We start from the raw sequence: 56833 nt of genomic DNA on the forward strand, positions 1-56833 counted from the left end.
ATGGCGGTATGAAATTCGAGGTCGGCCTGGCTCCAGGCCTCATTGTCGCGGGCGTTGGCCGCCACCATGTCCTCGAAGGCTGCGGCGATCTGGGCGAGCTGCTTGGCTGTGGCGTTCGCAGCCGCCTGTGCGGCAGCCGCGGGCTCCAGCAACTGGCGAGCGTCGAGCAGGGAATCGTAGAAACCGCGGTCATCGCTGAATTCGAGCGTTGCATCGAGGACCAGCGGATCGAGATAGTTCCAGTTCTCGCGCGGCAGCACGCTGGTGCCGGCACGGGTGCGCGAGCGCACCATGCCGAGCGCCGAGAGATATTGCATGGCCTCGCGCAGGCTGGTGCGGCTGACACCATAGACCTCGGAGAGCTCGGCTTCATTCGGCAACAACGATCCTTCGGCAATATCGCCCGACACGATCTGGCCGATGAGCTTCTTCAAAAGCTCTTCCCGCACCGTGCGGCGTCCCTGTTCGGGTTTGGCCACCGCACTTCCCGTTCGCAGAAGTCCCGATCGCGTGCTCATAACGTCCCCCATACCGCTGGTCTTGTTGTCACCATGAGCAGCGTCATGCTTTCTCATCAATGGACAACCTCAGGCTCAGCAGGCTTCTCCCAAGAAATCCGATCATCACGCACGGCTGCCGCGCCCGGCAGCCGACGAGCGCATATTGTCGAGCAGGACGGCGATCAGCAAAATAAGACCGCGCACCACATATTGATAGAAGGCCTGAATGTTGAGCAGGTTCATGACGTTTTCGGCAATGCCCATGATCAGCACGCCGACGATCACGCCAGTCATCGCCGCCCGTCCGCCGGCAAGCGACACGCCGCCGAGCACGCAGGCCGAGATGACGGAAAGCTCAAGCCCGGTGGCCGCATTCGGCTGGCCGGAGGTGATGCGCGATGCGAGCAGGATGCCGGCGATGGCGCAGACGAGACCCTGCAGCGCGAAGATCCAGATACGCATGTTGACGACATTGACGCCGGCAAGGCGCGAAGCTTCCGGATTGCCGCCAATCGCCAGCGTGTTCTTGCCGAAGACGGTGCGGTTCAGCACGAAGCCGAAGACGATGAAGAGCAGGATCATGATCCAGATGGGCGTCGGCACCGTCAGGAAACGCGACAGCGCCAGCTGGTAGAAGGCCGGATCGTTGATGCCGACGGCGCGCCCATCGGACGCGATCAACGCGAGACCGCGGACGATCTGCATGGTGGCGAGCGTGGTGATCAGCGCGTTGATGCGGAAGCGGGCAATGACCACGCCATTGACGACGCCGACGATGCTGCCGCAGATCAGAGCTGCCAGCAGGCCAAGCGGAATGGAGCCGGTCGAGTTCGACACCATCACGGCGATCATGCCGGAAAAGGCGACAGTGGAGCCGACCGAGAGGTCGAAGTCGCGCGAGGCAAGGCAGAACATCATGGTGCAGGCAACGATCCCGATCGTCACCACGGACTGAAGGAGGCCCAGCATATTGCGTTCGGTCAGGAAGCTCGGCACGGTCAGCGAGACGATCACGAAGGCGATCGCGAAGATCACCACCAGACCCTGTTCGCCGAGAAGGATTTTTTTCAACGCGTTCATGACTGCTCTTCCTGAAATTAGATTGTGCCGGCGGCATTCTTGTCGGGCAGCGCCGCGGTCAGAATGCTGCGTTCGTCGAAATCGGCGCGCGCCACACTGGCGGCGACGCGGCCCTGGCACATGACCATGATGCGATCGGAAATGCCCATGACCTCGGGCAACTCGCTGGAGATGACGACGATCGCCATGCCGCCGGCGGCGAGTTCGTAGAGGATTTCATAGATTTCCGACTTGGCGCCGACATCGATGCCGCGCGTCGGCTCGTCGACAACAAGTACCTTGACGCCCTGTTCGGAGAGCCAGCGGCCGAGGATGACCTTCTGCTGGTTACCGCCGGAGAGATTGATGATGTCCTGCTTGCGCGAGGGTGTGCGCACCCGAAGCTTGGCAATGAACTGCTCGGCGACCGAGGCTTCCTTCTTCGGGTTCAGGACACCGAAGGGCGAGAAGTGGCGACGCGAGGAGATGGCGATATTTTCCTCGATCGACCGGCCCTGAATGATGCCGTCGAATTTGCGATCCTCCGGGCAGAGCACCATGCCGGCGCTGATCGCCGCCTTCGGGTTGTTGGGGGAAACAGCCACGCCGTCGATTGTGACGCTGCCTTGATGGCGATGGTCGGCACCATAGAGCAGCCGCGCCATCTCGCTTCGACCCGCACCGATCAGGCCGAAGAAACCAAGAATTTCGCCCTTGCGGACGGAGAAGCCGATGGGTGTGCGAAGCTTGGAGCCCGAGAGGGCCTTGACCTCGAGGCGCACCTCGCCAAGCGGCCGCTCGCGCCAACCCCAGATGTTGCTGATCTCGCGCCCGACCATTTCGGCAATGATCTGCTCGCGCGTCGTCTCGGCGACTTTGGGATGATGGGCGGCGAGCTTGCCGTCGCGCAACACCGTCAGGCTGTCGCAGAGACGGAAGATCTCGTCGAGGCGATGGGAGACGTAAAGGATGACCGTGCCCTTGGCCTTGAGCTTGCCGATCAAGGTGAAGAGAATTTCGCTTTCGCGCGAGGAGAGCGACGAGGTCGGCTCGTCGAGCGCGATCACCCGCGCATCGAGCATCACGGCCTTGGCAATCTCGACCATCTGGCGGGCGCCGATAGAAAGAGAAGACACTTTTGCGGAAGGGTCGACATCGATGCCGATCTCGTCGAGCCTGGCGCGCACCGTCTCGATCAGCGTCTTGCCGTTGATGACACCAGCCTTGCCGGGAAAACGGCCGAGCCAGAGGTTTTCGGCAACCGTCAGTTCCGGAACGAGCTGCAGCTCCTGATGGATGACGATGACGCCGGCATGGAAGGCATCGCGGACGGAGCTGTATTTCTGCTCGACGCCATCGATGAGAATGCTGCCTTCATCAGCCGATTGGTCGCCGGAGAGCACGCGGATCAGAGTGGATTTTCCGGCACCGTTTTCGCCCATCAGCCCGTGCACGGCGCCCTTTTCGACACCGAAGGAGACGTTGGACAGAGCCTGGACGCCCGGATAGCCCTTGGAAATGGAATTGAATTCGAGGAAGGCCATCATCGCTCCGTCGAGAATAGGCCCGGCGGCGGATAGCGCCGCCGGGATGAAATCATCATCGGAGGATGACTATTCGATGCCGAGGTCCTTGCGAACCTTTTCGTAGTCGCCACGAAGAGCGAGGGAACCCGAGGTCAGGGTGACCTTTTCCGGCTCCTTGCCGTTGGCGATCCAGTCATACATGTTGAGTGCGGTTTCATAGCCGTGACGCTTCGGCGAGATGATGACCGTGCCGAAGAAGCCGGTTGCGGACGGCTTCTTGAACTCGTTGATCGCCGATTCCGCACCGCCGATGCCGACGCCGATCATGTTGTCCGCGGGAATGCCGACCGATTCCGATGCGCGCACGGCGCCGAGAACGGCTTCGTCATTGAGACCGAAGGCGATCCAGTACTTCACGTCGGCATGCTTGTTGAGAACGGTGGTCGCGGCATTGAGCGCTGCTTCCGTATCCGTCTTGGCCTGCGGCGCGTCGTAGATGTTTTCGGCCGGGAAGCCGGCAGCCTTCAGAACCGAGATCGCGCCTTCGACGCGGTCGACGGCGGTCGGCAGCTGATCGTAGGAAACGCGGATCGCGCCGACATTCTTCATGTCCCAGCCGCGCTTCTTCATTTCATCGACGATTGCCTGGCCCACGCCTTCGCCGATCTTGGTGGCGGAAATGCCCATATGCGGCACGTCTTCCAGCGCCTTGCCATCGGCGCCGACCAGACGGTCGTCGACGGTCATCAGCTTGAGCTGGTTGGCGGCAGCCTTGGCAACGATGCCGGGGCCGAGCTTGACGTCAGGCGTGCAGATAATGAAGCCCTGGGCGCCCTGCGCACCGAGGTTGTCGATCGCCGACTGGACCTTCTCGCCATCTTCGGCGCCGATCTTGACGACGGTGAAACCCTTTTCCTTGGCGGCCTGGTCAGCGAACTTCCATTCGTCCTGGAACCAGGGCTCTTCCGGCTGCTTCACGATGAACCCGATCTTGACATCCTCCGCCAATACGGAGCCGGCGGCCAGAACGGCAAAGGCGCCAGCGAGGACGGCTGCTTTGAAGAAGCGCATAATCTCTCTCCCTAAATCTTGATCTGCCGCTCACTCGGCAGCGACTACTGAATATGAACAAACATCATACCAGTCAATATTTGTGTATGATTATTTCTGCGATTTCGCGGGTGAAAAGGCAGTTGAAGTCTCCGACGCGGCGCAGTTGATCGACAAATTGGTACGAAACAGGCTCTTGACCGTCTCTGAGCCGGAAAATAAATCCTATATATATTGACATTCGAGTGACCGATAATAGGGTGCCGCCACAGTCCGGATCAGCCTCGATCTCGCGGAGAAGACGTCGCTTCATGGCCATCATCGATTTGCAGGGCGGTGCGCTTTCGGCCCGCATTTCTACGACAGGCGGCCTGCTCCTTCATTATTCCTGGCTGCGGGACGGCCTGACAATCCCGCTTCTGCGGCCGGCGGCCGATAGTGCCGATGCACTTTCCTCTGCCTGCTATCCGCTCGTGCCCTTTGGCAATCGCGTCAGAGGCAACCGCTTCACCTTCAAGGGGCACGACTACAGCCTGCGGCCGAACAGGGACTGGGATCCGCATTACCTGCATGGCGATGGCTGGCTGGCGGAATGGGACCTTCTTTCCAGGGATAGCAGCAACGCGCGGATTGCTTTTCGTCATCGAGCCGACGGCACGCCCTATAGCTACCAGGCAGAGCAGAGCTTCGCACTGACACCAGACGGGCTGGAACTCTGCATGCGGGTGGAAAATACCGGTGACGAAGCCTTGCCTTTCGGGCTTGGCTGGCATCCCTTCTTTCCGCTGAGCGAGCGCACGACGCTTCTGGCAAAGGCCGATCGCTTCTGGACCGAAGCGGAGGGCTGGCTGCCGGGCGAGCCCGCCGAAATCCCCGCGGATCTCGATTTCTCGCGGGCAGCCGTACTGCCGCAGCGCTGGATCAACAATGGATTCGAGGGCTGGAACGGTACGGCACGCATCACCTGGCCCGAGACGAGCACAGTGCTCGACCTGACGGCCGACCCGATCTTCCGCCACGCCGTCCTCTTCCTGTCGGACGAGCGTTTCGACCCGGGATTTCGCAGGGACTATTTCTGCTTCGAGCCGATGTCGCATCTCGCCAACGGGCACAATCTTCCTGGTCTCGGCGACCTCACCGTCCTGCGGCCAGGCGAAAGCCTCGCGGGCTCGATCCGTCTGCAGCCACAGGAAATCGGCTGATTATCACGCGCACAAGGAGGAAACAGACGATGCCAAACCGCCTTTCCGGAAAACGGGTCTTCATCACGGGTGCCGCCCAGGGGATCGGACAGGCGATCGCCGAGGCATTCGCAGCAGAGGATGCCCGCCTCTTCCTCGTCGACCGCGATGAAAAGCTGCTCGAGGAAACCGCTGCCGCCCTTGCTGCAAAGGGGGCCGTGCTCGGTTACCAGGCAGCCGACATCACTGATGGCGATGCGATCAAGGCGGCCGTTGTAAAAGCGGCAAGCGAGATCGGCAGCATCAATGCCCTCGTCAACAATGCCGGCGTCAATGTCTTTGCCGAACCATTGCAGACGACAGACGAAGAGTGGCAGCGATGCTTCGACATCAATCTCAAGGGTGCCTGGCACTGCTGCCGCTCAGTGCTGCCGCAGATGATCGCAGAAGGTGGTGGCGTGATCCTCAATATCGCCTCGACCCACGCCTTCACCATCATTCCCCACACCTTCCCCTACCCTCTCGCCAAACATGCGCTTCTCGGCATGACCAAGTCCCTCGGCATCGAATATGCGTCTCAAAACGTGCGTGTGAACGCGATCGCGCCCGGCTACGTCTCGACCCAGAAGGTCATCGATTACTGGAACGGCTTTGCCGATCCCGAAAAGGCAAAGGCTGAGACCATGAAACTGCATCCGGGCGGTCGCATCGCCACGCCGAAGGAAATCGCCATGGCGGCGGTTTTCATGATCTCGGATGAGTGCACCTTCATGAACGCCACCTGCCTGACGATCGATGGCGGTTTGAGCGTCATGCAGCACCAATAGGAGCGGCCCCTCTCCGTGGCCTCAGAGTGCAGCCGCTCACATCTATTGTCTAGTTTTTGCGCAGCAGCATTACTTGACACAATTTTGGGCGATCCATAGAGTTTTATCCATCTGGTAAAAAAGAGGGGAACTCATGAAAAATCAGATCATTATGTCTCGCCGCACGGTGCTTGCCTCTGGCATGGCACTCGGTGCAACCGCCTTTGCACCCAAGCTCTGGGCGCAGGAAAAACTGAAGGTTGCAGGCATTCACGCCTCGCCTGTAGAAAATGCCTGGAACTCCTGTCTGCACAAGGCCCTTCAGGACGCCGCTTCGGAAGGCGTGATCGAATACGTCTTCTCCGAAGGCGTTTCGGGCACCGACTATCCGCGTGCCATGCGCGAATATGCCGAGCAGGGCAACGCCCTCATCGTCGGCGAGGCCTATGCCGTCGAGCGCGAAGCCCGCCAGGTTGCCGCCGACTATCCGAAGACCGCTTTCATGCTGGGCTCCAGCGGCGAGCCGTCGGGCGACAATTTCGGCGTCTTCGGCACCTGGAACCATGACGGCGCCTATCTTGCCGGCATGCTCGCGGGCAAGATGACGAAGTCGGGCATTGTCGGCTCGGTCGGCGCGCTGCCGATCCCGGAAGTCAACATGCTGATGAATGCCTTTGCTGCCGGCGTGAAGGAAGTCCGCCCGGATGCCAAGCACCTCGTCGCCTTCATCGGCACCTTCTTCGATCCGCCGAAGGCGCGTGAGGCCGGCCTTGCCCAGATCGATGCCGGTGCCGACATCCTGTTCGGCGAGCGCATCGGCACGGCAGACGCTGCCAAGGAGCGCGGCATCAAGTCGGTCGGTTCGCTGATCGACTATACGCCGCGTTATCCCGACACCGTCTTTGCCAATGCCATCTGGGGTTTCCGGCCGATCCTCAATGCCGCGATCGCCGATGTGAAGGCTGGCAAGCCGACCGGCAACAACTACACCCGCTTTGGCCTGATGAAGGAAGGCGGCAGCGATATCGTCTACGTCAAGGGTGTCGCACCGGCCGAAGCCGAAGCGGCGATGGAGGCCAAGCGCGCTGCCATCAAGTCCGGCGCCTTTGAGGTTCCGATCATGCCCGAGGAGCCGAAGTAAGCCGGCATCTGCATGAACGGGATTGAGAAAAGCAAGGGCTCTATACCGGGCGGCGACGCGATTGCGCTCGCCGCCCGGATCGGGACCGGTGCATTTGATTGCACCGAAGCGATGAAAGCTGCGATTTCCGCCGCCAGGGCGAAGGATGCGCTGGGCGCGATCTGTCATCTCGATGAAGATCTGGGTCTCGCGAATGCCGCCGCGCTTGATCGCGAATATCGGGACAATCCCGCCATATTCTCCGTCCGGCCGTTTGCCGGCGTGCCAACGCTTGCCAAGGATCTCGGCGGCCCGTTCAAGGGTCTTCCGGTTCGTGCCGGCTCGCATCTCTTCGACGGTATGCTCGATCCGTCTGCCGATTCCGATCTGGCAGATCGTTTTCGTCAGGCCGGTTTCAGCCTCTTCGGTCTCACCACCAGCCCGGAAGTCGGCCTCTCCCTCGCAAGCGAACCCATGTGCGGACCCGTCTGTCGCAATCCGCTCGATCCGTCCCGTACGGCGGGCGGCTCCTCCGGTGGCGCTGCCGCTGCGGTTGCTGCCGGGATCGTGGCGATTGCCCACGCAACGGATGCCGGCGGTTCCATACGCGTGCCCGCCGCCTGTTGCGGTCTAATCGGCCTGAAGCCCAGCCGCGGCGCCATTCCGGGCGGCCCGGGCTTCGGCAATCATCTTAGCGGCATCGCCAGTGAGCTGGCAGTCTGCCGCTCGGTCCGCGATGCCGGTGCTATCTTCGACGCGCTTCATGGAAAACCCGCTGGCCCTTACGCGGAGCCGGCGCTCGACAGGAACGAAAGACCCTGCCCGCGCATCGGCCTGCTAACGGATACCGGCAGCGACTTTCCGACCGAGGCTGCACGGCAGCAAGCCGTAGGGGCTGCGGCCCGCAGCCTCGAGGGGGACGGACATGAGATCGTCATCGTGGACTGGCAGCGGCTTGAAGCAGGTGTCATCGCGAGTGCCGCCATTTTCGCCGATATCATTGCAATCAATCTGGCATGGCTCGTTGATAGCTTCCATCTTGACCTCTCCAAGGCCGAATCTCTGACGGCAGCCTTTGCGGTGCGCGGGGCCAGACTTGCGCCGACTGCGCTCTGGCAGAGCCTCAGCACCATGCCGCATGTCAGCCATGACCTCTGGCACCTGTTCGACGATATCGATTGCCTGCTGACGCCGATGCTTGCGACAGCCCCTCTGCCGATCGGCTCCTTCCCGACTGACCATCAGGATACCGACCTGCATCTGAACCGCATGGCGCGCTTTGCGCCACTTGCCTGTCTTGCCAATATTTCCGGCTTTCCGGCGCTGACACTGCCTTTTGGAAGCGATGCGGACGGAATGCCGCTGCCTGTGCAATTGCTGGCACCGATGGGCCGCGAACCACTGCTGCTTGCCCTTGCCTCGCGGCTGGAAGCAGAGCAACGTTGGATCCACCCCCATGCCATTGCGGGACTTGCCTCATGACATCAGCTCCCGTGCTCCAGCTCGACAATATCAGCAAGCGTTTCGGCGCAATCCAGGCCAATGACGATATTTCGCTGAGCCTCGCCAAGGGCGAAGTGCTGGCCCTGCTCGGCGAAAACGGCGCCGGCAAGACGACGCTGATGAGCATCCTCTTCGGCCATTATGTGCCGGATGCCGGAACGATCCATATCGAAGGCAGCGAATTGCCGGCCGGCCGGCCGCGCGCGGCGATCCGCGCCGGCATCGGCATGGTGCACCAGCATTTCTCCCTGGCGCCCAACCTGACCGTTCTCGAAAACGTCATGACGGGGACGGAAAAGCTCTGGTCCTTCAAATCGGAGAGAACGGCCGGCCGCGCCAGACTTCTCTCCATCGCATCCCGCTTCGGCCTCGGCGTCAACCCCGATGCCCGGCTCGGCGACCTCTCGGTCGGCGAGCAGCAGCGCGTCGAAATCCTCAAGGCGCTCTATAACGATGCCCGAATTCTCATCCTCGACGAGCCGACGGCGGTGCTGACCAATATCGAGGCGGAGCGCCTTTTCCAGACGCTTCGGGAAATGGCCCGGCAGGGCCTGTCGCTGATCTTCATTTCACACAAGCTTGACGAGGTGATCAGTGCAGCCGACCGCGTCGTCGTGCTGCGCGGCGGAAAGGTCGTCGCCGAGCGGCGGACCGGCGAGACCAGCAAGGCGGAACTCGCCGAACTCATGGTTGGCCGCCGGGTGACGCGCCCGGTGCGCGAAGCGTCTACGCCCGGCGCGGTCGTTTTCGAGGCTGTCGGTGTCACCGTCACTGACGGCGGCCAGGAGCGGCTGAGAGATATCAGCTTTCAGCTCCATGCCGGCGAGACACTCGGCATTATCGGCGTCTCCGGGAATGGCCAGGCGACACTCAGCCATCTCGTCAATGGACTGGTGGGCTGGAGCCGCGGCGATATCATGCTCTTCGGGCAGCCGGTCACCGACGTCAGTGTCGAAAGTCTCATCGATGCCGGCATCGGCCGCATTCCGGAGGACCGCAATAAGGAAGGGGCGATCGGCGAACTCGCGGTCTGGGAAAATGCCGTGCTGGAGCGCATCGCCTCGCCGCGCTTCTCTCGCCATGGGCTGGTCGACCGCAAGGCCGGCATGGCCTTTGCCCAGGAGATCATCGCGGAGTTCGATATTCGCGGCGGCGGCCCGTCGACGCGCACGCGGCTTCTGTCTGGCGGCAACATGCAGAAGCTGATCCTTGGACGCAACCTGCATGACAGGCCGAAGATCCTGATTGCGGCGCAGCCGACACGTGGGCTCGACGAGGGCGCGGTCGCCGCCGTCCATGCCCGGATATTGCAGGCACGCAAGGAGGGCACGGCCGTGCTTCTGATATCGGAGGATCTGGACGAGGTGATCGGCCTTGCCGATCGCATCCAGGCGATCGTCAAGGGGCGTCTGTCGCCCCCCATCGATGCACAAAGTGCCGATCCCCGAAAACTCGGCCTGATGATGTCAGGTGAATGGATGTCCGAGGCCCGGCATGCGTCTTGAACGTCGCGATCACCGTCCGCTCTACCTGGTCGTGGCAGCGCCTGTCGGTGCCGTCATCGCCGCACTCGCCATTGCCGGGATTCTGATTGCGCTCGCAGGCGCCCCTGTCTTCGAAGCCTATTGGCGCATTCTGACCGGCGCCTTCGGCACGCGGCTTTCGGCGACCGAGACGCTGACGCGAGCGACGCCGTTGATGCTGACCGGCCTTGCCGCAGCTGTCGCCTTCCGCGCCCGGCTCTGGAATATCGGCGCCGAAGGCCAGTTCTATCTTGGCGCCATCACGGTTGCGGCACTCGGCTCCAAGCTCCTGGCAGGCCTGCCGGCGGCACTTCTCATCCCTGCTTTGCTGGTCGCTGGCGCCGTTGCCGGCATGGTGCTGATCCTCGTACCGCTCTGGCTGCGGCTACGCTTTTCGGTCGATGAAGTGGTCACCAGCCTGCTGTTGAATTTTGTCGCCCTGCTCTTCGTCTCCATGCTGATCGATGGCGTCCTGAAGGATCCGCTCGCCTTCGGCTGGCCGCAATCCATGCCGGTCAGCGATCATGCGCTGCTGCCGAAGCTGGTGGCGCGTTCGCGGCTGCATGTCGGCTTCATCATCGCCATCGTCATCGCATTTGCCGTATATTTTCTCCAGTCGCGCACTGTCTTCGGTCTGCGTTCGCGCGCCGCCGGTCTCAATCCTGCCGGCGCCGTCTTTGCCGGCGTCCCGCTTGGCATGACGCTGGTGAAAGTCGCATGCCTTTCCGGCGGTCTGGCGGGTCTCGCCGGTGCGATCGAGGTGATGGGCGTCAAGGGTTATGTAACGACCGATCTCTCGCCCGGCTTCGGTTATTCCGGCATCATCGTCGCCATGCTTGCCAACCTGCACCCGATCGGCGTGATTGCCGCGGCCCTCTTCACCGCCACGGTGTTCGTCGGCGCCGACGGCATGAGCCGGGCGCTCGGCATACCGACCTATATTGCCGACGTGACCGTCGCCGTCTCTCTGCTCACCATGCTGATCGCCCTGTTCTTCACCCAATACAGGATCCGCAGATGATGGCTCTGATCGACATTGTCTCCTCTGCAGGCCTCTGGGCCGCCGTGCTGCGCATCGCGACACCGCTGATCTTCGGCACGCTCGGCGCGCTGCTCTGCGAAAGGGCGGGCGTGCTCAATCTCGGCATCGAAGGCATCATGACCTTCGGGGCGATGATCGGCTGGCTCGCGGTCTTTCATGGCGCCGATCTCTGGACCGGCCTTCTGGTCGCAGCCTTTGCCGGCGCGATCTTCGGTCTGCTGCATGCGCTGCTGACCGTCACGCTTGGCCTGTCGCAGCACGTCACGGGCCTCGGCATCACGCTCTTTGCCTCCAGCCTCAGTTATTTCATTTTCCGCCTGGTCGTGCCGCTTGCCGGCACACCGCCGACGATCGTGCCCTTCCAGCCGATCGATATTCCCGTCCTCTCCGGTCTGCCCTTCCTCGGCCCTGCGCTCTTTGCACAGACGGCGCCGACCTATCTGGCGATCTTCCTGGCACTCGCGATGGGCTATCTGATCTTCCGAACGCCACTCGGCCTGACGATCCGCATGACCGGCGAAAACCCGCATGCCGCCGAGGCGCAGGGCATAGACCCGATCCGGATCCGTTATGGTGCAATCATTGCCGGAAGCGCCTTGATGGCGGTCGGCGGCGCCTTTCTGACGCTCTCTGCCTTCAACAGCTTCTTCCCGACCATGGTCCAGGGGCGCGGCTGGATTTCCATTGCGCTCGTCGTCTTCGCCTCGTGGCGGCCCGGCCGGGCCCTGCTCGGCGCGCTGCTCTTTGCCTTCTTCGATGCCTTCCAGCTGCGGCTGCAGACGGTGTTCGGCGGGGTCGTGCCCTATCAGCTTTTCCTGATGACGCCCTATCTCCTGTCGATCGCAGCTCTTGCCGTGATGGCGCGACGCGCCCGCGTGCCGCAGGCGCTGATGCAGCCCTATCGCCGCGGCGAGCGGTGATCCCATCCTTTAGAACCACAACAGACCGGTGCCGCCATGTTTGACCTGATCATCAGAAACGCAAATCTTCCCGATGGCCGCAACGGCATCGACATCGCCATAGAGAAGGGGAAAATCGTCGAGGTTGCGGCGAGGATCGAGGCCAGTGCCGGCGAGGAAATCGATGCGACGGACCGGCTCGTCAGCCCACCCTTCGTCGATCCGCATTTCCACATGGACGCGACGCTCTCGCTCGGCCTGCCGCGCATGAACCGCTCCGGCACGCTTCTCGAAGGCATCGCGCTCTGGGGGGAACTGCGGCCGATCCTCACCCGCGAAGCCCTGGTGGAGCGGGCGCTTCGCTATTGCGATCTTGCTGTCTCGCAGGGGCTTCTCGCCATCCGCAGCCATGTCGATACCAGCGATCCCAGGCTGGTGACCGCCGAGGCGCTGATTGAAGTGCGCGAGAAGGTCGCTCCGTATCTCGACCTGCAGCTCGTCGCCTTCCCGCAGGATGGCTACTATCGCTCGCCCGGCGGCGTCGACGCCCTGAACCGCGCGCTCGACATGGGTCTCGATATCGTTGGAGGCATTCCGCATTTCGAGCGCACCATGGCCGATGGTGCAGCCTCGGTCGCAGCACTCTGCCGCATCGCCGCCGATCGTGGCCTGCCCGTCGACATGCATTGCGACGAGACCGACGATCCGATGTCGCGTCATATCGAGACGCTTGCCGCCGAGACGGTGCGCTTCGGCCTGCAGGGCCGGGTCGCCGGCTCGCACCTGACCTCCATGCATTCGATGGACAATTATTACGTCTCCAAGCTCATTCCGCTGATGGCGGAGGCACAGATCAACGTCATCCCCAATCCGCTGATCAACATCATGCTGCAGGGACGCCACGACACATACCCGAGGCGGCGCGGCATGACACGGGTGCGCGAACTGATGGAAGCCGGTCTCAATGTCTCCTTCGGCCATGACTGTGTGATGGACCCCTGGTATTCCATGGGCTCCGGCGACATGCTGGAGGTCGGCCATATGGCGATCCATGTGGCACAAATGGCCGGCATCGAGGACAAGAAGAAGATCTTCGATGCGTTGACCGTCAATTCGGCAAAAACCATGGGCCTCGAAGGCTACGGCCTGGAAAAGGGTGGGAATGCCGACCTCGTCATCCTGCAGGCGCGCGATCCGGTGGAAGCGCTCAGGCTGAAGGCGAACCGGCTGACCGTCATTCGCCGCGGCAAGATCATTGCCCGCTCGGCGCCGCGTATTGCCGAATTGAGCCTTGCCGGGCGCCCGGCAATGGTCGATGGCGCAGCTTACGCGCCGATCACCCCGAGCCCATGATGGCGCAAGCGGTCAGCGCTCTCCCTTGACCTGGATCAGGTAGGGCGGCGTCAGGCCGGAAGGCATGATGGGCAGGTGCTGGAGGATCTTCAGGTTGGGATCGAGCGCCCGGCGAAGGTGATCGGAAAGTGCTGAACAGGCCTTCTCGATATCGTTGGCGAGCAACGCATCATAGACACGTGTATGCTCCGAAATCATCATCGAAATCTCTTCCTTGGTGCGGAGCTTGGCGAAGGTCGAGTGGGTGGCGATCAGAACACGCTGGCTTCGGCGCACGGCGGAAAGAAGTACCGTGTTGGGGCAAGGCGCAAGCGAGTCCAGATGCAGATCTGCTTCCGCCTGCTCCAGCTTTTCCGGCGCCTGCGGGTAGGGACCAAGGGTAACAAGCCTTTGCCTACGTTCCTTCAGATCCTTACTCACGAGCAAGGGATAGGCCTGGCGCAGAGCTTCCGGCTCCAGCAGACGGCGCATGTCGTAATGGTGGCGGAAAACCTTGGCGCTGAGCGGTCCGGCGTACCACCGGTTATTGCTGTCCTGCTCGATGACGCCGCTGCGCTCAAGCTGTGTCAGCACCTCATGGGCGATGGTGCGGCTGACGTCATAGTGCTGGGCAAGTGCGGTCTCGTTCAACAGGAAGCGGCCATAGGCAAGACAGACGGCGACGGCATGCTCGACTTCCGGGTAGATCTGTTCCCGGCGATTGACCACCGGCACCGTGAGTGAACGAGGCAGGTCGAGGCCCGCAGCAAAAAGGTCGCCGCGCTGCGGCTCGCCGCCCGGTACGATGTAGCCGCGCCCTTCGAAGGTGTGGATAAGGCCGTCCCCCAGGAGTCGCCCCAGTGCAATACCGGCCGGAATACGACTGACATTGAAGGCGCGCGCGACATTCGCCTGGCCGAGAACGAGGCCCGGCGTCAGAACGCGCCGTTCCAGATGGTCTCGAAGAACCTGATAGATCGTCAGGTAGATGGGCTCCGACCGAACCGCAGCGGCGGCTTCAGTCTCCACCTCGCTCGGCATCGTCATGTCTCTTCCAGAGGCTCTCTGCCCATTCCCCGATGTGCCCGATCAGTTTGCGGGCGGTCTTGCCTGCGCGATCCATGATGAAGAAACCGTGGATGGTCCCCTGCCACTCCTCGTAACAGACGTCATTTCCGGCGGCAATCAAACGCTGTGCATAAGCACGACCTTCGTCCCGTAGCGGATCATGGTCGGCGGTAATCAGCAGGGTCGGCGCCAGGTTCGAGAGGTCGGCGGTAAGCAGCGGCGAAACACGCGGATCGGAAGGCGGCGTGCCGCCAGAGAGATAGTTTTCCGCAAACCAGATCATCGTCGACTGCTGCAGCGAAAAACCGTTCGAAAATTCAGCCCGGCTCGCCGTCGTGCCTGCGAGGTCGGTCGCCGGATAGACCAGAACCTGGCCGGCAAGCGGGATTTCGAGATCCCGCGCCCGGATTGCCAGGGATGCACAGATGCTGGCGCCGGCGCTGTCGCCTGCAAGGATCAGGCTCTCTGCATCAAGCCCGAGTGCCTCCCCCTTTGCTCGAAGCCACAGGAGTGCCACTTCGGCATCCTCCAATGCCGCCGGAAACGGCGCCTCCGGCGCCTTGCGATATTCGATCGAAAGCACGTTGGCCCGCGTCGCATTGCACAGCGTTCGCACCGGCCCGTCATGGGTTTCGATACTGCCGACCATCCAGCCGCCGCCATGGAAGAAGAGGATGGTCCGCCTGGCGTCAGACCTGCGGTAGAGCCTTGCCTTCAGCTTCATTTCATCGTTTGGGATTTCGAGGTTCTCGATACCCGCAACCTCGTCCTTTGCCCCCCAAAGAAGCGCCAGCCGAACCTCGGAATCGGCACGCGCTTCCTGGGGCGAAAGCGTTTCCAGAGCCGGCCCGCCCAATGCGTCGATCTCCTCCAGCAGGGTTCGATATTCCGGCAGAAGCCTCGATCGATCGACCGGGGCCTGGTTTTCTTGCGGCTTCATCAACTCCTCCCGCCGATTGCCTGCCGAGATGGAACCGGAAGATGACAAAAAAGTCAATAATCGAATATTGCATGCGATATTCGATCGTGTTAGCGATTGGGTATGGCAATGCTGGAAGAGGACTGGCTTGCCCAAACGGGAGGATGTCATGACAATTCGCAGTTTCATTGCTGCAGGCCTTGCATGCTCTGTGGCACTTGCGCCGCTCGGCGCTTTCGCCTCGGACAACAAGATCGCCCTGGTTCCCGGCGGTCCGCACCCTTATTTTGCGCCCTGGGAACAGGCCGCCGCCGATGCCGCCAAGGATTTCGGCATTGCCGCGGTCGAATACAAAGTGCCGAGCGAATGGAAGCTGGAGGCCCAGACCGAGCTTCTGGAGAGCCTCGCGGCGCAAGGCACAAACGGCTTCGGCGTGTTTCCGGGTGACGCGGTCGGCGTCAACGCCATATTGTCGGAAATGAAGAGCAACAGCATTCCCTCGGTCGCGCTCGGCGGCTGCGCGCAGGATCCAACCGATGTCGGCCTTTGCCTGGCAACCGACGTTTCGCAATCGGCCTACCTTGGGACCAAGGCACTGATCGAGGCGATGGGCGGCAAGGGCACGATCGTCCATCTTGCTGGCCTGCTCGTCGATCCGAACACGACGCTGCGTGTCAAGGCGGTCGAAAAGGCCGTCGGCGAAACGAATGGCGCCGTGACCCTGCTGCAGACCGTCGGCGATACCGACAGCCAGGAACAGGGCGACCAGAAGATCAATGCCCTGCTTGCCGCGCAGAAAGACAAGATCAACGGCCTGATCGCCACAGGCTACATTTCCTCGGTCGTGGCTGCGACCGCGCTCAAGAACCTCGGGGACAAGAAGATCAAACTCGTCGGCATCGATGACGACAAGATCATCCTCGATGGAATCCGCGATGGCTTCGTCGCCGGCACCATGGCGCAGAACCCCTATGGTCAGGCCTATATCGGCGCCTATGCGCTGGACCAGATGGCCGGCGGCTGCAGCGTCAAGGCCGATGCCCCGTGGATCGCCACGCCGCAGACAGCGCATTTCGTCGATTCCGGGACGCTGCTGATCTCTGCCAAGAACGTCGACAGCTACAAGGACGATCTGAAGGCGCTGACGAAGAAGCTGCAGGCAAGCTTCAAGGACACTTACCTTTCCTGCAAGTAACAGGAGCGGCGCGGGGTTCAATCCACCCCGCGCCTGACCATTCCTATTCCACGAGACCGGTCGACCGAGCGCATGGCACCCATCGACAATGATAGTCCCGTCCCCGATGCAGGCAGACACAGCCTGCTGGGACTGCTGACCAGAGGACCCGCGCAGCTGGGCCTGCTGATCATCCTTCTGATCCTGTGGTTCGTTTTCACCAGCCTGGCGCCTGGCTTCCTGTCGCGTTTCAACCTGAATTCCATGGGCCGCTCGGTCGCGATCGACGTCGTCGTCGGTTTCGCCCAGATGGTGGTGCTGGCGACCGGCGGCATGAACCTTTCCGTCGGTGCGATCGGCGTCTGCTGCGTCATGATTGCCGGCTATCTCATGCAGGCGGCCGGCCTGCCTATTCCTGTCGCGATCTTGCTCACGCTCGCCTTTGGCGGTTTGCTCGGCGCGTTGAATGGGTTGGCGATCGTCAAGACCGGCGTCAACAGCTTCATCGTGACGCTTGCGAGCGCCAGCCTGTTTTCCGGCGGCATGCTGATCTTCACCAAGGGCGTGCCACTAAACGGCCTGCCGGCAACCTTCGGCGCCTTCGGGCGCAGCGGCGTCGGCCCAGTTCCGTCGCTCGCAATCGTTGCCCTCCTGATCGGTGCCCTGCTCTACATTCTCTTCAAACATACGGTTCTCGGCCGGCAGATCCTCGCCGTCGGCGCCAATGCGCGCGCGGCGGAAATGTCCGGTATTCCGGTCGGGCGGATCGCGATCTTCGTGCATGTCCTCTCGGGCGTGCTTGCCGGTGCCGCCGCATTGATGCTGACATCAAGGCTTTCGGCCGCCATGCCCGCCGTTGCCGGTGACGACTGGCTGCTGCCCTCCTTCCTCGCTCCCGTCATCGGCGGCACCGCACTTGCCGGCGGCATGGTATCAGTGATCGGCACGATCCTCGGAGCACTGCTGGTTGCCACCATCCGCAGCGGCCTGCTTGTGCTGCAGGTCGGGAATTTCTGGCTGCAGCTCTTCCTTGGCGTCTTCCTGCTCTCGGCCATCCTCTTCGAGCGCTACCGCGCCAAACTCGCCATCCGCGAACAGACGAGGCGCGCATGAAAACGTTGCTTTCCTTCGCAGCGCGCACGCAATGGTCCGGCATCCTTGTCGGCGTCATTGCCGGCGGTATTGCACTTTCCTTCGCCTCGCCTGCCTTCATGACCGAATTCAACTGGTTCGTCATGCTGCGCAGCATCTGCGTTTCGCTGCTCGTCGCCTTCAGCCAGATGGTCATGCTGGGCGTCGGCCAGATGAACCTTTCGGTCGGCGCGCTCGGCGGGCTCGTCGCGGTCGTTACCGGCGGGCTGATGGATGTCTGGGGCCTGCCGGCGATCGTCGCCATCGGCATCGGCATCGTCTTCGGCGGCCTTGCCGGCTTTATCAATGGCTGGCTGACGGTGAGGACCGGCATTAACGGCTTCATCGTGACACTTGCGACTGGATCGGCCTTTGCCGGCATCAATCTCGGGATCACCAAGGCCATCCCCTTCTACAATCTGTCGCCTGCCTTCGTCGCCTTCGGCAACGGCCGTTTCGGACCCTTTCCGCTCCTGCTCATCGTGCCGCTGCTGGTGACCGTGCTGCTCGTCATCTTCTTTGCCCGCACGGTCGAGGGCCGCTACATGCTGGCGGTCGGCGGCAATGCCCATGCGGCGGAACTTTCGGGCATTTCGGTCGCCCGCGCCACCATCATGGCCCATGTCGTGTCAGGCCTGCTGGCCGCGACCGCCGGTGTGCTGGCCGTCGCCCAGCTCGGCTCTGCCCAGCCGACGATCGGCGCGGACTGGGTGGTCATTTCCTTTGCGGCACCGATCATCGGCGGTGCCAGCCTTGCCGGCGGCTCCATCTCCATTCTCGGCACCCTCATCGCCGTGTTGCTGGTCGGGCTGATCCAGAATGCCATGGTGCTGCTGGCGGTCGATCCCTACTGGGTCACCTTCCTGCTCGGTGCGCTGATCCTTGCCGCCGTCTGGATCAATCGCTACCGGGCGATCCGGGTCGGGGAGGATTGAGATGGCACTCATTCTGGACCGGATCGGCAAATCGTTCCCCGGCGTGCGGGCGCTCAACAATGCATCGCTGACCCTCAACGGCGGCGAGATACACGCGCTGATGGGCGAAAACGGCGCCGGCAAATCGACGCTGATCAAGATCATCACCGGCGTCCACCGGCCAGACAGCGGGACAGTCACTTTCGATGGTACGCCGCTGTCGCTTGCCTCGCCGCGCGACGCGATCGCGCTCGGCATTTCCGCGGTGCACCAGGAACGCAACCTCATTCCGCGCTTCTCGGTGGCGGAAAACATTCTTCTGGAGAGCTTGCCGGTTCGCAACGGCCTCGTCGATTTCCGCCGAGCCAATGAAGAGGCACGCATGCATCTGCGCAAGGTCGGCCTCGACGTCGATCCGGCAACGGAGGTGCGACGCCTCAGCGTCGCCCAGATGCAGATGGTGGAGATCGCCAAGGCGCTCAGCCATCAGGCCAAGGTACTTCTGCTCGACGAGCCGACCGCATCGATTACCGATGCCGAGACTGAAATCCTCTTTCGCCTCGTGCGACAGCTGCGCGATCAGGGAACGGCGATCCTCTTCGTCAGCCACAAGCTGGAGGAAGTCTTGAGCCTTTGCGATCGGGTCACGGTCCTGCGCGACGGCGAAACCACGCTGCGCGGTGCGCCGATGACCGGCATGACCCGGCAGACGCTGATCGAGGCGATGATCGGCCGCGCTGAGCGCCCGGTCATCGCGCGCTCACGCAAGCCGCAGGACGGGGTGGCGAAACTCGAGCTGCGTGATGTCGCCACCGCCGTCGGCCATGACAATGTCAATTTCTCGGTTCATCGCGGCGAAATCCTCGGCCTCTACGGCCTTGTCGGCGCCGGCCGGACCGAGCTTGTCCGTGCCGTCATCGGCAAGGACAAGCTGACATCGGGAACGGTGGTGATCGATGGCAAACCCGTCCGCATCCGCTCGGTTGAGGAGGCGATCAAGCGCTTCCGCATGGGCTATGTCAGCGAGGACAGGAAGCATGAGGGCGTCATTCTCGCCCATCCGATCCGCTCGAATATCGCCATGACCGTCTGGGGCAGGATTGCCTCGACCTTTGGGCTGATCGGCGCGGGCAAGGAGCGCAAGACTGCCGCGCCGCTCGCCCGGCAGCTGGAAATCCGAACACCCAGCCTGGAACAGCTCGTCGGCAACCTCTCGGGCGGTAACCAGCAGAAGGTCTCGCTCGCCAAATGGCTCGCCGCCGATGTCGATATCCTCTTCATCGACGAGCCGACCGTCGGCATCGACATCAAGGCCAAGGCCTATATTCATGAGCTGATCAATGGCCTTGCCGACAAGGGCATGGCGATCCTGCTGATCTCCAGCGATATGCCGGAAATGGTGGCGCTCGCCGACCGCATTCTCGTCATGCACGATTTCAGGATCGTCCACGAACATGAAAACGACCACAAGTATGAAACGGCCAGCCGCGCCATCATGTCGGCGATCCACGCTGCCGAACCCGCTCAGGCCCGTACGGCAAGCTAGGAGGAACCATGGCCCGCATTGAAAAGATCGAACTGCTCATGGTGGACCTGCCGCCGAAGGTGAAGCGCACCGATGCGATCCAGAGCTTCGTCAGCCAGGAAACACCAATCGTCACCATCACCGATTCCGACGGGGCTTCCGGCACCGGTTATTCCTATACGATCGGGACAGGCGGTTCCTCCGTCATGCGGCTTCTGTCGGACCATCTGGCCCGGCTCCTGATCGGCGAGGATGCCGATTGCATCGAGGCGATCTGGCACAGGCTGGAATTTGCCACACATGCCACGACGATCGGTGCGATAACAGCGCTGGCACTCGCCGCCGTCGATACCGCGCTCTGGGATCTCAGGGCAAAAAAGCAGGGTCTGCCGCTCTGGAAACTGGCCGGCGGCGCCAAGGAAAGCTGCCCGCTCTATACGACCGAAGGCGGCTGGCTGCATATCGAGAAGGAAGCGCTTGTCGAAGACGCCCTGCAGGCGAAGGCCAAGGGCTTTTCCGGTTCGAAGGTGAAGATCGGCAAGCCGCACGGCGCCGAGGACTACGACCGGCTGTCTGCGATGCGTGCGGCGTGCGGTGACGGTTTCGAGATCATGACCGACTGCAATCAGGGCTTTACCGTCGATGAAGTGATTCGCCGCGCGGCGCGGCTGAGAGAGCTCGATCTCGCCTGGATCGAAGAGCCGCTGCCGGCCGACGATCTCGACGGCCATATCCGGCTGTCACGCTTGACCCCGACGCCGATCGCCGTCGGTGAATCACTCTATTCGATCCGGCATTTCCGCGAATATATGCAGAAGGGCGCCTGCTCGATCGTGCAGGTCGACGTCGCCCGCATCGGCGGTATCACGCCCTGGCTGAAAGTGGCGCACGCGGCCGAAGCCTTCGATATCCCCGTCTGCCCGCATTTCCTGATGGAGCTGCATGTCAGCCTGGTCTGCGCCATCCAGAACGGCAAATATGTCGAATACATTCCGCAGCTGGACGACCTGACGGCCAAGGGCATGGAGATCCGAAACGGTCGCGCCGTCGCCCCTTCCGAACCCGGCATCGGCATCGAATGGGATTGGGATGCAGTGAAGGCCCGCAGCGTCGCCGGGTTCACCACGGAAATCACGCAAGGGCGGTAGAACATGCAGCGCATGGGCATGGTGATCGGCCTGGAGCCCGACAAGGTCGCAGACTACAAGACACTGCATGCCGCCGTCTGGCCGGAGGTCCTGGCGCTGCTCTCGGCGTGCAACATCACCAACTATTCAATCTACCTCAAGGAGCCGGAAAACCTGCTTTTCGGCTACTGGGAATATGTCGGCGACGATTTCGATGCCGACATGGCAAAGATGGCCGCCGACCCGAAAAACCAGGAATGGTGGGCGGCCTGCATGCCCTGCCAGAAGCCGCTTGCTACGCGCAAGGAAGGCGAATGGTGGGCAATGATGCCGGAGGTGTTTCACCTGGATTGAAGTCCAGACTTGCGCATGCGTTGAAGCTCCGACGCCGCTCAATAGGATCTGTCAAAGCCGAGCTCGAACCAGTCAAGCGCATCATCCGACAAGAGTTCCTTCTTCGCCAGGCCATCCAGTATCCATTTGCCGTAGGTATCGCCCTTCGGGAGTGGCCCAATCTTCAGGCGCTCTGCGATCTGCAGGGTGATGGCGGTCTGATCCCTTGCTTTCAAGAGCAGGGCCAGCCGACCCGCAAGGTTTGGGCCGCCCTTCCTCCTCCTATCCAGCGTTCCAGCCACACAGCCTGTGAAATAGCCGGCTCTCTTGGCCCTCGGAAACCAGGCGCTGCCGTCGTCAAAGGTCGGGGCGCCAAGCCTCTCCTGGATGGATTTATCCCGTTTGCCCCAATGGAGCACAGCATCAAGCTGATCAACCACCTCGGCGGCCCTATCGCTCGCGAACATCAGACGCACATATTGGCAAAGAGCCGGCGCGCCGCTGCTCCTCTCGATCTCATCACTCACGCCGGCGGGATCGGCGATAATCGCCGCGCCGAGTTCACTAAGAATTTTCTTCCGCTTCTGCTCATTGAGGGCGGTCAGATCGTGCCTGCCCCTGATGAAATCGCTCCAGGTGGCGACGGCCTGGTTGTGCCCCATCGCGGAAATCGCGGATAACATCAGCACAACCGCGACAAGCGCATGCCTGAAAGCGGATTTTACCATTCTGACGGAACTCCGTGGTGTCATTTCGATCTGATGCAGCCTCGACTATTGTCCAGATTCGAAGGCTAGGCGAGAGCGTGGCGGCTTACGATCAGCTCTTATCCACCTCGACAGTCGCCGTCAGGCCGGCAATCAGCCTGACATCGTCAGGAACGTTGTCGATGCTGATGCGCACCGGCACGCGCTGGGCAAGACGCACCCAGCTGAAGGTCGGGTTGATATTGGCAAGCAGACCGGTGCCGGAAGTGCGTTCGCGATCCTCGATGCCGGTCGCAATACTTTCGACATGGCCGTCAAGGCTCTGCGAATGCCCCATCAGGTGGATGGAAACCTTATCGCCGGGGTGGATGCGCGGCAGCTTGGTTTCCTCGAAATAGCCTTCGACGCGCAGCGAATCCGTATCGATCAGCGCGATCTTGGCACTGCCGGCGCTGACGTAGTCGCCCGGTCGAAGGCTGAGATTGGAAACCGTGCCGTTGACCGTCGCCTTGATCTCGGAACGGTCGAGATTGAGCGCAGCGAGATCACGGTTGGCTTTCGCCTGGCGGAAGGCGGCTTCTGCCTGTTCTTCGGCCGTCTGCGCCTGTTCCTTCTGCTGCAGAGAGGCGGCGTCGCCGAGGCGGCCCTGGCGCTCGCGCTCGCGATGCGCCTGGTCGAGGGCTGCCTTGCTGCTTTCAAGCGCTGCCTCAGACTGGGTAAGAGCGATCGCGAACCGTTCGCGATCAATGCGGAAAAGGACATCGCCTTTCCTGACCATCTGGTTGTCGGTAACGAGCACGTCGCTGACAAGGCCGGAAACATCAGGCGCGATCCCGACGACATCGGCGCGCAGGCGCGCGTCGCGCGTCCAGGGTTCGTCCATGTAGTGGCCCCAGAGACCGCGGCCAACGAAGACGGCGGCGATGACAACGGCAAGGGTGACGATAAGGCGGCCAGTGAATTTCAGGGCGTTCATGCAAAGTACCAGCGTGTGATGGAGGAGACGGCTCCGAGGACGAGCACGTAAAGGGCAAGGTCGAAGAGACCGCGATGCCAGACGAGGGAATAGGCACCGAGCCAGGCAAGCATCCGTCTGACGACGATGATCAAGAGAAGGCTTAGCACCATGAGAACAAGGAGGCGTGGCACATAAACGCCGTAAACATCAAATTCTGCGGGCATGACAATTACTCAGCGGCAAGCGGTAGAAGTTGCGGCGCAGCCTCGGCCGCCTGCCAGCTTGCTGGCGGAGCTGCGTCAGGGAAAAGTGCGCGCCTGACACCGACAAGCGCGTCGATACTCTCGGCGCCGCGCATGTCGTCTTCGAGCGCGATGATCTTCAGGCTGTCGTCGATCGACTGGCGCAGGCCATCCTGCGGATCGACCGCTCGGCCGGCCTCGATACGGCCGTGGTAGAAATCGGCAATGCCGGAGAGAACAGCGCCGAGCGAAGCCGCACTGGCGCCACGCAGTTTCTTGCGCTCGTTCTGCAGCACTAGCACGTTGAAACCGATGCGCACTTCGGCAAAGCCATCCACTTTCCTGAGCTCGCGATCCTCGACGACGGCAAGGCGCGGAACGAGCTGGCCGAGGCGATCGAGAATGCGGCCGGAGAGTTTCTCGTGATCGGCGCGGCGCTCGCCGGCAGCCGTCTCGGCAAGATCGCTCCAGCCCGCCCGCACCAGGCGCCAGGCCGCAAGCTCTGCTCCGAAGGGGCGGGCAATCAGAGTCCAGATCAGGGCAAAGCCGATGCCGGCGAGGGCCGCGATGGCCTCATTGGTGAAGGTGGTGAAATCCGAGGCATAGCGATCCTGCAGCGCAATGAAGGAGGCGCTGTTCACGGTGAGCAGCATGGCGAGCATATTGAACTGCGGCTTCGGGATCATCAGGCCGAGCAGCAGGAAGGGCGGAGCGAAGACCAGAACAAGCAGCTCGTAGCTGTTGACCATCGGCAGGATGCCGAAAATGTAGACGAAGGAGATGACGAGGCTGACGCCGCACCAGATGAACATCGAGGTGATGAAGGGGGCCGGCCGATCGAGCGAGGCGAAGAAAGAGCAGGCAACGGCCGCCATGGTGACGAAACCGGCCCCGTTCTGCCAGCCGCTATAGATCCAGAACATGCAGGCGACGAGAATGCCGGCAACAACGGCGCCTGCCTGGAAGGCAAGCAGCGCATAATCGAAATGCCTGATACGGCCGACGATCTGGCGATGGCGAAAGGCTGGCCGCCAGGGACCGGAATGTGTGCCGCTGACGATTTCGTCGCGCAGCGTCAGGCAATCCTGCCAGAGATCGACGATCTCCTTCAGACGCGCCAGCGCGCTCGACAAAAGCAGGTCGCTCCAGCGGCGGTCCGGATCGATCTCGCGCAGGCTTTCGATCTGCCGCACCAGTTTTTCGGCCGTATCGTCAGCCTGCGATTTCGCGCCGCGGCCGAGCCAGTCGGCAACCTCGTTCAAGAGGCAGATCAGGTCTTTTGGGAGCGTCTCGCCTTCGGCCCGCAGGGCATGTAGCCGGTCGGCAAGCGAGGAGAAGAGCGGCAGAAGCATCAGGAGACGACCACGCAATTCGCGCGAATGGCGTACGATATCGCGGCTGCCGGCATCATAGCCGAGCTGGCTGATGATGAGATCGAGGCCGGTGACGTCAGCCGCCAGTTTCTGCCGCTTCAGGGGTGTAGCCGGTGTGGCGCCCTCACCGCGCAGAATATCGTTCGCCCAGCTTCCGGCATCGTCGAGCCAGGTGGCGATGCGCTGGCCGAGCACGCTGCGCACGCTGGTCGGGAAGACGACGGCGCTGACGAGGCTCGCGCAGACGATGCCGATGATGATCTCTTCCGAGCGGGCGAGCGCCGTATCGAAGATGGTGTCGGGCGAACCGACCGACGGCAGGGCGATCAGCGGCAGGGAATAGCCTGCCAGCATGAAGACATAGCTGCGCGAGGATCGGTCCAGCATCGAAATGAAGAGCAGCGTGCCGGTCCAGAGCGCGATAACAATGCTCAAGAGCTCCGGCGCGTTGACGAAGAGCGGCACGAAGAAGACCGCTGCGCTGGCACCAAGCAGGGTGCCGAGCGCGCGATAAAGGCCCTTGGAGCTGGTCGCACCTGCAAGCGGATTGGCAACGACATAGACGGCCGCCATCGCCCAGTAAGGCCGTGGCAGATCGAGGGACAGGGCGACAAAAAGGGCAAGCATGGAAGCGAGAAAGGCCTTGGCCGAGAAGAGCCAGTCCCGCCAGGAGGGAAGGGTCACGGCGTCTCCTCGAACTTCTGGGTTACGGCCGCAACCTGCGACGGGCTGATCTCTTCGAAGGCAGCGAGGACGCGCACCGCCGCTTCGAGATCGGCTTCACTGACATTTGCGAGGATCCTGCCGCGCAGGTCGTCGAGAATGGCTTCCATGCGGGTTGCGAGGCTCTGGCCCTCCTCCGTCAGCCAGAGACCTTTTGCCCGCCTGTCGATCGGGTCGTCCTTGCGCACCACGAGCTCGAGCGCCTCCAGCTGGTCGAGCAGCCTCACCAGCGACGGCCCTTCGATACCGACATGATTGGCCAGCACGATCTGACGCACGCCGCCGCCGAGACGTCCGATCCACAACAGCGGCGCCGCGCAGGCTTCCGAAATGCCGTGGGAAGTCAGCGCAAGATCCACCGCCCGGCGCCAGTTGCGGCCGGTCGACAAGAGGTTCGCGGTGAAAACGCGCTGCAGGGAGGTGAGCGATTGCATGGGCTCTTTAATAGCATCAAAATAGTTAGGATTCAAACGATATTCTGACGAATGCAAATTTCATCGGTATGGAGCGTCCATAATGCGACGTCACGAAGAATGTGATGCGGCGTTTCGCTGCTGCGACGAGGATTGAAGGGCCGCGATGCTCACCCGCAGCCGAGGTGCGGCGAAATCAAGGAAATGACGCATCTTCAGCGGCATCTGCCCACGCGCAAGATGAATGAGGTGGATGGGCGCCGGTTCGGGTTCGAAATCCTCGAGCACCAGCCTCAGTGTGCCTGCGGAAACGTCTTGTGCCACCTGATAATAGAGCAGCCGGGTGACGCCGGCACCGCGGATCGCCGCCTCCGCAGCTGCTTCCGTCGTGGTGACGGAAAGCCGCGGCGTGACCGCCACCTCGATCGGTTTGCCGATGCCGGACTTCCGAAACTGCCAGCCTGCAAACGGGGTCAGCACTTCAACGCCAATGCAGGGCAGATCCAGGAGATCGGCCGGCTCCTTCGGCACGCCACGACTGGCAAAGAGACCAGGACTGCCGCAAACCACCCGGCGAACCGAGCCGACGCGTGTTGCGACCATGGCGCTATCGCGCAGATTGCCGATCCGTACTGCCATGTCGACATGCTCTTCGACGAGATCGATATTCCGGTCGGCCAGCATCAGACGCACGTTGATCGCAGGAAAGGCGGCCAGAAAATCGGTCACGACAGGCAGGACGTGAAGGCGGCCGAACTGCACCGGCGCCGTGATCACCAACTCACCCTTCGGCATCGCAAACTCTCCCGATGCCTGGCGTTCGGCTTCCTCGACCTGTTCAAGAATGCGTTTTGCGGCTTCCAGATAGGTAGCCCCTGCATCTGTGAGGGCGATCTTGCGAGTAGTTCGGGTGAGCAGTTTCGTTGAAAGCAGAGCCTCGAGCTCGGTAATCTTGCGGCTCAGCGTCGGCAGCGGAATCTTCAGCGAACGGCTGGCCGCCGACAGGCTCCCCTTGTCCACCACCTCCAGCAGGATCGACATGGCTTCGAACCGGTCCAAAACATTCTTCCAATTTCTGGTAAAATCACTTTCATTTAAAGCATATTCTCTTTGTGAGTGGAAATCGACACATTCGTATCAACAAGCCAATCACGGTTTGCCCCGTTCCGAAGGAGATCTTTCATGTCCCGCATTTCCATTCCCGCGAAAGACGAAGCCCCTGATGCGGCGAGGCCGATACTTGACGGCATCCAGAAGGCACTCGGTTTCGTTCCGAACATTTTTCGCCTGGTTGCCAACAGCCCGGCAGCGCTGACGGCTTTCACCGGCTTTCAGGGGGCGTTGTCGAAGACGCTCGACGTCAAGACCCGTGAACGCATTGCGCTCGCCGTCGCACAAGTGAACGGCTGCGACTATTGCCTTTCCGCCCATACCTATCTCGGCCTTAATCTTGCAAAAATCAGCCCGGAAGAAATCGCGCTGAACCGCAAAGGTGCGTCCGCCGATGCCAAGGCGAGTGCTGCCGTCAGCTTTGCGGCCAAGATCGCCGAGGCTCGCGGCCATGTCGCCGACACCGACATTGCCGCCGTGCGCGCTGCCGGCTTTTCAGATGCGCAGATCGTCGAAATCGTCGCTCTGGTCGCGGAGAACACCTTCACCAATTATCTGAACGAAGTTGCAAAGACCGATATCGACTTCCCGGCTGTGCCGGCCGCCGATGCGGCCTGACGGATGAGGAGCGGGGTGAGGCTCCGCTCCGTCCAACCTTGAGGAGATGGATCATGTCCTACGGATTTCTCGACATAGCCTCGACACCCAGTGTGCGCGCCGCCCAGGCAGAAATGGGTCTCCAGGACTTCTGGACCAATCTGCCGACGGACCGGAGCTTCGACCGCTTCACGGAAAACGAAAGAGCCTTTATCGCCTCTCGCGACAGCTTCTACATGGCCACCGTTTCCGAAACGGACTGGCCCTATGTGCAGCATCGGGGCGGTCCGCAGGGTTTTCTGAAAGTGGTCGATGACTGCACGCTTGGCTTTGCGGATTATCGCGGTAATCGCCAATACATCAGCACCGGCAATATTGCTGCCAATGACAAGGTCTGCCTGTTTCTGATGGACTATGCCCGTCGCGCAAGGCTGAAGATTTATGCGCATGCCGAAAAGCTCTCGCTCGACGCCGATCCCAAACTGACGGACCTGCTGGCCACGCCTGGCTATCGGGCAAAGCCGGAACGCCTCTTCCGCCTGCGCCTCGAGGCTTTCGACTGGAACTGCCCGCAGCATATAACGCCGCGTTATACCGAGGCGGAAATTGCTGTCGCCGTCGAGCCGCTCCGCCAGCGCCTCGCAGAACTGGAAGCCGAGAATGCCGCCTTGCGGGCTAAGGCCGGCTAACGACGAAACAAGGCGCTGATCAATGCGCCTCGTAGTGATCGCCGCCCGTGCCTTCTCGCCTGTGTCGGCTGGCCGGGTGGACCGTCAGTCGGAAACCGTCACATCGATCCAGCGTCCGGTCCCCTGGCTGCCATAGATATCGACGTCAATCCAGACATTGCCTTGAACGATCATTGCGGCAGCTTCCCTGGTCATGGTCCCGTTGCGGAGCATGACTTCAAGGGATTGACGATTGGCGGGATCGGCAAAGAAGGAGTCCGACTGGTCATCATTGTCGCGGATACCGTATTGATGGAAATTCGCTCGATCCTGGCGGATGATCTGCCAAGGTCGCGTGAGCCGCGTTCCTTTCGAATTGAAGAGATCAGCCTCGCCGATATAGGCGCGGTAGTGCTCAATGGGGCGGTTCGTATGCGTGCCGGTCACGCTCGACTGCGCAAGCACGGGCGCGCCGACAAAAAGCATGCTGACCGCGATCGAAATAAGTTTCTTCATGGTGATCCCCTCCGGGCATGAATATTGCGAGTTGACGATCTTTGCCAGGGGCAAGGCCGTGGATGGTTAACGCCGCGATCGGGCCTTCTCGCCGCGATCGACATGCACCCATGGCAAGTTCCTGGGGCACGGCGGCCATTATTTCTCCCTTTTCATTGCAATGGTAAGGTGGATCGCGCCAGCGCGAAACATCCCGGGAGGCATTGGGCTGACATATGGCAAGCAAGCGCAGGATAACAGACTGCCTTTCGACGGCGATCCTTCTCACCGGCCTTGCCGGCGTTGCGGCGGCCGACCAGCCGGATCCGTATGGTCAATTCAGCGAACGTTGCCTCGGGCGGGGGCCGGATTTCCAGCGCACCGTCGCCGCTGCGAAGGGCCGGGACTGGCCAGCTCTCGCAACGGACATGACCACCAGCCTCACGCCGGTGGAAAATCCCATCGCGCTGGAAGGCTGGAATCTGACCACGGAAGGAGATGGATCATTCGAGGCCCTCGTCGTCGCACGGGCGTCTGTAGGCGACAGCAAGGTGGAAAGCTGCACCATGGCTTATGCGGAAGTCGACGCTGCGGCATTTGAACGTCGCCTGGTCGATGAGACGCGCGCCAAGGCGTCCGGCACGAAGAATGGTCAGGGGCGCATCAGGAAATTCTTCGAGGCCTCGTCTTCCGAGCGCAAGCAAGCGATCACGCTCGACCTGCCCCTGTATCCGAATGGGCACGACGAAGTCATCGTCAGCGTCGTCTCGGAGCAGCAGATCGAAAACTGATCGACTGCTTTGGTTCGCTCTCCTGCCGCCCGTGCGACCGTCGCTTGCGCGGCGGTCCGGCGATCCGCTTAGGTGCTGAAATCCCGCCAGACTTGTTACTCCCGCGTGTCCATACCTGGGCCTAGGCTCCACGATGACCATCCGGAAACCCCTCCTGATGGCACGACCATTTACAGGAGCAAGCCTTGAACATCGAAAACAAAACGGTCCTGATATCAGGCGCCAATCGCGGCATCGGCCGGGCTCTCATGGACGAAGCGCTGCGGCGCGGCGCAAAACGCATCTATGCGGGATCGCGCGGCGAGCAGCACCATGAGGATGATCGCGTGGTCTTCGTGAACCTCGATATTACCGACGAGTGGGACGTCCAGAAAGCGGCCGCCGCTGTCGAGAACCTCGATATCCTCATCAACAATGCCGGCATCTTCATGCCCGACGATCTCGGCGATACGGACATCATCAATCGCCATCTGGCAGTCAATTTCTTCGGGCCGCTAAGGGTGACCCAGGCCTTTCTCCCGGCACTGGTGCGATCGAAAGGCGCCATCATCAACAACCTCTCTTTGTCGGCGCTCGTGCCGGTCGCGTCCACACCGGCCTATTCGATTTCAAAGGCGGCCGCCCATAACCTGATGCAGGCCTTCCGAGCGCTCCTGTCGGCGCGTGGCGTGGCGGTGCACAGCTGCTTCACCGGGCCTGTTGATACCGACATGACGCGCGGCTTCGAGGTGCCGAAGTCGCCGCCCGGCCTGGTGGCGTCAGGAATATTCGACGGCTTCGAAAGAGGCGAGGAGGATATCTTTCCCGATCCCTATTCCGAACGCTTTGCCGATCGCTGGCGCACCGGCGTCATCAAGGTTCTCGAGCAGGAATTTGCCGCCTACGTTCCGCCGTCAGCTGAAACGGCTCAGGACTGCTGCCACCACTGACATTCTGTTTGCGCGCGAACGGCATTGGCGCGCCGTTCGCCGCAAGCGACTGTCTACTTCATGTAAAGCGAGCGAGAGCGCTCCAGATGCTTGAGCACCGCGGCTTCGGCGCCGTCGGCATCGTTGGCGGCAAGCTGCTCCAGGATCTCTTCATGTTCGGCGAGCGTATATTTTTCCTTGCCGGTCCAGATCAGCATTTCCGTGTGATATTCCTTCAGCCATGCCAGCATGGCTTCGCTGACGGCCACATAGATCGGATTGCCGGAAATCTGGGCGATGCGCGTATGAAATCGCATATCGGCGGAGATGAATTCCTCGGCATGGCCGAGCGATGCGCGCTGATGGTCGATGATCTCGCGAAGCGCCTCGACGTCAGCCCGCTTGGCGCGTTGCGCCGCTTCACGCGCCATGCCGCGTTCGAAGAAGATACGGGCGCTCTTCAGGTGCTCCAGCGAATCGGCCGATTGCGCCAGCATGATCTTCGCCGTCAGATCGACCTGCCGGAAGATCGACTGGGCGGTCAGTTTCAGGACCTTCGCACGCTCGCCGTGCGAGATGCTGACGAGACCCTTGTTGGCGAGAGACTGCATCGCCTCGCGGATCGCCGGACGGCCGACGCCGAAGCGTTCCATCAGAACGCGCTCGGAGGGCATCTCGTCGCCCGGTTGCAACTCTCCTGACGTGATCAGCCGTTCCAGCCGGTCAAAAACCTCATCGGACAGTTTTCGACGGACTATTGGCTCGATGGCTGAGGTCATGGCGTCTCGCTGGCTCAAATCTTCTCTCCCCTTAGCATTTCCACCGACCGACGACAAAGCGCGCCACGCGAAATTCACACCTGTTGAAAATTTCCGTTGCAGAAAATGGAATACTCATTATACCAGATTACAAGTTGACGCCATGGCTTCTTTATGTGGCGAGAGGAGCAACCGGCAATTTCATGATGATAGTCCTGACCTACCGCATCGAGACGCCCGGCAGCGTCGAAGCGATGGCGAACAAGATCGCTTCCGATCAATCGACCGGAACCTTCGTCCCGGTTCCGGGCGAGACTGAGGAATTGAAGTCGCGTGTCGCCGCCCGGGTGCTCGCCATCCGGCCGCTGGAAGATGCAAGTCACCCGTCCTGGCCGGAAGCGCCCGACGGAGTGCGGCTCAATCGCGCCGATGCCGATATCGCTTTCCCGCTCGATGCAATTGGCACCGACCTTTCGGCGCTGATGACGATCGCGATCGGCGGAACCTTCTCCATCAAGGGCATGACGGGCCTGCGCGTCATCGACATGAAACTTCCCGAGGCCTTCAGGGACGCCCATCCCGGCCCGCAATTCGGCATTCCCGGCAGCCGGCGCCTGACCGGCGTCGAGGGACGGCCGATCATCGGCACGATCGTCAAACCGGCGCTTGGTCTGCGTCCATATGAGACGGCCGAGCTCGTCGGCGAACTGATCGAATCCGGCGTCGACTTCATCAAGGACGACGAGAAGCTGATGAGCCCCGCCTATTCGCCGCTGAAAGAGCGCGTGGCGGCCATCATGCCTCGCATTCTCAATCACGAGCAGAAGACCGGAAAGAAGGTCATGTATGCGTTCGGCATCTCCCATGCCGATCCCGACGAGATGATGCGCAACCATGATCTCGTGCTTGAGGCTGGCGGCAACTGCGCCGTCGTCAACATCAATTCCATCGGCTTCGGCGGCATGAGCTTCCTGCGCAAGCGCTCCGGCCTCGTGTTGCATGCACATCGCAATGGCTGGGACGTGCTGACGCGCCATCCCGGCATCGGCCTCGACTTCAAGGTCTATCAGCAGCTCTGGCGGCTGCTTGGCGTCGACCAGTTCCAGATCAACGGCATTCGCGTGAAATATTGGGAGCCGGACGAAAGCTTCGTTGCCTCCTTCAAGGCGATCAGCACGCCGCTCTTTAGCCCCTCCGACTGCCCGCTTCCTGTCGCCGGCTCCGGCCAGTGGGGCGGCCAGGCGCCGGAGACCTATCAGCGCACCGGCCGGACCACAGATCTGCTCTATCTCTGCGGCGGCGGCATCGTCAGCCATCCGCAGGGGCCGGCCGCCGGCGTGCGCGCCGTCCAAAAGGCCTGGCAGGCGGCGGTTGCCGATATTCCGCTCGACGACTATGCCAAAGATCATCCGGAACTTGCGGCATCGATCGCGAAGTTCGGCGACGGGAAGGCTGCGTGACGATGCGCGACCTGCTCGTCAGTTACTACGGCGACGACTTCACCGGTTCCACCGATGTGATGGAAGCGCTCGCCAGCAACGGTATTCCGACCGTGCTCTTCCTCGGCATTCCCGATCAGGCGCTGCTCGATCGCTTCCAGGATTGCCGGGCCATCGGCATTGCCGGAACGAGCCGCAGTGAGAGCCCGGCCTGGATGCAGGAACATCTTGCACCGGCCTTCCAATGGCTGAAGGGGCTGCAGGCGAGCATCTGCCACTACAAAGTCTGCTCGACCTTCGATTCCGCGCCTGAGGTCGGCAATATCGGCAAGGCGATTGAGATCGGCAAAGACATATTCGAGCAAGAGCTCGTGCCCGTCATCGTCGGCGCGCCGCAGCTCAAGCGCTATACGGCCTTCGGCAACCTCTTTGCTGCCTATCAGGGACGTGTCTTCCGCATCGACCGGCATCCGGTCATGAGCCGCCATCCGGTTACACCGATGCATGAGGCGGATCTTGCCTTGCATCTCGGCAAGCAGACCGAGCTTGCCGTTTCGCTCGCCGACCTGACAATGCTTGCATCATCCGATGCCGATGCCAGGATCGACCAGCTGACGAACAAGGGCTCAGGCATCCTGCTTCTCGACGTCGACTCTGGCGACAGCCAGTCTTCCGCCGGACGACAGTTGCAGCGCATCGCGGCTGCCAAGGGCGGATTCGTCGCCGGTTCCTCCGGCATCGAATATGCACTTCTCAACGCGTGGCGCGAAAAAGGCCTGATCGGACAGAGTGTGGAGTTCCCGTCGCCGGGCAAGGTGGATCGGCTCGCCGTCGTTTCCGGCAGCGTTTCGCCGACGACGGAGCGACAGATTCGCACGGCAATATCCGACGGTTTCCATGATATTCCACTCGATCCTCTGGCACTGGTCGGCGCGAATGCCGAGGCGGTACTGGACGTCGCGGTCGCCGCGGGTCTCGCCGCTCTGAAAGCCGGCCGCAGTGTCATACTGCATACCGCACTTGGCCCCTCGGCCGATCGCGGCGCCGATATTGATCAGCTGCCAGGCGCCCGTCATCGGCTCGGTCGCGCGCTCGGAACCATCCTGCGCCGTCTTGTCGAAACCGAAGGGCTTTCGCGGGCCGTCATCGCCGGTGGCGACACGTCGAGCCACGCGCTGAAGGAACTGCGCGTCGATGCGCTGACGACCCTGCTGCCGCTGCCCCAGACCCCTGGTTCGCCGCTCTGCACGGCCCATGGCGGCCATGGGCCGACGGACGGACTGCAGATTGCCCTGAAAGGCGGGCAGGTCGGGTCCGATGGTTACTTCGCGCAGATCCGGGACGGACGAACATCCTGATTATCGATCAGGTGTGATCGGCCCCTCGAATGCCAATGGAATGGTGATCGACTCATCATACCAGTTACGATACCAATCCCACATACGAAGGTGAGGAAAAATGACTGCAATTGCCCTCTTTGGCGCCGGCGGAAAAATGGGATACCGGCTGGCCAAGAATCTCAAAGGTTCCCGTTTTGATGTGCGCCATGTCGAGGTCAGCGATGTCGGCAAGGCGCGCCTGAAGAACGATCTCGGCATCGACTGCACGCCCGCCGATGCAGCGCTAGACGGCGCAGAGGTCGTGATCCTGGCCGTGCCGGATACAGCGATCGGCAAGGTTGCCGCCGGTATCGTCGACAGGCTGAAGCCCGGCACCATGGTCGTGGCCCTCGACGCCGCCGCTCCGTTCGCCGGTCACCTGCCCAAGCGTGACGATCTCACCTATTTCGTCACCCACCCCTGCCATCCGCCGATCTTCAACGATGAGACGGACATGCAGGCGAAAAAGGACCATTTCGGCGGTCTCTTTGCCAAGCAGCACATCGTCTCGGCGCTGATGCAGGGGCCGGAAAGCGCCTATAGCCTCGGCGAAGAGATTGCCAAGGTAATATGGGCGCCAGTCATGCGCTCGCACCGCGTCACTGTCGATCAGATGGCGATGCTGGAACCCGGGCTTTCGGAAACCGTCTGCGCCTCGCTGCTCGTCATCATGCGCCAGGCGATGGACGAATGCATCGCACGCGGCGTTCCGGCGGAAGCCGCCCGCGATTTCCTGCTCGGCCACATGAACGTGCTCGGCGCCGTCATCTTCAAGGAAGTCGACGGTGTGTTCTCGGATGCCTGCAACAAGGCGATCGAGTTCGGCATTCCAGCCCTTGTGCGCGACGACTGGAAGAAGGTCTTCGAACCTCAGGAGATCGCCGACAGCATCCGGCGCATCACCTGACAGTGCTGCGGCAGGGCTTGGCCTTGCCGCCTTGCCGGCCCGGGGGGACTTTGAAGACGGGCCGGTTTCATTTCGCATGGATTCAGCCGAACCGGGGTTGGTTCGGCCATGCGTCAAACCTGGGAGGAAAACCATGAATTTTACGCGTAGACTGACCCTTGCAGCCTTCGCCGGCGCCCTGTCGCTCGGTGTTGCCATGCCGGCATTTTCGGCTGACCTGATCGCGATCATCACGCCGGCCCACGACAACCCGTTCTTCAAGGCGGAGGCCGTCGGCGCCGAAGCCAAGGCCAAGGAACTCGGCTATGAAGCCCTCGTCATGACCCATGACGACGATGCCAACAAGCAGTCGGAAATGATCGATACCGCGATCGGCCGCGGCGCCAAGGCGATCATCCTCGATAATGCCGGCGCAGACGCTTCGGTTGCCGCCGTCAAGAAGGCCAAGGATGCCGGCATCCCCTCCTTCCTGATCGACCGCGAAATCAATGCGACTGGCGTTGCCGTCGCCCAGATCGTGTCGAACAACTATCAGGGTGCCCAACTCGGCGCGCAGGAATTCGTCAAGCTGATGGGCGAGAAGGGCAACTATGTCGAGCTCGTCGGCAAGGAGTCCGATACCAATGCCGGCATCCGCTCGCAGGGCTATCATGACGTCATCGACGACTATCCGGACCTGAAGTCCGTCGCCAAGCAGTCGGCCAACTGGAGCCAGACGGAAGCCTATGCCAAGATGGAAACCATCCTGCAGGCCAATCCCGATATCAAGGGCGTGATCTCCGGCAACGATACGATGGCCATGGGCGCAATCGCCGCCCTCCAGGCTGCCGGCCGCAAGGACGTGATCGTCGTCGGCTTCGACGGTTCCAACGATGTCCGCGACTCCATCAAGTCGGGCGGCATCAAGGCGACCGTGCTGCAACCGGCCTACGCACAGGCCCAGATGGCTGTCGAACAGGCCGACGCCTATATCAAGAACAAGACGGCACCGAAGGAAGAAAAGCAGCTCATGGACTGCGTTCTCATCAATGCCGACAACGCCGGCAAGCTCGAGACCTTTGCCATCGCAAAGTAAGGCGGACCGACTGTTGCAGGGAGCGTGGGCGACCACGCTCCCTGCAACTTATTTCCATTGATTTCGAGGTTGACAGCATGTTGAGGATCAGGGGCGTCCTGATTGCCGCAATCGTCGTGGCAGCTTTGCCCGGATGCAAGATCATCAAGACACCGACTGCGGAAGAAAAAGCCGCAGCGACGGCCAAGAGCGCATTCGATCCGAATGCCAAGGTCGAGGCCATTTGGCAGTCCGAGGTCGTCCCCTACTATGAAAAGCGTGCCGGCGGGCTCAAGGACGTCGTGGCACTCGCCGCTTCAAGCCCCGATCAGGCGGGCGAAAAATATGGCAATCCGCACAAACAGGCGAGCTCTCCCTGGACCTATGCCGTCAAGTTCAGCGGCAAGGTCATTGCCGCCGATACGGCGTCACGGGCGGCGACGCTTGATGTCGATGCCGATGGCGACGGCAAGGCCGACGCAAAAGTGCAGATCGGACCGGCCATTCGTGGCACGGCGCTGCGAGACACGCTGGATTTCGTCAATTTCAACGAGTTCAAGAACCAGATCGAATGGGCGCAGTTCGGCAAGTCCTTCAATGAGAAGGCCAACAGCGCTTTCCTGTCGGCGGTTCCGCGCGACGGGCTGGTCGGCAAGACGGTGACCGTAACAGGCGCTTTCCCGTTGCCATCAGGCAGCGACCTCCCACTCGTGACCCCTTCGGCGCTGACGGTGGCACCATGACGATGGCCGAGGCTCCCAAGGACGATATCATCCTGCGCCTCGACGATGTGTCGAAGGTCTATTCCGGCATCGTCGCCGTCAAGCGCGCCAATCTCGAACTGCGCCGCGGTGCCGTCAACGTGCTGGTCGGTGAAAACGGCGCCGGCAAATCGACACTGATGAAGATTATCGCCGGCGTCGAACGGCCCACGCTCGGGAATATCATCCTTGATGGGGAAACCGTTTCATTCGCGAGCCCCGCGGATGCGCAGGCGCACGGCATCGGCATGATCTTCCAGGAGCTCAATCTCTTCGCCAACATGTCGGTTGCCGAAAATATCTTTGCAACGCGCGAACTGACCCGCGGCGTGCTTGGCATCGACCACAAGGAACAGGTCCGCAAGGCCAATGAATTCCTTGCGCGACTCGATGCCGGGATCGATGCCGAGACCATGGTCGAGGACCTGCCGATCGGCCAGCAGCAGCTTGTCGAGATCGCCAAGGCAATGTCGCTGAATGCCCGCATCCTGATCATGGACGAGCCGACATCGGCGCTGTCGGCAGCGGAAGTCGAGATCCTCTTCAAGGTGATCGGCGAACTGAAGGCGCAAGGGGTGGCGATCGTCTATATTTCGCATCGCCTGGAAGAGTTGATGCGGATCGGCGATTACATCACCGTGCTGCGCGACGGGCAGATTACCGGCCAGGCGATGGTGAGGGATATAGACACGCGCTGGATCGTACGCTCGATGATCGGTTCGGACGCCAAGGATTTCGCCAAATCCGTCGAACATGCAGTCGGCAAGGAAATGTTTCGGGCCGAGAACATCAGCCTGCCGCGCCCGACCGGCGGGCTTGCCGTCGACGATGTTTCGCTGACCGTAAAGGCCGGCGAGATCCTCGGTATTTACGGCCTGATGGGCGCCGGGCGGAGCGAATTCTTCGAATGCGTCATCGGTCGCCATGCGCATTCGACCGGCAAGATCTTCATCGACGGCAAGGAAGTGCGCGCTCGGGACACGACGCGACGCATCCGCCGGGGTCTCGCGCTCATTCCCGAGGACCGGCAGCGTGAGGGCCTGGTGCAGGTTCTCTCCATCGCTTCCAACCTGACGCTAGCGAGCCTCGGCCGGTTCACCCGTCTCTTCCATATCAATGCCAAGGCGGAGAAGAACGCCATCGCGGAGGCGATCCGCGATCTCTCCATCAAAGCACCGAATCCGGACTTCGAGGTGACCTCCATGTCCGGCGGCAACCAGCAGAAGGTGGTCATCGGCAAGGCGCTGATGACCAATCCGAAGGTCCTTTTGATGGACGAACCGAGCCGCGGCATCGATGTCGGCGCCAAGGCGGATGTCTTCCGCACGATGCGTCGGCTTGCTGCCAACGGTCTCGCCATCCTGTTTTCAACCTCCGACCTCGAAGAGGTCATGGCGCTCTCCGATCGCATCGCGGTGCTCAGCAACGGCCATCTCATCGCCGTCTTCGACCGCGCTCAAGCAACGGAAGAAGCCATCATCGCGGCCTCCGCCAAGGGGCACGAACATCAAGGGAAACTCGCGTCATGACGGCGGCTACCGCATCCAATTCCGCGCCGAAGGGCGCGAACGGCTCCTTCCTGCTGACGCTGATGAAGCTTCGAACCTTCATCGCGCTCTTTGCCGTCATCATCTTCTTCTCGATCTTCGCGCCGAACTTCACCTCGACCGCAAACATGATCCTGATGTCGAAGCATGTGGCGCTGAACGCTTTCCTGGCGATGGGCATGACCTTCGTCATCATCACCGGTGGCATCGACCTCTCGGTCGGCTCGATCGTCGGCCTCTGCGGCATGGTTGCCGGCGGCCTGATCCTTTATGGCATCGAACTGCCGATCGGCTATACGGTCTATTTCAACCTCGCCGAGATCGTGCTGATTACGCTGGCGATCGGTCTCTTCATCGGCCTGATCAATGGGTTGCTGATTACCAAGCTCAACGTCGCGCCCTTCATCGCCACACTCGGCACGCTCTATGTCGCCCGAGGCCTGGCGCTGCTTTCCTCCGACGGCCAGACCTTCCCGAACCTCGTCGGCCGACCGGAATATGCGACGACCGGTTTCGATTTCTTCGGTGCCGGCCGGATTCTCGGCCTGCCGGTCTCGATCTGGATTCTGATCGTGCTGGCGCTTCTTGCGGCCTACGTGGCGCGCTCGACGCCGATCGGGCGACATATCTTCGCTGTCGGTGGCAATGAGCGCGCCGCGCGCATGTCGGGTATCCGCGTCGATCTGGTGAAAATCTTCGTCTATATGTTCTCCGGTCTTTGCGCCGCGATCGTCGGCATCGTCATCTCCTCGGAGCTGATGGCCGCACATCCAGCCACAGGCGAGAGCTTCGAACTCAACGCGATTGCCGCGGCCGTTCTTGGCGGCACCTCGATGTCGGGTGGACGCGGCACGATTGGCGGCACGATCATCGGTGCCTTCGTGATCGGCATTCTCTCCGACGGTCTGGTCATGATGGGGGTTTCCTCCTTCTGGCAGATGGTCATCAAGGGTCTGGTGATTATCATCGCCGTCGTCGTCGATCAGGCGCAGCGTCGGCTGCAGCAGCGCGTGACCCTCATGCAGATGGCAAAGGCAGGTTGAAATGGCTGACTTGAAAGGTGCTTTGATCGGTTGCGGCTTCTTTGCGATCAACCAGATGCACGCGTGGAAGGATGTCGACGGCGCCTCGATCGTGGCGATCTGCGACCGCGATCCCGAGCGCCTGAAAATTGTCGGCGAACAGTTCGGCATCAACAGGCGCTACACGGATGCCGCGGCCATGTTTGCCGATGGCGGCTTCGATTTCGTCGACATCGCCACCACGGTCCAAAGCCACCGGGCACTGGTGGAGATGGCGGCGAGCCACAAGATCCCCGCCATCTGCCAGAAGCCCTTCGCCAAGACGCTTGTCGACGCCAAGGCGATGGTCGAGGCTTGCCGAAGTGCCGGCATCCCGCTGATGGTGCATGAGAATTTCCGCTGGCAAACGCCGATCCAGGCCGTCCGCCGGCTGCTCGACCACAAGGCGATCGGCACGCCCTTCTGGGGCCGTTTCTCCTTCCGCTCAGGGTATGACGTCTTTTCCGGACAGCCTTACCTCGCCGAAGGCGAACGTTTCATCATCGAGGATCTCGGCATCCACACGCTCGATATCGCCCGCTTCATCCTTGGCGACGTGAAGACGCTGACGGCGCGCGCAAAACGCGTCAATCCCAGGATCAAAGGCGAGGATGTGGCAACGATCCTGCTCGACCACGAAAGTGGGGCGACCTCAATCGTCGACGTCAGCTACGCGACGAAGCTTGCCGCCGAGCCTTTCCCGGAAACGCTGATCGAGCTCGACGGCACCGATGGCACGATCCGCCTTTCGTCCGGCTACCGGCTCGAGGTCACGAATGCTGCCGGCACGGTCGTTTCCGATGCGTCGCCGCAGCTCCTCTCCTGGGCATCGCGACCCTGGCACAATATTCAGGAAAGCGTCTACGCCATCCAGAAGCACTGGGTCGACCGGCTGAAGAACGGCGGCGAGCCGGCAACCTCGGGCGCCGACAATCTCAAGACATTCGCCCTTGTCGAAGCGGCGTATGACAGTGCCGCATCGGGAAAGACGATCGACGTGGGGGCTATGCTGAAATGATGACGGACGCCTTTGCCCTCTACGGCACGCATGAGGCCGAAGAGCATCCGGTCCGCCTGGCTGCCGGGCGCCTCTCGGTCGATCTTGCCAAGGGCAATCTGCGGACGATCCGCTATGACGGCGTAGAAGTATTGCGTGCCGTCTCCTATCTGGTGCGTGACCGCGACTGGGGGACCTACAGTCCGACAATCGACAATCTCTGGGTCGAACAGGGCAAGGACAGCTTTTCCGTCCGTTATGTCGCCCATTGCAAGGGACCGGAAGACACAAGGCTTGCCATTTCGGTGCATATTGCAGCCACCGAGCGGGAGCTGACCTTCGAGGCGGGAGCCCTTTCGCCAACTGGTTTCGAGACCAATCGCTGCGGCTTCTGCATCCTGCACCCGATCGTCGGCATTGCCGGAAGCCCGGCCAAGGTCGAGCATGTCGACGGCAACGTGAACGAGACGCGCTTTCCCGATCAGATCGAGCCCTGGCAACCTTTCAAGGATATGCGGGCAATTAGCCATCAGGTGTTGCCGGGTATTTCGGCCGAATGTCGGATGGAAGGCGATACGTTCGAGATGGAGGACCAGCGCAACTGGTCCGACGCTTCCTACAAGACCTATGTGCGCCCGCTGGCGCTGCCCTGGCCCTATCAGATCGCCGCGCACGAACCGGTGCGGCAGAGGATCGCCCTTTCCATCCGCGATACCAGAAGCGGGCAAGCGACAGCCCTCGGCTCGACCGTTGCCGACATCCGGCTCGAACCGGGTGAGCGTAGCGGCACCATGCCGGCGATCGGCCTGGTCGTTACCCCAGATGAAGCGATAGCGACGCTTGAAGCCCGCAATCTGCTTTCCGAGATCGCTCCGCAGGAACTGCTGTTCCACTTCGACCCGAGTGCCGGCCACGGGATGCGGGCTCTAGTGGACTTCGCTGCCGTCGCCGCTATCAGTGGCGGCAGATCGACGCTGGAAATCGCCCTGCCCTGCAAGCAGGCGCCAGCCATCGAGACGGCAGAGATCGCACGGCAGATGCAGGATGCAGGCTTCCGCCCAGACGCCATCCTGATATCGCCTTCAGTTGATCGGCAGTCGACGCCTCCGGGCAGCAAATGGCCGGAATGCCCACCACTCGAGGAGGTCTATGCCGCGGCCCACGAAGCCTTTGCCGGCATTCGTATCGGCGGCGGCATGCTGAGCTATTTCACCGAGCTCAACCGGAAACGGGTGCCGGCCGATCGGCTCGGTTTCGTAAGCCACTGCACCAATCCCATCGTCCATGCCGCCGATGATCTGAGTGTCATGCAGACGCTGGAGGCGCTCCCCTTCATCACCGGTTCGGTGCGCGCCATCTATGGCGACAAACCCTACCGGATCGGCCCCTCGACCATTCCCATGCGGCAGAACCCCTATGGCAGCCGCACAATGGACAATCCCTCCGGCAGACGCATTCCGATGGCAAACCGCGATCCGCGTCATAATGGCCGCTTCGCGGAGGCGTTTGCGCTCGGTTATGCCATCCGGATACTTGATGCCAATATCGAATGCCTGACGCTCGCGGCACTCGCTGGTCCTTTCGGCCTCATTGCCGGCAAGGGAGAGCCAACGGACGAAGGCGGCAATCGGCCGCTCTTCAAAGTCGTCAAGCTACTGTCGAGTCTTGCCGGCTCGCCATGGAGCAACTGCATTTCTTCGCGCCCGTCGGAACTCCTGGCTTTCGTCTCCCGGCAATCGTCAGCTGCGACGCTGCACATCGTCAACCTGACCGCGGAAGAGCAAAGCATCGATATCAGTGCTTTCAGGTCAGCCTCGCAAGGCACGAGCATGGCACTGGCGCCTTTTGGTACGGCGTCGATCAAACTTGCCGTCTAGGATTTACAGGCACATCGCGCAGACCGTTGGGCTTCAGTATGGGTGCCGTGGATATTCCATGCGACTGGAAAAGCGAGACGACGATGAAGGCGTTGCGAGCTGGCCCCTCGCCCCAGGTTCTGGCATATCCGGTAGCGCGCAGGCGCACTTCTATCGGAAACAGCTCGGGGTGGGCAGCCGATCGAGGCGCCCACCTGCATTGACGATGGTCGACATTATCTCCTCCTGAGATCAATTGTGATCGCGAGGCGGAGAATTCCTCCGCTGCCGCCTCGCGCTGTCCGTCAGTTCAGACGGGTTTGCGTTGCGGTGGCGCTATACCAGTCGAAGGGCTTGTCTGCGGTTGCCACCATGACGCTCTTGACGCTGAAATGATCGTTGAAGCTTTCCAGTCCGAACTCACGACCAATGCCGCTTTCACCGACACCTCCCCAGGGAGAGGCCGGATCCAGGCGGTGGTGGTCGTTGACCCAGACAATTCCGGCCTTGACGCCAGCAGCGACGCGGTGCGCGCGGGCAACATCGCGGGTGCGGATTGCAGCTCCGAGACCGAAGGGCGAATCATTGGCGAGGCGCAGCGCCTCCGCTTCATCCTTGAAGGGCGTAACGCTGGTGAATGGCCCGAATACCTCTTCCTGAAAGACGCGCATATCCGCCTTGACGTCGGCAAACACGGTCGGCTGGACGAAATAACCGCCTTCAAATCCCGGTACGTTTGCGATGTCGCCGCCCGCGACCGCACGGGCTCCGGCCTCCCGGCCGAGCTGGGAATACCTCAGGACACGCTCGCGTTGCTTGGCCGAAATAACGGGGCCAAGCTGGGTCTCAGGATCGAACGGGTTTCCGATCCGGAGGGAACGCGCCTTTGCGGCAAGTTTTTCGACAAAGGCATCGTAGATCGATTCCTGGACGAGATGGCGGCTGCCGCACACGCATGTCTGGCCCGCCCCGATGAAGGCGCCAAACGCGGCATAGTTCACTGCCTGATCGACGTCGAAGTCGTCAAAGACCATGACGGGGGTCTTGCCGCCGAGCTCCAGCGTCTGATGCGCGAACACTTTCCCGGCGGCGCTGCCTGCAATCCGGCCAGCTTCCGTGCCGCCGGTCAGCACGAGTTTGTTGATGTCGGGGTGCTCTGCCAGGAATCGGCCAGCTTCGGGGCCGTAGCCAAGGACGACATTGAACACGCCTTTCGGCAGTCCGGCTTCAACGAAGATCTCCGCAAGTTTCAAGGTGGTCAGCGGGGTATATTCCGACGGCTTCACGACGGTCGTGCATCCAGATGCCAAAACCGCGGCAAGGGACTTGCACATGATCATCAGCGGATGGTTGAACGGCGTGCAGTTGGCGACGACGCCGATCGGCGTGCGCAGCGTGTAGTTGAGATAGGACCCTTCGACCGGAATGACATCGTCGCGGCGGGCAATTGCAAGGCCAGCAAAGTAGCGGAAGAAATCCGGAAGCCGGGAGAGTTGCGCCCGAGTCTCATTGAGCGGCCTGCCGTTGTTCAGCGTCTCCAGGCGGTACAGAGTTTCAAGGTTAGCCTCAAAAGCATCCGCCAGTCTGTTGACGAGGCGGGCTCGCGCGCGAATATCCATTCCACCCCATTCGCGGCCTTCGAAAGCCGCACGCGCACTCTTCATCGCGCAATCGATATCGCTAGGCGTCGAGTTCGGAATGCGCGCGATCACCATTCCGGTCGCCGGGTTGCGGACATCGATGAACGCGCCGTTGCCAGCGTCGATTTCCTTGCCATCTACGAAATTACCGTGGGTCTCCACGGCAGGATCACGGGTCGTTTGGTTCATGACTTTTCTCCAATCAAGACCTGACAGCGCTCCGCCCGAGGGCGGATAGGACACGCTTCTGGCCATCAATCACGTGGGCACGGATGAGTTTACGCGCCACGCGGGCATCGCGCCGCTGCACGGCATCGATGATATCGCCGTGTTCATCGACGAGCTTTTGCGGGTCTCGTCCCTTGATGGCGCTGACGGAAAGGCGAACGAGGCGGTCGGCCTGATCAAGAACATCCCGGATGGCGGCCTCCATCCGGCTATTGCCGGAGGCGGCCGCGAGCGCATCATGAAAGGCCCTGTTGTAGTCGATAAATTCCTCTTCGGGTCCGATGGATCGAAAACGATCCAGGGCCGACAGTGTCTGATCGTCGGCGCTCTCGATCGCAGCGGCGACACATGCGGGCTCCAGCGCAAGGCGAAACTGGAAGAGATCCCGGACGTCTTTCATCGAAATCGGATTGACCTGATAGCCTTGGCGCGGCTGCACGGTCACCAGGCGATCCTGCTGCAACCGCAGTAACGCTTCGCGGATTGGCTGTCGGCTGACCTCATAACGGGCAGCGAGATCCTGTTCGCGGATTTCCTCGCCCGGCATCAAGCGGCAGGTCAAGATTTCGGTGCGAAGCGCGTCGTAGATATTTTCTCTGAGCAGCAAGTTCGTATCTCGCTTCTAGCATTTCCGTATTTCGTGATATTTCACGATATGGGTCATACGCCTGAAAAATAACGACTTGCAATACACAAAAATGGGATTTATGAAATATCAAACCCTGCGCAGTTAGGGATTTGTGATGGACAAGAAAATGAACCTTTACGTGGCCGGTCGTGGACAGCCGCTGATCCTGCTTCATTCGTTGCTGTCCGACCGTGAAAGTTTCGATAGAATAATGCCCGCGCTCACTGCGCACTATCGAGTGATCGTCCCCGATCTTCCAGGTTTTGGCGGATCGCCCGCGAGCGTGGAAGGTTTTGACGAAACCGCCGATCGTATCGCAAACCTGATCGAAGGATTTGCGGCGAATGAGGAAGCTGCCCTGCTCGGAAATGGTTTCGGCGCGTTTGTGGCGCTCCAGACTGCGATCAGGCATCCTACGCTAGTATCCCGTCTCGTTCTGATAGGCTGTGGGACAAGATTTTCGGACGAGGGCAGGGAGGCGTTTCGAAAAATGGCGACGGTCGCATCTGCGGCCGGGCTTGCTGCGGTTGCCGAAACCGCGATGAACAGATTGTTTGCCGCCGAATTTCAAGAGAGCCATCCCGATCTAATGCAGGATCGTCGACAGGCGTTTCTCCGCACGAATGTGGGTGTTTTTTGCGAGGCCTGCGACATACTCGCTTCGCTTGATCTGTCGGCCGGCGTTTCGGCGGTGCGCTGCCCGACACTGGTCATTGTCGGAGATGAAGATCGGGCAACACCCTCACAGATGGCCTATGATCTGGTCGGACGGCTTAGCGATGCCAGATTATCCATACTCAAGGGCTGTGCGCATGTACCGCCACTGCAAGCGCCCGACGAGGTTATCGCCCTGCTTGATCAATTTCTCGCAGCCCCTGTTTCTGCCCACCCACAGACGATCTCATTCGAACGGTAGGAGGGGTTTCTTCGTGTCGCTGCCCAGGCGCTACAAAGTTCGACCACGATCGCATCTAGAAAGAGACATCTTCCGCTGAGCGGAAGACGACGCGACTATCTTTTGCAGTCGAGGTCTGAGGATTTGAGCATTGCCTCGTCAAGCTCCGGTCTGCCTGGCGCATCATCGACCTGATCGTTCACGGGGGTCATACTTCAGAAGCATTTGCCTGGCTTGCAACAGCGGGAGCAGCGCATGGCTCAACGCCAGATCGCTTTCGATCGTGTCGCGGACAGCCGTTTCAAACGCGCTACCGTGCACGCACGAATCCGGACACCGAAGCTAGAAGGCGCCACGTTTTCCAACCCGAGATAACCATTCCGACAAACGGATCCTCCCGGCCGCTGCCGCCCTCCCCCGCAGGGCCTCAATGAAACTGGCCTCGATCACAAGACGCCTATTCTCATGGTTAGCTCATCATACCAGTTGACATGTCAATGAGCATCCGGCAAGAAAGGCCCCAGCTTACAAGAGGAGGACGTAATGCTGACGCTTTCTGCAAAATTGAAGTCTTCATGCATGGCTGCCATCGCTGTTGCGGCCGTTGCAGTCACCCCCGTCAAGGCTGAAGACATCACGCTCTGGACGCTGAACTTCGACAACAATGCCGCCAATGTGGCCCTGAAGAAGGTTGCCAGCGACTTCGAAGCGGCAAACCCCGGAACCCATATCGAGATCGTCCAGCGCGCTGTCGACGAACACAAGACGGCGCTGCGCGTTGCCGCCGGCTCCAACCGCGGCCCGGACATCTATTTCAGCTGGGCAGGCCTTGGCCTCGGCGGTGAATATGTGAAGGCTGGGCTGTCGCTGCCGCTCGACAAGTACTACACCGAATACAAGTGGAACGACGAGCTGCTTCCCTCGGCAGCGGCCTTTGCCGACCTTTATCCGGGCGGCAAGCACGGCACGCCTTTTACCTTCAAGGGTGAGGCCGTCTATTATAACAAGAAACTCTTCCAGCAAGCCGGCATCACCGAGGAGCCGAAGACCTATGAAGAGCTTCTGGCCGCAGCCGACAAGCTGAAGGCAGCCGGCATCCCGGCCTTCACCTTTGGCGGGACGGTCAACTGGCACGTCATGCGCCTAATGGATGTGATCCTCGAAACCAAGTGCGGCGCCGAAAAGCACGACCAGCTGAAGCTGATGAAGCTCGACTGGTCGAAGGAGCCCTGCGCCACCGACAGTTTCGCCGAATTCGCCAAGTGGACGAAGGACTATACGCTGCAGCCCTTCATGGGCATCGACAACAAGCAGTCCTATAGTCTCTTTACCGCCGGCCGCGCAGCAATGATGCTGGAAGGCGACTGGCTGGTCGGCCAGCTCTCGGGCAGCGGCGCCAATCTCGACGATTACGGGATCTTCCCCTTCCCGACCAATACGAACCGCCTCTACGGTTTCGCCGAATACAACTACATCAGCACCAAAACCAAGAACCCGGACATGGCTGCGAAATTCGTCGACTATTTCCTGTCGACGAAGGTGCAGCAGGATCTCGTCGGGCAGATCAGCTCGATCTCGGTCAACAAGAACGTCCAGTACACCAACCAGAAGCCTCTGGAAGCCGAGTGGCTGGACATCTTCAAGACCTACGACAAGATCTACATGAACGGCGACCAGGCCTTCCCGCTTGATGTGACGACGGAATATTTCCGCGTCATCAACGATGTCGCCTCCGGCAGCATCGAACCGGCCGACGCCGCCAAGCAGATGCAGGCCTTCATCGCCGGCAGAACCTGACCCCTCCCGAGACGCCGGCTGGCCGACACCTTGTCGGTCGGCTGGCGCCGCATCCGCAAGACCGGCAGGGTGGATATCCTGCCCCGGAGGTGAGAATGTCCTTGCGCCAAACAACGCATGATCCGCGCGTGCAGGCCTTCATCCTGCTCGTCCCGGCTTTGGCCATCTACGCGATCTTCGCGCTCTACCCGATGCTCAACGTGGTCGTCATCAGCTTCCAGAAATGGAACGGGCTAGACCCGCAGCGGCCCTTCGTCGGCCTCGCGAATTACACGGCGATCTTCACGCGCGATCCGGTCTTCTGGGTCGCCTTCAAGAATACCGTGATCTGGACGCTGATGAGCCTGGTCTTCCCGCCGCTGGTCGGGCTGTTGCTCGCGCTCAGCCTCAACCAGAAGATTTTTGGCCGCAACAGCCTGCGCGCCATCTTCTACCTGCCCGTCATCATCGCGCCGATCGCCGTCGCCACGATGTGGAAATGGATGTACGATCCCTTCTTCGGCCTGTTCAGCCAGATGCTGACTTCCTGGGGCATGCAGACCTGGATCAAGGACTGGCTCGGCAACAAGGATATCGCGCTCTATTCCGTTTTCATCGCCTACCTCTGGCAGACCGTCGGCTTCTCGATGGTGCTGTTCCTGGCAGGTCTTCAGAACGTCTCGCAGACGCTGGTGGAAGCCGCCCGCATCGATGGTGCCGGCCGCTGGGCGGTCTTCAAGCATGTCACCCTGCCGGCGCTGCGCCCGACGATCACCATCGTTCTGGTTCTCTCAATCATCTCCTCGCTGAAGGCCTTCGATATCGTCTACGGCTTGACCGGCGGCGGTCCTGCCCAATCGACACAGATGCTGGCGCTCTGGGCCTTTACCCAGGCCATGCAGATCTTCGATTTCGGCCGCGGTGCAGCGATCTCTGTCGTCCTGCTTCTGATCACCATGGCGATCGTCATCCCCTATCTGCGCTGGACGCAAAAGCATGAGGAGGTCGAATCGTGACAGTTCTCGGAGCGCAAGCCGATGATCTCGACATCGATACCAAGCCGCTTCGCCTGAAGCGGGATCCCATCCTCGTCGGCTTGTGGATTGCGCTGATCCTTGTGGCGCTGATCTGGGTCGCGCCCTTTGTCTTCATCGTCTTTACGTCGCTGAAGACACCGGCTGCGGTCACCAGCACCGGCGCCTTCATGCCGCCGACGGAACTCGCCTTCCAGAACTATGCTGATGCCTGGAGCCGCGGCAATTTCGCAAGCTCCTTTTTCAACAGCGTGATCATCACCGTCATCAAGGTGCCGCTCGGCCTGGCGCTGTCGGCAATGGCGGCTTATGCGCTTGCCAAGATCAAGCTCAGGATCAGCAAGGCGCTGCTGCTGGTGGTGGTCTTCGGCACGATGATCCCCTTCCAGGTGATGCTGGCGCCGCTCTTCACGCTGGTGAATTCCTTCGGATTGATCGACACCTATCCGGGCGTCATCCTGCCCTATATCGCCTTCGGCGTACCCTATCAGGTCTTCATCCTGCACGGCTTCTTCAAGGGTATTCCGAAAGAACTGTCGGAAGCGGCACTCATCGATGGCGCGACGCATTTCACCATCTTCCGGAGGATCTTCCTGCCGGTTTGCCTGCCAGTTCTTGCCGCCTTGCTGATCCTCGACTTCGTCTCCACCTGGAACGAATTCGCCATGGCGCTCGTCCTTCTGCAGGACCAGCATATGTGGACCCTGCCGCTCGGCCTGATGTCGTTCCAGGGCCAATTTTCCAGCAATTACGGCCAACTCAACGCCGCGATCGTGATGACCGTGCTTCCGGCGACGATCGTCTATCTCATGTTCCAGCGCTACTTCGTATCCGGACTGACCTCCGGCGCCGTGAAGGGCTGATACCGAAATCTGTTCTACGAGGAGAGACATATGTCCGATGCAGCAGTCGAAAAATGGGGTGTGTTCGAAGCGGGTTTCGCCGGCCCATCCGAAGGCAATCCCTATCTCGACGTGGCATTCGATGCCGTGTTCACGCATAAGAGCCGCGAGGTCCGTGTGCCTGGCTTTTACGACGGCAACGGCACCTACCGCATCCGCTTCATGCCCGATGTCGAAGGCGAATGGTCCTTCAGGACGCGCTCGAAGACCGCCGCCCTGGACGGCAAGACGGGGCAGTTTACGGCAACCGCACCTTCCGCCGGCAATCACGGCCCGGTGCGCGTGCGCAACAAATTCCATTTCGGCTATGCCGACGGTTCGCCCTTCTTCTCCTTCGGCACGACCTGCTATGCCTGGACGCATCAGCCGCTGGAGATGCAGCAACAGACATTGGAGACGCTGAAGAAGACCCGCTTCAACAAGATCCGCATGGGCGTCTTCCCGAAGGACTATCCCTATAATACCAACGAGCCGCTGCACGCCTGCTTCGAGAAGGATGCTGACGGCAAGGAGGATTTCGACCGGCCGAACCCGGCCCTCTTCCAGCATTTCGACCGGCAGGTGGCCGCCCTTTGCGCGCTCGGCATCGAGGCCGACATCATCATCTTCCATCCCTATGACCGCTGGGGTTATGCCGACATGTCGGCCGAGCAGGATTTCCGCTATGTCGCCTATCTGGCGGCGCGGCTTTCTGCTTATCGGAACGTCTGGTGGTCGCTCGCCAACGAATATGACTTCCTGATCGACACCAAGCCGATGGAACAATGGGACCGCTATTTCCACATCCTTGAGGAAAACGACCCCTACCAGCACCTGCGCTCGATCCATAATGGCGACGTGACGGCAAATTTCGATCATCGCAAACCGTGGGTCACCCATACCTGCATCCAGAATCCGGACGTCAAGCGCACGCAGGAATGGCGCAACGCCTATGGCAAGCCGGTCGTCAACGACGAGCCAGAATATGAAGGCGACATCGTGCAGTCCTGGGGCAATCTCTCCGCCCAGGAGCTGGTGCATCGCTACTGGATAACCATGGCGCGCGGCGGTTATGCCGGCCACGGCGAGACTTATTCCCATCCCGAGGATCTGATCTGGTGGGCGAAGGGCGGCGAACTGCGCGGCGAGGCCTGGAAGCGCATCGGCTTCCTGCGCGATCTGCTCGAGGCCGACGTCAGGCACGGGCTGGAACCGCTCGGCGTCCTCGGAGAATGGCCCTGGTCACGCGTCTCTGGCGCAAGGGATGGCGACGGCGATTTCCGGCTGATCTATCTCGGCGAGCACCAGCCCGTCATCTGGTCATCAGGCCTGCCGCTCGACGACGATAATTACGAGGTCGATATCATCGACACCTGGGAGATGACGATCACGCCGGCCGAGAAGGTTGCCGCACCCGTCCCGCACCCCACTCGCCACGGCGCGATCGTGCGTGGCGGCAAGCCGGACGCGGCTTTCGGCGTCAAGCTTCCGCGCAAGCCGCATCAGGCGCTGCGTGTGCGCAGAAAGCGCTAGGGATTTAAGGAGGAGCCCATGTCCGGCTTGAACATCCAGAACGTCAAGAAATCCTTCGGCGCGGTCGACATCATCCATGGCATCGATGTCGATATCGCCGATGGCGAGTTCGTCATCCTCGTCGGCCCGTCCGGCTGTGGCAAGTCAACGCTCCTGCGCATGATTGCCGGTCTTGAGGATATCAGCGCCGGCAAGATCAGCATCGATGGGCGCGTCGTCAACAATCTGCAGCCAAAGGACCGTGACATCGCCATGGTCTTTCAGAACTACGCGCTCTATCCGCAGATGACGGTCGCCCAGAATATGGGCTTTGCGCTGGAACTCGCCGGCGCCAAGCGTCCGGAGATCGACAGGAAAGTCTCCGAAGCTGCCGCCATCCTCGGCCTGCAGCCGTTGTTGGAGCGCAAGCCGGCACAGCTTTCCGGCGGCCAGCGCCAGCGTGTCGCCATGGGTCGCGCCATCGTTCGCGATCCGAAAGTCTTCCTCTTCGACGAGCCGTTGTCGAACCTCGACGCCAAGCTGCGCGTCAAGATGCGGGCCGAGATCAAAGCCCTGCACCAGCGCCTGAAGACGACGATCGTCTATGTCACACATGACCAGATCGAAGCCATGACCATGGCCGACAAGATCGTCGTGCTGCAGGGCGGCAAGGTGGAGCAGATCGGCAGCCCGCTCGAACTCTACGACCGGCCGCGCAATATCTTCGTCGCCGGTTTCCTCGGCTCGCCGGCGATGAACTTCCTCGAAGGCACGCTCGAGACTGGCGGCAGCCCGAACCTCGCTCTTCCCGGCGGCGCACGCGTCAAACTCTCCCAGGCGCCTGAGAATTCCGCCGGCAGGCCACTGACACTCGGCATCCGCCCCGAAGATATTTCGCTCGGTGGCGAGGAAGGTGTCGAAGCGATCGTGAAGGTGATCGAGCCGACCGGGTCGGAAACCCATGTCGCCGTCGAGGTCGAGGGCAAGGAACTGACCTGGGTCCTGCGCGAACGGGTGAACCTGACGCCTGAACAGCGGGTGAGACTGTCTTTTGCGACCCCGAAAGTGCATTTCTTCGACCGGCAGACGCAGAACCGGCTTGATGCCTAGGACGGTCATGGATGGAGCGACGAGCCGGGCGGCCTGACACCGCCCGGCTCCTTGTTTACGGTGGCGGTCCGCCCCAGTCAGGCCACCGTACTGAGTGTTCGCGCAATCGCGTTGCGCCAGCCGACAATTCTCGCCTGCCTGTCGATGTCAGCCATATCAGGCTCAAAGCTGCGATCGCTCGCCCAGGCGCGTGCAAATTCCTGCCGATCCGGCCAGACACCGGCCTTCGATCCAGCAAGCCAGGCTGCGCCGAGCGCCGTCGTTTCAAGGGTCGCTGCCCGATCGACGGGACTTGAGAGAATATTGGCGAGATGCTGCATGGTCCATTCGGATGCCGACATGCCGCCATCGACGCGCAGTACCGTCTCAATCGGGTGGTCGCCCCAGTCGCTTCGCATCGCCACAAGCAGGTCGAGCGTCTGGTAGGCAACCGATTCCAGGACGGCGCGCGCCAGTTCCGCCGGGCCGCTGTTGCGTGTCAGGCCGAAAATCGCGCCGCGGGCCTCCGGATCCCAATAGGGGGCGCCGAGCCCGGTGAAAGCGGGCACGACATAGACCCTTTGCTGCGGATCGGCTCTGTCGGCCAGCGCGCCGGTCTCCGACGCATTTCCGATAATGCCGAGACCATCACGCAGCCACTGCACGGCAGCACCGGCAATGAAGATCGACCCTTCCAGCGCATAAGTGCTCTTGCCGTTCAGGCGGTAGGCGATGGTGGTGAGCAGCCGGTTCTTCGAATGCACGCGGTCGTCACCCGTATTCAGAAGTGCAAAACAACCAGTGCCGTAGGTCGATTTCACCATGCCCGGTTCGAAACAGGCATTGCCGATTGTCGCCGCCTGCTGGTCACCGGCGACACCGAGGATCGGGATCGCGGCGCCGAAAATGCCGGGATCGACGGTGCCGAAATCGTCGGCGCTGTCCTTGACCTCGGGCAGCAGCGCCCGCGGGATGCGCAGGATTTTGAGAAGCTCGTCATCCCAGCAGTTCTCGGCGATGTTGTAGAGCAGGGTTCGCGAGGCGTTGGTCGCATCGGTGACATGCGCCCGCCCCCCGGTCAGCTTGTAGATGAGCCAGCTGTCGATCGTGCCGAAACAGACCTCGCCGGCCTCGGCTCGGGCACGCAGTCCCTCGACATTGTCAAGCAGCCAGCGCAGTTTCGTTCCGGAGAAATAGGGATCGAGAAGCAGGCCGGTCTTCGCGGTGAAGAGCTTTTCGTAGCCATCCACCTTCAGCCGGTCGCACATTTCCGCGGTGCGCCTGTCCTGCCAGACGATCGCCCTGTGCAGCGGCCTGCCGGTGTCTTTTTCCCAGACGACGGTCGTTTCCCGCTGATTGGTGATGCCGATGGCAGCGATTGCGCCTGGCGCCACACCGCTCTTTGCCAGAGCGTCGCGCGCGGTCGACAGTACCGTGTCCCAGATCTCACTCGCATCATGCTCCACCCATCCGGTCTGCGGGAAATGCTGGGTGATCTCAGTCTGCGCCGAGGATGCGATCCGCATCTGAGGGTCGAAAATTATGGCCCGCGACGATGTCGTGCCCTGATCGATGGCAAGGATATGGCCGCTCATGACTTTACTTCCTGCGCAACAGCTATCGTTCCGCCGGAACGGCAGCTCTGTCCCCATTATTGTTTTGGAAAATCGGGAATGGCCGGGTGCTATCGCACCCGGCCGATGACGCTTACTTCTTGGCGTCGGCCCAGCTCTTGACGAGCTCGTCGTAGTTGACGGTGATGGGCTTTTCTTTCTCGTTCTCGATCTTCAGCTGCGGAGCGAGGTTGCCCTTCTTCACCGCATCTGCGTTCCAGTAAGCGAGATCATGCTCCTCGGCGAGCTTCGGGCCGATATCGCCCTGCACCTTGGCGCGTTCGAGGCGCTGCAGCACCTTTTCCTGTTCGGCGCACAGCGAGTCCATGGCCTCCTGCGCGGTCTTTGCACCGGAAGCGGCATCACCGATTGCCTGCCACCACAGCTGCGCGAGCTTCGGATAGTCAGGAACGTTGGTGCCGGTCGGCGACCACTGGACGCGGGCCGGCGAGCGGTAGAACTCGATCAGGCCGCCGAGCTTGGGAGCGCGCTCCGTGAAGCTCTTGTCGCGGATGGTCGATTCGCGGATGAAGGTAAGGCCGACATGGCTCTTCTTCACGTCCACAGTCTTCGAGGTGACGAACTGCGCATAGAGCCATGCGGCCTTGGCGCGATCGTCAGGCGTCGACTTCATCAGCGTCCAGGAACCGACGTCCTGATAACCGAGCTTCATGCCGTCCTTCCAGTAGACGCCATGCGGGCTGGGGGCCATGCGCCACTTCGGGGTACCGTCTTCGTTCATGACCGGCAGGCCGGGCTTGACCATGTCAGCGGTAAAGGCCGTATACCAGAAGATCTGCTGGGCAACCGCACCCTGCGCCGGAACCGGGCCGGATTCGGAGAAGGTCATGCCACCTGCTTCCGGCGGAGCATAGCCCTTGATCCAGTCGAGATACTTCTGGATCGAATAGACGGAAGCCGGGCCGTTTGTGTCACCGCCGCGTGCGACGCAGGAGCCGACCGGACGCGAATTCTCGTCGACCTTGATGCCCCATTCGTCGACCGGAAGACCGTTCGGCAGGCCCTTGTCGCCGTTGCCGGCCATGGACAGCCAGGCATCGGTGAAGCGCCAGCCGAGCGACGGGTCCTTCTTTCCATAGTCCATATGGCCGAAGACCTTCTTGCCGTTCACGTCGCGGCCGGTGAAGAATTCGGCAATGTCCTCATAGGCCGACCAGTTGACGGGAACGCCGAGGTCGTAGCCGTATTTCGCCTTGAAATCGGCCTTGTTCTTCTCGTCGTTGAACCAGTCGTAGCGGAACCAGTAGAGGTTCGCGAACTGCTGGTCGGGAAGCTGGTAGAGCTTCTTGTCCGGCGCGGTCGTGAACTTGGTGCCGATGAAGTCGTCGAGATCGAGGCCGGGATTGGTGACATCCTTGCCTTCATTGGCCATCCAGTCCGTCAGCGAACGGGCCTGCTGATAGCGCCAATGGGTACCGATCAGGTCGCTATCGTTGACATAGGCGTCGTAGATGTTTTCGCCCGACTGCATCTGCGTCTGCAGCTTTTCGACCACGTCGCCTTCGCCGATCAGGTCATGGGTGACCTTGATGCCGGTAATCGCGGTGAAGGCAGGCGCCAGCACCTTCGATTCATACTCATGCGTTGTCAGCGTTTCGGACACGACCTTGATGTCCATGCCGGCGAAAGGCTTGCCCGCATCGACGAACCATTGCATTTCCTTTTCCTGGTCCGCGCGCGTAAGCGTCGAGAGATCGCCGACCTCCTTGTCGAGGAAGGTTTTCGCCTCATCCATGCCGGCATAGGCGGAGCCCGCCATGGCCAGCAAAATGCCTGCTGTCGTCACTAGTAGATGCCGTCGCATAATATCCTCCCAGGTTTAGCGATTGCAGTCCTTACGTCTCAGGCGGCCAGTACCCCCGGCCATCCGTATCAGCTTGGAATCACACGTAACGGAACACGCCGATGGCGTAGATCACGGAGATGCCAAGAGCCCACCACAGGCTGGGTCCGACAAGACCCAACCATGCGAGATGAATGAATGCTGCGCCGAGCAGCGAGATGAAGAGCCGGTCGCCGCGCGTCGTCTCGAACCGAAGCAAGCCAACGCGCGGCGAGCCGCCCGGCGAAAAATATTCCCAGACGCTCATGGCGATGAGCAGGGTCAGGATCGTGAGAAAGAAGAGCGCCGTCGGCAGCGTCCAGGCCATCCACGAAAGGGTCATGTCCGGTCCTCCTCAGACGCGGCCCAGGGCAAAGCCCTTGGCGATGTAGTTGCGAACGAAATAGATGACGAGCGCACCGGGAATGATGGTCAGCACGCCGGCTGCCGCGAGCACACCCCAGTCCATCCCGGCTGCCGAGACCGTGCGCGTCATGATCGCCGAGATCGGCTTCGCCGCCGTCGTCGTCAGCGTACGCGCAAGCAGGAGTTCGACCCATGAGAACATGAAGCAGAAGAAGGCGGCGACACCGACCCCGCTTGCAATCAGCGGCATGAAGATCTTCACGAAGAAGCGCGGGAAGGAATAGCCGTCGATATAGGCCGTCTCGTCGATCTCCTTCGGCACGCCGGACATGAAACCTTCGAGGATCCAGACCGCCAGCGGCACGTTGAAGAGGCAATGGGCAAGCGCCACTGCGATATGCGTGTCGATCAGGCCAAAGGCGGAATAGAGCTGGAAGAATGGCAGCGCGAATACGGCCGGCGGCGCCATGCGGTTAGTCAAGAGCCAGAAGAACAGGTGCTTGTCGCCTAAAAAGCGATAGCGCGAGAAGGCGTAAGCGGCCGGCAGCGCGGCAAGCACCGAGATGACCGTGTTCATCGCCACGTAGATGATCGAGTTGATATAGCCGTTATACCAGGACGGGTCGGTGAAGATGACGGCATAGTTCCTGATTGTCGGGTTCTGCGGCCAGAGCGAGAAGGTGCCGGTGATCTCGGCATTCTCCTTGAAGCTCATGTTGACCAGCCAGTAGATCGGCAGCAGCAGGAAGAGGATATAGATCGTCGTGACCACCCAGGAGAGGTTTCCAGCGGGCTTGTATTTCATTCTTGAAACCATGGATCTCTCCTTTCTCAAGCGTTTGCGTCACTGCT

At 61.3% G+C, this 56833-nt stretch carries 54 protein-coding genes (2 of these 54 cut by a window edge); 33 read left to right on the plus strand and 21 right to left on the minus strand.

The window, feature by feature from the left end; translation table 11 throughout:
- From FHX06_RS11480 to FHX06_RS11495, 4 genes are all read right to left on the minus strand, one after another.
- A protein-coding gene (locus FHX06_RS11480) for a FadR/GntR family transcriptional regulator (protein WP_029616509.1) crosses the window boundary here: on the minus strand, window positions 1-518 show its 5' portion. It extends 256 nt beyond the left edge of the window; the window shows 518 of its 774 coding nt (coding positions 1-518); its start codon is at window positions 516-518; its stop codon lies off the left edge, out of view.
- Between the two features lie 105 nt (window positions 519-623).
- A complete protein-coding gene (gene araH / locus FHX06_RS11485; protein WP_018115412.1) occupies window positions 624-1580 on the minus strand; it encodes an L-arabinose ABC transporter permease AraH in 957 nt (318 codons plus the stop codon).
- Between the two features lie 17 nt (window positions 1581-1597).
- Window positions 1598-3103 carry an L-arabinose ABC transporter ATP-binding protein AraG gene (gene araG / locus FHX06_RS11490; protein ID WP_113211039.1) on the minus strand — a complete coding sequence of 502 codons (1506 nt, stop codon included), beginning with the start codon at window positions 3101-3103 and terminating at the stop codon, window positions 1598-1600.
- Between the two features lie 69 nt (window positions 3104-3172).
- Window positions 3173-4156 (minus strand): arabinose ABC transporter substrate-binding protein, encoded by a 984-nt coding sequence (locus FHX06_RS11495; protein WP_113148023.1) that lies wholly within the window; start codon window positions 4154-4156, stop codon window positions 3173-3175.
- A 290-nt stretch (window positions 4157-4446) separates the two neighbouring features.
- Here FHX06_RS11495 and FHX06_RS11500 point away from each other — a divergent pair, with 290 nt between their 5' ends.
- The 8 genes from FHX06_RS11500 (at window position 4447) to FHX06_RS11535 (ending at window position 13562) form a co-directional block, all read left to right on the plus strand.
- Entirely contained in the window at window positions 4447-5337 is an 891-nt protein-coding gene (locus tag FHX06_RS11500) for an aldose 1-epimerase (RefSeq protein ID WP_113148022.1), read from the plus strand.
- A gap of 29 nt (window positions 5338-5366) precedes the next feature.
- Complete coding sequence (locus FHX06_RS11505) at window positions 5367-6143, plus strand: SDR family oxidoreductase (RefSeq protein WP_113148021.1); 777 nt, start codon at window positions 5367-5369, stop codon at window positions 6141-6143.
- 133 nt (window positions 6144-6276) lie between these two features.
- Window positions 6277-7263 carry a BMP family protein gene (locus tag FHX06_RS11510; protein WP_112542056.1) on the plus strand — a complete coding sequence of 329 codons (987 nt, stop codon included), beginning with the start codon at window positions 6277-6279 and terminating at the stop codon, window positions 7261-7263.
- Between the two features lie 12 nt (window positions 7264-7275).
- On the plus strand, window positions 7276-8724 hold the full coding sequence (locus FHX06_RS11515) for an amidase (protein ID WP_113211037.1): 1449 nt from the start codon (window positions 7276-7278) through the stop codon (window positions 8722-8724).
- Window positions 8721-10250 carry an ABC transporter ATP-binding protein gene (locus FHX06_RS11520; protein WP_183879326.1) on the plus strand — a complete coding sequence of 510 codons (1530 nt, stop codon included), beginning with the start codon at window positions 8721-8723 and terminating at the stop codon, window positions 10248-10250. The genes FHX06_RS11515 and FHX06_RS11520 overlap by 4 nt, the downstream gene beginning before the upstream one ends.
- Window positions 10240-11289, plus strand: a complete 1050-nt coding sequence (locus FHX06_RS11525; RefSeq protein WP_113202273.1) for an ABC transporter permease — start codon at window positions 10240-10242, stop codon at window positions 11287-11289. The genes FHX06_RS11520 and FHX06_RS11525 overlap by 11 nt, the downstream gene beginning before the upstream one ends.
- Window positions 11286-12230 carry an ABC transporter permease gene (locus FHX06_RS11530; protein WP_113013800.1) on the plus strand — a complete coding sequence of 315 codons (945 nt, stop codon included), beginning with the start codon at window positions 11286-11288 and terminating at the stop codon, window positions 12228-12230. The genes FHX06_RS11525 and FHX06_RS11530 overlap by 4 nt, the downstream gene beginning before the upstream one ends.
- A gap of 36 nt (window positions 12231-12266) precedes the next feature.
- Complete coding sequence (locus FHX06_RS11535; RefSeq protein WP_113211035.1) at window positions 12267-13562, plus strand: amidohydrolase family protein; 1296 nt, start codon at window positions 12267-12269, stop codon at window positions 13560-13562.
- A gap of 12 nt (window positions 13563-13574) precedes the next feature.
- Here the strand turns inward: FHX06_RS11535 and FHX06_RS11540 are convergent, their stop codons facing one another.
- Both FHX06_RS11540 and FHX06_RS11545 read right to left on the minus strand, forming a co-directional pair.
- The gene (locus tag FHX06_RS11540) at window positions 13575-14588 is read right to left on the minus strand and encodes a GntR family transcriptional regulator (RefSeq protein WP_113211034.1); all 1014 of its coding nucleotides are present in this window, start codon (window positions 14586-14588) and stop codon (window positions 13575-13577) included.
- Window positions 14560-15549, minus strand: coding sequence for an alpha/beta hydrolase (locus FHX06_RS11545; protein WP_113211033.1), 990 nt, complete (start codon window positions 15547-15549; stop codon window positions 14560-14562). The genes FHX06_RS11540 and FHX06_RS11545 overlap by 29 nt, the downstream gene beginning before the upstream one ends.
- A 148-nt stretch (window positions 15550-15697) precedes the next feature.
- On the opposite strand from FHX06_RS11545, the gene FHX06_RS11550 reads away from it, so the two are divergent.
- From FHX06_RS11550 to FHX06_RS11575, 6 genes are all read left to right on the plus strand, one after another.
- Entirely contained in the window at window positions 15698-16723 is a 1026-nt protein-coding gene (locus FHX06_RS11550) for a sugar ABC transporter substrate-binding protein (protein WP_112542048.1), read from the plus strand.
- Between the two features lie 72 nt (window positions 16724-16795).
- Window positions 16796-17815 carry an ABC transporter permease gene (locus FHX06_RS11555; RefSeq protein ID WP_183879328.1) on the plus strand — a complete coding sequence of 340 codons (1020 nt, stop codon included), beginning with the start codon at window positions 16796-16798 and terminating at the stop codon, window positions 17813-17815.
- Window positions 17812-18768 (plus strand): ABC transporter permease, encoded by a 957-nt coding sequence (locus FHX06_RS11560; RefSeq protein ID WP_183879330.1) that lies wholly within the window; start codon window positions 17812-17814, stop codon window positions 18766-18768. Before FHX06_RS11555 ends, FHX06_RS11560 begins: the two co-directional genes overlap by 4 nt.
- A 1-nt stretch (window position 18769) precedes the next feature.
- The gene (locus FHX06_RS11565; RefSeq protein ID WP_183879332.1) at window positions 18770-20293 is read left to right on the plus strand and encodes a sugar ABC transporter ATP-binding protein; all 1524 of its coding nucleotides are present in this window, start codon (window positions 18770-18772) and stop codon (window positions 20291-20293) included.
- Between the two features lie 8 nt (window positions 20294-20301).
- On the plus strand, window positions 20302-21420 hold the full coding sequence (locus FHX06_RS11570; protein WP_183879334.1) for a mandelate racemase/muconate lactonizing enzyme family protein: 1119 nt from the start codon (window positions 20302-20304) through the stop codon (window positions 21418-21420).
- Between the two features lie 3 nt (window positions 21421-21423).
- Complete coding sequence (locus FHX06_RS11575; RefSeq protein WP_183879336.1) at window positions 21424-21753, plus strand: L-rhamnose mutarotase; 330 nt, start codon at window positions 21424-21426, stop codon at window positions 21751-21753.
- A 38-nt stretch (window positions 21754-21791) separates the two neighbouring features.
- Here FHX06_RS11575 and FHX06_RS11580 read toward each other — a convergent pair whose 3' ends face one another.
- The 6 genes from FHX06_RS11580 to FHX06_RS11605 all read right to left on the minus strand — a co-directional run bounded on the left by FHX06_RS11580 (window position 21792) and on the right by FHX06_RS11605 (window position 27207).
- Complete coding sequence (locus FHX06_RS11580) at window positions 21792-22460, minus strand: hypothetical protein (RefSeq protein WP_112969608.1); 669 nt, start codon at window positions 22458-22460, stop codon at window positions 21792-21794.
- A gap of 91 nt (window positions 22461-22551) precedes the next feature.
- Complete coding sequence (locus FHX06_RS11585; protein ID WP_018115433.1) at window positions 22552-23415, minus strand: HlyD family secretion protein; 864 nt, start codon at window positions 23413-23415, stop codon at window positions 22552-22554.
- Entirely contained in the window at window positions 23412-23621 is a 210-nt protein-coding gene (locus FHX06_RS11590) for a DUF1656 domain-containing protein (protein ID WP_112542040.1), read from the minus strand. Before FHX06_RS11590 ends, FHX06_RS11585 begins: the two co-directional genes overlap by 4 nt.
- A gap of 5 nt (window positions 23622-23626) precedes the next feature.
- On the minus strand, window positions 23627-25696 hold the full coding sequence (locus FHX06_RS11595) for an FUSC family protein (RefSeq protein WP_183879338.1): 2070 nt from the start codon (window positions 25694-25696) through the stop codon (window positions 23627-23629).
- The gene (locus FHX06_RS11600) at window positions 25693-26169 is read right to left on the minus strand and encodes a MarR family winged helix-turn-helix transcriptional regulator (protein WP_018115436.1); all 477 of its coding nucleotides are present in this window, start codon (window positions 26167-26169) and stop codon (window positions 25693-25695) included. The genes FHX06_RS11595 and FHX06_RS11600 overlap by 4 nt, the downstream gene beginning before the upstream one ends.
- 90 nt (window positions 26170-26259) lie before the next feature.
- Window positions 26260-27207 (minus strand): LysR substrate-binding domain-containing protein, encoded by a 948-nt coding sequence (locus tag FHX06_RS11605; RefSeq protein WP_183879341.1) that lies wholly within the window; start codon window positions 27205-27207, stop codon window positions 26260-26262.
- Between the two features lie 123 nt (window positions 27208-27330).
- Between FHX06_RS11605 and FHX06_RS11610 the strand changes: the two genes are divergently transcribed.
- Together FHX06_RS11610 and FHX06_RS11615 are read left to right on the plus strand one after the other, a co-directional pair.
- The gene (locus tag FHX06_RS11610; RefSeq protein WP_112542037.1) at window positions 27331-27876 is read left to right on the plus strand and encodes a carboxymuconolactone decarboxylase family protein; all 546 of its coding nucleotides are present in this window, start codon (window positions 27331-27333) and stop codon (window positions 27874-27876) included.
- Between the two features lie 53 nt (window positions 27877-27929).
- Window positions 27930-28544, plus strand: coding sequence for a pyridoxamine 5'-phosphate oxidase family protein (locus FHX06_RS11615; protein WP_183879343.1), 615 nt, complete (start codon window positions 27930-27932; stop codon window positions 28542-28544).
- An 84-nt stretch (window positions 28545-28628) separates the two neighbouring features.
- Here FHX06_RS11615 and FHX06_RS11620 read toward each other — a convergent pair whose 3' ends face one another.
- Complete coding sequence (locus FHX06_RS11620) at window positions 28629-29039, minus strand: hypothetical protein (RefSeq protein ID WP_183879345.1); 411 nt, start codon at window positions 29037-29039, stop codon at window positions 28629-28631.
- 215 nt (window positions 29040-29254) lie between these two features.
- Between FHX06_RS11620 and FHX06_RS11625 the strand changes: the two genes are divergently transcribed.
- Together FHX06_RS11625 and FHX06_RS11630 are read left to right on the plus strand one after the other, a co-directional pair.
- On the plus strand, window positions 29255-29809 hold the full coding sequence (locus FHX06_RS11625; RefSeq protein ID WP_183879347.1) for a hypothetical protein: 555 nt from the start codon (window positions 29255-29257) through the stop codon (window positions 29807-29809).
- A 185-nt stretch (window positions 29810-29994) separates the two neighbouring features.
- On the plus strand, window positions 29995-30738 hold the full coding sequence (locus tag FHX06_RS11630) for an SDR family NAD(P)-dependent oxidoreductase (RefSeq protein WP_183879355.1): 744 nt from the start codon (window positions 29995-29997) through the stop codon (window positions 30736-30738).
- 53 nt (window positions 30739-30791) lie between these two features.
- Here the strand turns inward: FHX06_RS11630 and FHX06_RS11635 are convergent, their stop codons facing one another.
- The gene (locus tag FHX06_RS11635; protein ID WP_018115444.1) at window positions 30792-31496 is read right to left on the minus strand and encodes a transcriptional regulator NanR; all 705 of its coding nucleotides are present in this window, start codon (window positions 31494-31496) and stop codon (window positions 30792-30794) included.
- Window positions 31497-31678: 182 nt separating this feature from the next.
- Between FHX06_RS11635 and oiaX the strand changes: the two genes are divergently transcribed.
- The 9 genes from oiaX to FHX06_RS11680 all read left to right on the plus strand — a co-directional run bounded on the left by oiaX (window position 31679) and on the right by FHX06_RS11680 (window position 42497).
- Entirely contained in the window at window positions 31679-32935 is a 1257-nt protein-coding gene (gene oiaX, locus FHX06_RS11640) for a 3-oxo-isoapionate-4-phosphate decarboxylase OiaX (protein WP_183879357.1), read from the plus strand.
- A 2-nt stretch (window positions 32936-32937) separates the two neighbouring features.
- Complete coding sequence (locus FHX06_RS11645; protein WP_183851140.1) at window positions 32938-34272, plus strand: four-carbon acid sugar kinase family protein; 1335 nt, start codon at window positions 32938-32940, stop codon at window positions 34270-34272.
- Between the two features lie 100 nt (window positions 34273-34372).
- The gene (locus FHX06_RS11650; RefSeq protein WP_183879359.1) at window positions 34373-35200 is read left to right on the plus strand and encodes a phosphogluconate dehydrogenase C-terminal domain-containing protein; all 828 of its coding nucleotides are present in this window, start codon (window positions 34373-34375) and stop codon (window positions 35198-35200) included.
- 133 nt (window positions 35201-35333) lie between these two features.
- Entirely contained in the window at window positions 35334-36275 is a 942-nt protein-coding gene (locus FHX06_RS11655) for a D-ribose ABC transporter substrate-binding protein (RefSeq protein ID WP_018114333.1), read from the plus strand.
- 77 nt (window positions 36276-36352) lie between these two features.
- Entirely contained in the window at window positions 36353-36997 is a 645-nt protein-coding gene (locus FHX06_RS11660; protein WP_183879361.1) for a DUF2291 family protein, read from the plus strand.
- Complete coding sequence (locus FHX06_RS11665) at window positions 36994-38544, plus strand: sugar ABC transporter ATP-binding protein (protein WP_183879363.1); 1551 nt, start codon at window positions 36994-36996, stop codon at window positions 38542-38544. Before FHX06_RS11660 ends, FHX06_RS11665 begins: the two co-directional genes overlap by 4 nt.
- Window positions 38541-39605: an ABC transporter permease gene (locus FHX06_RS11670; protein WP_112969595.1), complete on the plus strand. Its 1065-nt coding sequence runs from the start codon at window positions 38541-38543 to the stop codon at window positions 39603-39605. The genes FHX06_RS11665 and FHX06_RS11670 overlap by 4 nt, the downstream gene beginning before the upstream one ends.
- Window position 39606: 1 nt before the next feature.
- Window positions 39607-40641, plus strand: coding sequence for a Gfo/Idh/MocA family protein (locus FHX06_RS11675; protein ID WP_183879365.1), 1035 nt, complete (start codon window positions 39607-39609; stop codon window positions 40639-40641).
- Entirely contained in the window at window positions 40638-42497 is a 1860-nt protein-coding gene (locus tag FHX06_RS11680; protein WP_183879367.1) for a hypothetical protein, read from the plus strand. Before FHX06_RS11675 ends, FHX06_RS11680 begins: the two co-directional genes overlap by 4 nt.
- Window positions 42498-42781: 284 nt before the next feature.
- On the opposite strand, the gene FHX06_RS11685 is transcribed toward FHX06_RS11680, so the two are convergent.
- Entirely contained in the window at window positions 42782-44305 is a 1524-nt protein-coding gene (locus FHX06_RS11685; protein WP_112542022.1) for an aldehyde dehydrogenase, read from the minus strand.
- Window positions 44306-44318: 13 nt separating this feature from the next.
- A complete protein-coding gene (locus FHX06_RS11690; RefSeq protein WP_113202248.1) occupies window positions 44319-44951 on the minus strand; it encodes a GntR family transcriptional regulator in 633 nt (210 codons plus the stop codon).
- 136 nt (window positions 44952-45087) lie between these two features.
- On the opposite strand from FHX06_RS11690, the gene FHX06_RS11695 reads away from it, so the two are divergent.
- From FHX06_RS11695 to FHX06_RS11720, 6 genes are all read left to right on the plus strand, one after another.
- Window positions 45088-45888: an alpha/beta fold hydrolase gene (locus FHX06_RS11695; protein ID WP_183879369.1), complete on the plus strand. Its 801-nt coding sequence runs from the start codon at window positions 45088-45090 to the stop codon at window positions 45886-45888.
- Window positions 45889-46410: 522 nt separating this feature from the next.
- A complete protein-coding gene (locus tag FHX06_RS11700) occupies window positions 46411-47664 on the plus strand; it encodes an extracellular solute-binding protein (RefSeq protein WP_112542019.1) in 1254 nt (417 codons plus the stop codon).
- 95 nt (window positions 47665-47759) lie between these two features.
- Entirely contained in the window at window positions 47760-48659 is a 900-nt protein-coding gene (locus tag FHX06_RS11705; protein ID WP_112542018.1) for a carbohydrate ABC transporter permease, read from the plus strand.
- Window positions 48656-49540, plus strand: a complete 885-nt coding sequence (locus FHX06_RS11710) for a carbohydrate ABC transporter permease (protein ID WP_183879371.1) — start codon at window positions 48656-48658, stop codon at window positions 49538-49540. Before FHX06_RS11705 ends, FHX06_RS11710 begins: the two co-directional genes overlap by 4 nt.
- Before the next feature lie 30 nt (window positions 49541-49570).
- Complete coding sequence (locus tag FHX06_RS11715) at window positions 49571-51091, plus strand: DUF5060 domain-containing protein (RefSeq protein WP_183879373.1); 1521 nt, start codon at window positions 49571-49573, stop codon at window positions 51089-51091.
- Between the two features lie 18 nt (window positions 51092-51109).
- Window positions 51110-52180: an ABC transporter ATP-binding protein gene (locus tag FHX06_RS11720; protein ID WP_183879375.1), complete on the plus strand. Its 1071-nt coding sequence runs from the start codon at window positions 51110-51112 to the stop codon at window positions 52178-52180.
- A 77-nt stretch (window positions 52181-52257) separates the two neighbouring features.
- On the opposite strand, the gene glpK is transcribed toward FHX06_RS11720, so the two are convergent.
- The 5 genes from glpK to FHX06_RS11745 all read right to left on the minus strand — a co-directional run.
- The gene (glpK, locus tag FHX06_RS11725) at window positions 52258-53754 is read right to left on the minus strand and encodes a glycerol kinase GlpK (RefSeq protein ID WP_183879377.1); all 1497 of its coding nucleotides are present in this window, start codon (window positions 53752-53754) and stop codon (window positions 52258-52260) included.
- 112 nt (window positions 53755-53866) lie between these two features.
- Window positions 53867-55597, minus strand: coding sequence for an extracellular solute-binding protein (locus tag FHX06_RS11730; RefSeq protein WP_112542013.1), 1731 nt, complete (start codon window positions 55595-55597; stop codon window positions 53867-53869).
- A gap of 79 nt (window positions 55598-55676) precedes the next feature.
- Complete coding sequence (locus tag FHX06_RS11735) at window positions 55677-55958, minus strand: DUF2160 domain-containing protein (protein ID WP_112969585.1); 282 nt, start codon at window positions 55956-55958, stop codon at window positions 55677-55679.
- Window positions 55959-55970: 12 nt separating this feature from the next.
- On the minus strand, window positions 55971-56798 hold the full coding sequence (locus FHX06_RS11740; RefSeq protein ID WP_183879379.1) for a carbohydrate ABC transporter permease: 828 nt from the start codon (window positions 56796-56798) through the stop codon (window positions 55971-55973).
- 14 nt (window positions 56799-56812) lie between these two features.
- Window positions 56813-56833, minus strand: the 3' portion of a protein-coding gene (locus tag FHX06_RS11745) for a carbohydrate ABC transporter permease (protein ID WP_112542010.1). 846 nt of this gene lie beyond the right edge of the window; 21 of the gene's 867 nt are visible here — the last part of the coding sequence; its start codon lies off the right edge, out of view; it ends in the stop codon at window positions 56813-56815.

It is taken from the genome of Rhizobium sp. BK512, from assembly GCF_014194915.1.
Taxonomy (GTDB): Bacteria; Pseudomonadota; Alphaproteobacteria; order Rhizobiales; family Rhizobiaceae; genus Rhizobium.

Coding starts and splice junctions, on each gene's coding strand:
- araH (WP_018115412.1), bottom strand. CDS start 1,580: ATGAACGCGTTGAAAAAAATCCTTCTCGGCGAACAGGGTCTGGTGGTG.
- araG (WP_113211039.1), bottom strand. CDS start 3,103: ATGGCCTTCCTCGAATTCAATTCCATTTCCAAGGGCTATCCGGGCGTC.
- FHX06_RS11495 (WP_113148023.1), bottom strand. CDS start 4,156: ATGCGCTTCTTCAAAGCAGCCGTCCTCGCTGGCGCCTTTGCCGTTCTG.
- FHX06_RS11500 (WP_113148022.1), top strand. CDS start 4,447: ATGGCCATCATCGATTTGCAGGGCGGTGCGCTTTCGGCCCGCATTTCT.
- FHX06_RS11505 (WP_113148021.1), top strand. CDS start 5,367: ATGCCAAACCGCCTTTCCGGAAAACGGGTCTTCATCACGGGTGCCGCC.
- FHX06_RS11510 (WP_112542056.1), top strand. CDS start 6,277: ATGAAAAATCAGATCATTATGTCTCGCCGCACGGTGCTTGCCTCTGGC.
- FHX06_RS11515 (WP_113211037.1), top strand. CDS start 7,276: ATGAACGGGATTGAGAAAAGCAAGGGCTCTATACCGGGCGGCGACGCG.
- FHX06_RS11520 (WP_183879326.1), top strand. CDS start 8,721: ATGACATCAGCTCCCGTGCTCCAGCTCGACAATATCAGCAAGCGTTTC.
- FHX06_RS11525 (WP_113202273.1), top strand. CDS start 10,240: ATGCGTCTTGAACGTCGCGATCACCGTCCGCTCTACCTGGTCGTGGCA.
- FHX06_RS11530 (WP_113013800.1), top strand. CDS start 11,286: ATGATGGCTCTGATCGACATTGTCTCCTCTGCAGGCCTCTGGGCCGCC.
- FHX06_RS11535 (WP_113211035.1), top strand. CDS start 12,267: ATGTTTGACCTGATCATCAGAAACGCAAATCTTCCCGATGGCCGCAAC.
- FHX06_RS11540 (WP_113211034.1), bottom strand. CDS start 14,588: ATGACGATGCCGAGCGAGGTGGAGACTGAAGCCGCCGCTGCGGTTCGG.
- FHX06_RS11545 (WP_113211033.1), bottom strand. CDS start 15,549: ATGAAGCCGCAAGAAAACCAGGCCCCGGTCGATCGATCGAGGCTTCTG.
- FHX06_RS11550 (WP_112542048.1), top strand. CDS start 15,698: ATGACAATTCGCAGTTTCATTGCTGCAGGCCTTGCATGCTCTGTGGCA.
- FHX06_RS11555 (WP_183879328.1), top strand. CDS start 16,796: ATGGCACCCATCGACAATGATAGTCCCGTCCCCGATGCAGGCAGACAC.
- FHX06_RS11560 (WP_183879330.1), top strand. CDS start 17,812: ATGAAAACGTTGCTTTCCTTCGCAGCGCGCACGCAATGGTCCGGCATC.
- FHX06_RS11565 (WP_183879332.1), top strand. CDS start 18,770: ATGGCACTCATTCTGGACCGGATCGGCAAATCGTTCCCCGGCGTGCGG.
- FHX06_RS11570 (WP_183879334.1), top strand. CDS start 20,302: ATGGCCCGCATTGAAAAGATCGAACTGCTCATGGTGGACCTGCCGCCG.
- FHX06_RS11575 (WP_183879336.1), top strand. CDS start 21,424: ATGCAGCGCATGGGCATGGTGATCGGCCTGGAGCCCGACAAGGTCGCA.
- FHX06_RS11580 (WP_112969608.1), bottom strand. CDS start 22,460: ATGGTAAAATCCGCTTTCAGGCATGCGCTTGTCGCGGTTGTGCTGATG.
- FHX06_RS11585 (WP_018115433.1), bottom strand. CDS start 23,415: ATGAACGCCCTGAAATTCACTGGCCGCCTTATCGTCACCCTTGCCGTT.
- FHX06_RS11590 (WP_112542040.1), bottom strand. CDS start 23,621: ATGCCCGCAGAATTTGATGTTTACGGCGTTTATGTGCCACGCCTCCTT.
- FHX06_RS11600 (WP_018115436.1), bottom strand. CDS start 26,169: ATGCAATCGCTCACCTCCCTGCAGCGCGTTTTCACCGCGAACCTCTTG.
- FHX06_RS11610 (WP_112542037.1), top strand. CDS start 27,331: ATGTCCCGCATTTCCATTCCCGCGAAAGACGAAGCCCCTGATGCGGCG.
- FHX06_RS11615 (WP_183879343.1), top strand. CDS start 27,930: ATGTCCTACGGATTTCTCGACATAGCCTCGACACCCAGTGTGCGCGCC.
- FHX06_RS11620 (WP_183879345.1), bottom strand. CDS start 29,039: ATGAAGAAACTTATTTCGATCGCGGTCAGCATGCTTTTTGTCGGCGCG.
- FHX06_RS11625 (WP_183879347.1), top strand. CDS start 29,255: ATGGCAAGCAAGCGCAGGATAACAGACTGCCTTTCGACGGCGATCCTT.
- FHX06_RS11635 (WP_018115444.1), bottom strand. CDS start 31,496: ATGACCTCAGCCATCGAGCCAATAGTCCGTCGAAAACTGTCCGATGAG.
- oiaX (WP_183879357.1), top strand. CDS start 31,679: ATGATGATAGTCCTGACCTACCGCATCGAGACGCCCGGCAGCGTCGAA.
- FHX06_RS11645 (WP_183851140.1), top strand. CDS start 32,938: ATGCGCGACCTGCTCGTCAGTTACTACGGCGACGACTTCACCGGTTCC.
- FHX06_RS11650 (WP_183879359.1), top strand. CDS start 34,373: ATGACTGCAATTGCCCTCTTTGGCGCCGGCGGAAAAATGGGATACCGG.
- FHX06_RS11655 (WP_018114333.1), top strand. CDS start 35,334: ATGAATTTTACGCGTAGACTGACCCTTGCAGCCTTCGCCGGCGCCCTG.
- FHX06_RS11660 (WP_183879361.1), top strand. CDS start 36,353: ATGTTGAGGATCAGGGGCGTCCTGATTGCCGCAATCGTCGTGGCAGCT.
- FHX06_RS11665 (WP_183879363.1), top strand. CDS start 36,994: ATGACGATGGCCGAGGCTCCCAAGGACGATATCATCCTGCGCCTCGAC.
- FHX06_RS11670 (WP_112969595.1), top strand. CDS start 38,541: ATGACGGCGGCTACCGCATCCAATTCCGCGCCGAAGGGCGCGAACGGC.
- FHX06_RS11675 (WP_183879365.1), top strand. CDS start 39,607: ATGGCTGACTTGAAAGGTGCTTTGATCGGTTGCGGCTTCTTTGCGATC.
- FHX06_RS11680 (WP_183879367.1), top strand. CDS start 40,638: ATGATGACGGACGCCTTTGCCCTCTACGGCACGCATGAGGCCGAAGAG.
- FHX06_RS11685 (WP_112542022.1), bottom strand. CDS start 44,305: ATGAACCAAACGACCCGTGATCCTGCCGTGGAGACCCACGGTAATTTC.
- FHX06_RS11695 (WP_183879369.1), top strand. CDS start 45,088: ATGGACAAGAAAATGAACCTTTACGTGGCCGGTCGTGGACAGCCGCTG.
- FHX06_RS11700 (WP_112542019.1), top strand. CDS start 46,411: ATGCTGACGCTTTCTGCAAAATTGAAGTCTTCATGCATGGCTGCCATC.
- FHX06_RS11705 (WP_112542018.1), top strand. CDS start 47,760: ATGTCCTTGCGCCAAACAACGCATGATCCGCGCGTGCAGGCCTTCATC.
- FHX06_RS11715 (WP_183879373.1), top strand. CDS start 49,571: ATGTCCGATGCAGCAGTCGAAAAATGGGGTGTGTTCGAAGCGGGTTTC.
- FHX06_RS11720 (WP_183879375.1), top strand. CDS start 51,110: ATGTCCGGCTTGAACATCCAGAACGTCAAGAAATCCTTCGGCGCGGTC.
- glpK (WP_183879377.1), bottom strand. CDS start 53,754: ATGAGCGGCCATATCCTTGCCATCGATCAGGGCACGACATCGTCGCGG.
- FHX06_RS11730 (WP_112542013.1), bottom strand. CDS start 55,597: ATGCGACGGCATCTACTAGTGACGACAGCAGGCATTTTGCTGGCCATG.
- FHX06_RS11735 (WP_112969585.1), bottom strand. CDS start 55,958: ATGACCCTTTCGTGGATGGCCTGGACGCTGCCGACGGCGCTCTTCTTT.
- FHX06_RS11740 (WP_183879379.1), bottom strand. CDS start 56,798: ATGGTTTCAAGAATGAAATACAAGCCCGCTGGAAACCTCTCCTGGGTG.